This is a genomic window from Kitasatospora sp. NPDC057936 (assembly GCF_042887525.1).
In the GTDB taxonomy this organism is placed as follows: Bacteria; Actinomycetota; Actinomycetes; order Streptomycetales; family Streptomycetaceae; genus Kitasatospora.
Genome location: NZ_JBHVPD010000057.1, coordinates 21793 through 68001, shown reverse-complemented (window position 1 = coordinate 68001; position 46209 = coordinate 21793). Strand labels below are relative to the sequence as shown.

12 protein-coding genes and 2 pseudogenes are annotated in these 46209 nt (G+C 73.9%); 2 read left to right on the top strand and 12 right to left on the bottom strand.

All coding sequences use genetic code 11. From position 1 onward, the window contains the following. Positions 1 to 91 precede the first annotated feature (91 nt). The 3 genes from ACFVU9_RS26980 to ACFVU9_RS26970 all read right to left on the bottom strand — a co-directional run bounded on the left by ACFVU9_RS26980 (position 92) and on the right by ACFVU9_RS26970 (position 2536). Positions 92 to 1168, bottom strand: a complete 1077-nt coding sequence (locus ACFVU9_RS26980; RefSeq protein WP_387597613.1) for a response regulator transcription factor — start codon at positions 1166 to 1168, stop codon at positions 92 to 94. 153 nt (positions 1169 to 1321) lie between these two features. Continuing rightward, positions 1322 to 1672 carry a cupin domain-containing protein gene (locus ACFVU9_RS26975; protein WP_387597611.1) on the bottom strand — a complete coding sequence of 117 codons (351 nt, stop codon included), beginning with the start codon at positions 1670 to 1672 and terminating at the stop codon, positions 1322 to 1324. Positions 1673 to 2053: 381 nt separating this feature from the next. Beyond that, complete coding sequence (locus ACFVU9_RS26970) at positions 2054 to 2536, bottom strand: hypothetical protein (RefSeq protein WP_387597609.1); 483 nt, start codon at positions 2534 to 2536, stop codon at positions 2054 to 2056. A gap of 50 nt (positions 2537 to 2586) precedes the next feature. Here ACFVU9_RS26970 and ACFVU9_RS26965 point away from each other — a divergent pair, with 50 nt between their 5' ends. Next, complete coding sequence (locus ACFVU9_RS26965) at positions 2587 to 4290, top strand: serine/threonine-protein kinase (protein ID WP_387597606.1); 1704 nt, start codon at positions 2587 to 2589, stop codon at positions 4288 to 4290. 13 nt (positions 4291 to 4303) lie between these two features. Here ACFVU9_RS26965 and ACFVU9_RS26960 read toward each other — a convergent pair whose 3' ends face one another. The 9 genes and pseudogenes from ACFVU9_RS26960 to ACFVU9_RS26920 form a co-directional block, all read right to left on the bottom strand. Next, positions 4304 to 5677 carry an FAD-dependent oxidoreductase gene (locus tag ACFVU9_RS26960; protein WP_387597604.1) on the bottom strand — a complete coding sequence of 458 codons (1374 nt, stop codon included), beginning with the start codon at positions 5675 to 5677 and terminating at the stop codon, positions 4304 to 4306. 246 nt (positions 5678 to 5923) lie between these two features. Continuing rightward, positions 5924 to 6724, bottom strand: a complete 801-nt coding sequence (locus ACFVU9_RS26955; RefSeq protein ID WP_387597602.1) for an oxidoreductase — start codon at positions 6722 to 6724, stop codon at positions 5924 to 5926. 75 nt (positions 6725 to 6799) lie between these two features. Further along, positions 6800 to 7264 carry a nuclear transport factor 2 family protein gene (locus ACFVU9_RS26950; RefSeq protein WP_387597599.1) on the bottom strand — a complete coding sequence of 155 codons (465 nt, stop codon included), beginning with the start codon at positions 7262 to 7264 and terminating at the stop codon, positions 6800 to 6802. Positions 7265 to 7311: 47 nt separating this feature from the next. Further along, positions 7312 to 8529, bottom strand: coding sequence for a cytochrome P450 (locus tag ACFVU9_RS26945; protein WP_387597596.1), 1218 nt, complete (start codon positions 8527 to 8529; stop codon positions 7312 to 7314). Positions 8530 to 8582: 53 nt separating this feature from the next. Then, a pseudogene (locus ACFVU9_RS26940) lies at positions 8583 to 11543 on the bottom strand (type I polyketide synthase); the annotation flags it as partial. A gap of 210 nt (positions 11544 to 11753) precedes the next feature. After that, positions 11754 to 20438 (bottom strand): annotated as a pseudogene (locus tag ACFVU9_RS26935) (SDR family NAD(P)-dependent oxidoreductase); the annotation flags it as partial. Between the two features lie 14 nt (positions 20439 to 20452). Next, a complete protein-coding gene (locus tag ACFVU9_RS26930; RefSeq protein WP_387597616.1) occupies positions 20453 to 25159 on the bottom strand; it encodes an SDR family NAD(P)-dependent oxidoreductase in 4707 nt (1568 codons plus the stop codon). A gap of 78 nt (positions 25160 to 25237) precedes the next feature. Beyond that, positions 25238 to 37060, bottom strand: a complete 11823-nt coding sequence (locus ACFVU9_RS26925; RefSeq protein WP_387597593.1) for an SDR family NAD(P)-dependent oxidoreductase — start codon at positions 37058 to 37060, stop codon at positions 25238 to 25240. Positions 37061 to 37121: 61 nt separating this feature from the next. Beyond that, on the bottom strand, positions 37122 to 44882 hold the full coding sequence (locus ACFVU9_RS26920) for a type I polyketide synthase (RefSeq protein ID WP_387597590.1): 7761 nt from the start codon (positions 44880 to 44882) through the stop codon (positions 37122 to 37124). A gap of 434 nt (positions 44883 to 45316) precedes the next feature. Here ACFVU9_RS26920 and ACFVU9_RS26915 point away from each other — a divergent pair, with 434 nt between their 5' ends. Continuing rightward, positions 45317 to 46144 (top strand): SAM-dependent methyltransferase, encoded by an 828-nt coding sequence (locus ACFVU9_RS26915; RefSeq protein ID WP_387597587.1) that lies wholly within the window; start codon positions 45317 to 45319, stop codon positions 46142 to 46144. Positions 46145 to 46209 lie beyond the last annotated feature (65 nt).

Below are 46209 nucleotides of genomic sequence, written 5' to 3'. Positions count from 1 at the left end.
CGGTCCCACTCGTCCTTGCTCAGATCTCCCCGCCCCATGACCAGTACAACGAGCCGATCATGCGACGGTCACAAGATCCGCCGTACAGAACCTAGGCGCCCAGCATGATCCGGGCGACCAGCTCCCGCCGGCTGGCCACCCCGGCCTTGGCGAACACCGACTTGAGGTGGTCCTGCACGGTGTACGGCGCCATCGCGAGCGTCCGCGCCACCTCACGGGTGTCGCAGCCGCGCACGAGCAGCAGGGCCACCTCCTGCTCGCGCGCGGTCAGCCCGTACGCGGCCAGGTAGAGCGGCACGGTCTCGGCGGGCGTGGCGGGGGAGGCGACCACCGTCGCCTGGCCCGCCACACCCGCGCCGCGAAGTGCGGAGCCGTGCAGCACGTACCAGCGGCCGTCGCGGGTCTGCACCCGAACCGGCAGCTGGGACGCGGGCAGTCCGTGGGCCGCGCGGCGGGCGTGCTCGGCGGCCATCGCGACGGCGGTGGGCACGTCGAGCGCGGTGGGCGTCGGGTCGGCGAGCCGGGCGAGCAGGTCCTCGGCGGGGCCGGAGAGGGCGAGGAGCCGGTTGGCCCGGTCGAGGACGATCACGGCCGGCGCGCGGTCACCATCCTCACCCACCCGACCGGACGGCGGGACGTGCGAGGCGCGCAGGGCGTTGCCGAGGTGCCGCGCCGCGAGGTCCGCGAACCTGCGCTGCCGTGCCGGGTACGGGCCGCGGTCGGGCGCGCGCATGAACGCCGCGCAGCCCCACATGCCGCCCGCTGCGTCGAAGCAGGCGCGCAGTTCGTCCCCGAACCCGGCCGGGCGGATCTGCTCGCGGTAGCGGACGCTGCGCCCGGGCCGGCCCTGGCTGGCGTGGCTGATCGTCTCGGCCCGGCGGCCCGCCCGGCGGATCTTCGGAAACGTCGCCAAGTCGTCCGTCCACACCTCAAGTTGGACGGCGTGGTCGTACGCGGAGAGGCTCAGGTCCTCGCTCTGCACCGAGGTGACGAGCCCGGTGGCCGGGTCCGCGGTGTGCCAGCAGACGGCGTCGAACTCCAGCACCGGGCGCAGGATTTCGTCCGCCGCCCGGAAGATCCGGTCGGTCGGCAGGGCGGCCGCGGCGAGCTCCCGCAGCCCCTCGATGGCACCCGCCTCGGCGGCGGCCCGCGCGTTCCGTAACCCCATGACGCGGAACCTAACACCCGGTTCATGCCCTGACCACGCGCCGATCGGCGGGCCCCCACTCCTCCTCCCGACGGGCGTGGTTCCGGCCAGTCGGGGGCGCGCCGAGTCGGCGCTCCAGGTGGTGCTCGGTGCGTCGCCGGTCCGGTGACGAGGTCACGACGGGTCGGGCAGGTGCACGTCCAGGGACGGGCCTTCCAGCGTGAGGGCGGTGAGACCGGTGGCCGTGCCGGACGCATGGTCCTCGCCGGGCTCCCAGCGGACACCGTCGCCGGCCGACACGGGAATCCGGTGCCCGTCCGGACCGGAGATCCAGCCCTCGCCCGTGATCACCAGGAAGACCTGGCGAACCGGGGCGGGATGGGAGCCGATCGTTCCTCCCGGTCCGATGGTCAGATAGGTGAGATGGGCGGATCCCGGTCCTGCGGCGACCTGAGCTGCGGTCGCGCCCACGCTGTCGAAGCGGTCAATGGCCTTGTCCGCACGGTCGAACCGGAACAACTCCACGTGGGCTCTCCTTGCGAGATCCGAAAGGCACCGATCCTAGTGGGGACACCCCGAGGCGCCGAAACGGTCGTGGATCCGGGCGGGTGTCCCGTCCCGGCGAGGGGCGGCGGGGCATGGAGCGGGCACGAACGACGAATATCGATGACATCCTGTCAGGATGATCGATCATTCCGGGCGTCCACTACGCCGCCAGCTCGCCCAGCCGTTCTCCCACGCCGACGCCGCGGTCGACGTTCCGCTCGTCGAGCCGCAGGGACCCGTGGGCTCCCCGTTCTCCACGCCGGCCCCGGATCCGGCGGCATCCGAGACCGGGCCGGGCCGGACGGAGGTGCCGGCTGCACGGCGACCCCTCGGGCCCGGCGGTACCGCCGTGCGGTCGGCTCAAGTCTTTACCGGGATCGAGGACTGACGACGATGCGGACGTGAGGGAGCCGCAAGAGCAGGGCCGGGGCCGTCGATCCGGACGAACGCCTCCCGGACGGCGACCCGGCCGGCGGCGCGGAAGGAGCGTGCGCTCGAATCCACGTCGTGTATGACCGTACGGTGGATGACGACGGCCAGCGCCACCTCACCCGCGCCGCGTGCGGCCAGCTCTTCGCGGATGCCTTCGACGAACGCCTCGTGCCACGAGCGGAGTTCACCCTCCGGGATCGTTCCGACGAGCTCCGCCCCGTGCGCGACCTCCAGGACGATTCCGTTCTCCCAGGGCTCGAAGTCCACCGTCACGTCAGCGAAGTCGGACGGACACCCCGCCTGCCACACGTACCGGGCCCGCACGTCCCGCACCGGGTACGGCGGGAACACCTCATTCTCCACACGGCGACCGTAGCTCACTGCCGCGTCGGTAGCATCGTCCTTGATCATCGACGGTGCTCCGACGGTGATCCGACGATGCCGGGGGAGCGGGAGCAGCGGTGACCAGTCAGGACCACACGGGCATGCCGCCGTTGCGGCCGGGCGACCCGCGCGACGTCGCGGGCTACCCGCTGCTGCGCCGGATCGGCGAGGGCGGCATGGGGGCCGTGTACCTGTCCCGGACGCGTGGCGGCCAGCCGGTCGCGATCAAGGTGATCCGTGAGGAGTTCGCCCGCGACGGGGAGTTCCGCCGCCGGTTCGAGCAGGAGGTCCGCGCGGCCCGGACGGTGCAGGGCTACCACGTGGTGCCCGTCATCGACCACGACACCGGTGGCACCACGCCTTGGCTGGCCTGCCGCTACGTTCCCGGCCTCGCACTGGACCAGGCCCTCGGCGGGTTCGGGCCGCTGCCCCTGACGACCGTGTTCCAGGTGGTCGGCTGCGTCGCGGAGGCGCTGCGCGCGGTGCACGCGGCCGGGATCGTCCACCGGGACCTCAAGCCCAGCAACGTCCTGCTCGCCTCCGACGGCCCGTGGGTCATCGACTTCGGCATCGCCCGGGCCGAGGACGGCACCCGGCTGACCGCCAGCGGCTCGATGATCGGCACTCCCCACTTCATGTCCCCGGAGCAGGCGCTCGGAGAACCGGTGACCCAGGCCGGCGACGTCTTCGCCCTCGGCCTGATCGCCGCCGTCGCCGCCACCGAGCGGCACCCGTACGGGGAGGGCAGCGCGATCACCCTCGCCACGCGCATCGCCAACACCGAGTACCGGCCCCCGGACCTCTCGGGCTACCAGCCCGAGCTGCGCGCGCTGCTCGCCCGTTGCCTGCACGCCGACCCGGCGGCCAGGGCTACGCCCGAGGAGCTGGCGGACCTCTGCAACCGTGTCCTTCCCCGGCCTCTCCGGGCCTTCGAACACTGGCTGCCGGCACCCCTGGCGGGGGAGATCCGTCGCCGCGAGACGGCCGTCCGCCGGCTCCTGGACGGGGACGCGCCGGTCGAGGGGCCGCCGGCGGAGGAGAGCCCGGTCGAGCCTGCGGTGCCTGAGCCCGCCGCGCCCGCGCCAGCCCCGGCCGAGTACCTGCCCACGGCCCCCGCCACCGCCCCCGCCGTACTGCCCCGGCCGCAGCCGCCCGCGCCCACCCGCGTCCTGGATCCGGACTTCCTGGCGGCCGTCGCTCCCCGGACCCCCGCTCCGCCCGCGCCGCCCGCCTACGCCCCCCAGGTCCCCGTTCCCCCCGCTTCGCACACGCCCGCGAGGCCCAGGCGACGACGACGTCTGGTGGCCGTGTCGTTCCTGGTCGTCGGCCTCTATATCGCCTACCTCTCGTTCGCGGCGCTGGACGTCCCCGACGAGAAGTCCACCGCTCCCGTCAAGTACGGACCGGTCGATGTCACCATCGACTCCGCTCAGGCCGCCTCCATCGACCTCGACGCGGACCGGCCGGTGGTCGGTGCGGATCCCGCCGATCTGGCGGTGCGGTGGAACGCGGCCGGCGCGCCGAGCCTGGGGGTCGAGCGGGCGCGACCGGCCCTGGCGGCGGCCGCCCGCCCCTTCGACGACTATGGTCCGAGCTCCGGCGAATGCAAGGTCCAGATCAAACAGAACGGCGCCGCCGACAGCGGCCCCCTGGTCGTGGGCCGACGGTTCTGCTACCAGACCCGCAAGGGACGGACCGTCTTCCTCAGGGTCAAGGCCGTTCCCTCCGGTGTCGGGCCCCTCCAGCTCACCGTCACCGCCTGGGACGACAAACCGAAGTGACCCCGGCGGGCTCTCAAGCGGGGATCAGCGCGTCCCACTCGGCGCGGGTCGGCCCGTCGTGGGCCGGGGCGAAGTCGGGGCGGTCGGCCAGCCAGGCCGTGACGTGGCGGTCCACCTCGTCGCTGCCGTAGGCGGTGTCGGGGGTGTGGACGAGGTGGCGCACGTGAGCCCGGGCGCGCATGACGACGGGGTCCTCGAAGGCGCACGCGGCCACGGCGGCGGCCCGTACGTCCGTGGCCGGTGCGGCGTCGGCGAGGCGCTGGGCGTTGGTCTGGTCGGCCTTCACCTGGGCGTCGAACCACGGCCGGAGGGTCCGGGTGCTCCAGGCGTGGTAGCCGGCGGGGTCGGCGGCGACCTCGTCGGCGTGCGCGGCGAGGTACTGGCCGGCCAGGAGCCCGAGGGCGACGCCGTGGCCCAGGGTGGGGTTGGTGTGGACGAGGCTGTCCCCGGCGTTGACCAGGCCGGTGACGACGGGCCCGTCCGCGTCGACGAGTGAGGACCAGCGGTTGTCCAGGCCGGCCATCGCCAGGACGGCGGACTGCGGTTCGGGGGCCAGGTCGAGCCAGGCGGCGCAGGCCGGGAAGCGGCGGAGGACGGCCTCGAACACGGCGGGGTCGGTGAGCGCGCCCCGGGTCGGGTCGGCCGTGGAGAGCACCATGCTCAGCGCGAAGGTGTCGTTGTCGGACGGGAAGACGCCGGCCATCGCGAACGGCGCGACCGAGCCCGTCTTGACACGCCCGGGGTCGCGCGGGCCGTCGGGGCGCAGGCGGTACCAGCGGCACAGGTAGGCGATCCCGGCGCGGTGGCTCTCGACCACGGGCGGGCGGCAGCCGGCCGCGGTCAGCCAGCCGGGCACCGGCGAGCGGCGGCCGGCGGCGTCGACGACAAGGTCCGCCGGGTGGGTCCCGGCGTCCGTCTCCACGCCGGTGACCCGGGTGGGACGGTCCGCCGCGAAGGCGAGGCCGCGCACCCGGCAGCCGCGCCGCACATCGACGGCGGCTTCCCGCTGCACGGCGGCGGTCAGGGCGGCCTCCAGCACGATGCGACGGGTGCGCAGGGTGATCAGGTCCTCGTCGCCGTCCCGCTGCGGCGGGTGCGCGTCGAACCAGTCGAAGTCGTGGTACTCGTGGGCGCCGCGCGCCAGGAGGTCCGCGTAGACGTCCGGGGCCTCGGCCCGCAGCACGGTGCGCACCGGCGCGAGGAAGGAGTGGGGCTGGTCGGCTTGGGGCACCCGGGGCCTGGCCCAGTCGTAGAAGTCCCGGTCGAGGTCCTCACCGGCGGCCCGTTCGTCCTGTTCGAACAGCGTCACCACATGGCCCCGCCGGCCCAGCATGAGCGCTGTCCCCAGCCCGCTGATACCGCCACCGATCACTGCAACCCGCGCCACTGAGGCTCCCCTTCGCGTCGTGTTGCGGAGCGATCTTACTGTCCGATGATCGCCGCCCGTCAAACCGGCGCCGCCCCTGGCTGCGGCTCCGGGGTGCGACTGGAAGCAGCGACGCCGACCGCGTTCCGACGCCGCGGCCTGTGCGCCTGACACCGCAGGGCGAGGGCGGGAAGCGGCCGTCTCTCCTGCCCCCGCCCTGCGGTACCACAGCACCTCGTCCAGAGCATCCGCCCCGCGTATACGGCATTACGCCCGCGCGAGCGCCCCGCCGTCGATCACGTAGCCGGAGCCGGTGATGCGGGCGGCGTGGTCCGAGGTCAGGAAGGACACGAGGTCGGCGACATCCTCCGGCTCGCTGACGCCCTTCATCGGTGCGCCCTCCATCTCGACCATCATCTGGACGACATCGTCGCCGTCCTGCCCGGTGGCACCCCTGATACTGTCCGCGACCATGTCCATGGCCGGGGTCCTGACCAGTCCCGGAAGGACGCTGTTGACGCGGATCCCGTACCCGGCGACCTCGGCCGCCAGTCCCTTCGCGTAGTGGAGGAGCGCCGCCTTCGCCGCCCCGTAATGGAGCAGGGCGCCGACCGGCCGCTGGGCGGTCGTCGATGCCATCTCGATGATCACCCCGCTGCGCTGTTCGATCATCGACGGCAGGACGGCCCGGTCGAGCCGGACCGCAGCGAGGTAGTTCGTCTTGAGTGCCTCGATCCAGTCCTCGTCAGGGATCGTGGAGTACCCGCCCAGGTGCGGCATGCCGCCGCTGCTCGCCCCACCCGCGTTGTTGACCAGAATGTCCACACCGCCGAGTAGTTCGAGAGCCGTGTCGGCCAGCTGCTGAACGCCCTCCAGGCTGCTCGAATCGGCGATCACCAAGTGTGCCGAGTCCGGGAGCCCGGGTGCCTCCTTCCGTGCCGAAGTCACCACGGTCGCCCCCTCGGCGACGAGCCTCCGCACGATCGCCAAACCGATACCGCGGGTACCGCCTGTCACCAGCGCGCGCTTACCCCGTTTACTCGTTGACGCGTTTGTTTCGTAGGACATGACGCTTTCCTGTCTTCGACGGTGCTTCAGTGATGGCCCCGCGGGGTGGCACGGGGCCCGGTGGCCGGGTGATGATCAGCTCGTCGACTTCTGCGACTGCCGTTCCGCCGCAAGGTCCAGGATGTTCCGGTTCCCCTCCGTCCAGAGGATGGTCATCGCCAGCTCGTCGATCCTCCAGTTGCCGCCGGAGCGCACGAGATGGAAGCGGTAGGTTCCGCCGATGCGCCACAGCGGGGAGCCCATAGGGTTGTCCAGCCGGTGAGTCGCCTGGAAGGAGGCCGTGCACTCGGCCGTGGCGCCCTCGAACGACACCAGGTGACTGGTCATCAAGTGCTGGGAGGAGTCGTAGCCACCGAGCACCGCGACCCAGGAGTCGACGAGTTCCTTCGACGTCACCGTGGTCGGTGACCCGCCGAGCAGGCTGGTGTAGTCGAGGAGCACTTCGGGAGCGAACAGGGCGCGGGCCTCGTTCCATTCGCGCCGGTCGCTGTGCCACCCCGTGCGATCGCAGATCTCGATGACGGCGGTGCGGTCGTCCATGCGTTGTTCCTTACCGGGATCGGTCGGGGATGGGCGTGGAGGAGCGGTCACCAGGTGACGGGGAGGTCGTGCAGGCCCTCCAGCGTCATGCCGACCTTCATGGAGACCTCGTCCATCGGCACCGCGAGGCGCAACGTGGGGATCCGCTCGAAGAGGGTGGTGAACAGGATCTCCAGTTCGGCCCGCGCGAGGTTCTCTCCCAGGCAGCGGTGCGGTCCGTGACCGAAGGCCAGATGGCCCTGGGTGTCCCGGCGTATGTCGAACACGTCGGGATTCTCGAAGGCCCGGGTGTCGCGGTTGGCTGCGGCGGTGGACAGGATGACACCGTCCCCTTCCTTGATCGTCCGCCCGGCCACCTCCACATCGGCGGTCGCGACCCGCAGCGTCGTCAGGTCGGCGATGGACAGGAAGCGCATCAGCTCCTCCACCGCGCCGGGGACCAGCTCCGGGTCCTCGCGCAGCATCGCCAGCTGGTCAGGGTGCTGCAGCAGCGTCAGGGTGCCCAGGCCGATCATGCTCGTGGTCGTCTCCTGACCGCCGATCAGCAGGGCGACCATCAGCTTCGACACCTCGATCGACGTCAGCTCACCCGTGTTCAGCCGGTCCCTGATGAGCGTGCTCAACAGGTCGTCGCTCAGGTTCGCCCGCTTCGCGTCCACCACCTTCACCAGGTAGTCGAGCAGTTCCCGGCCGGCCGTGACGGCCTGCTCCAGGTCCGGCGCCTGCATGATCCCCTGGGCGTGCACCTCGAACAGCTCGTGCTCCTCGTAGGAGATGCCGAGCATCTTGCAGATCACCCGCGACGGCAGCGGCCTGCCCAGCACCGCGACCAGGTCGACCGGAGTCTCGTGCCGCAGCAGGTCGCCGATGAGCTCGTCGGCCACCTCCTGGATCATCGGACGCAGCCTCTCCACCTGCTTGGCGGTGAAACGCGGCAGCAGCATGCGCCGGCGGGCCTTGTGCCGCTCCCCGTCCAGACCGAACAGCTCCTGGGTGAACTCGGGGAAGTTCTTCTCCCGTTCGGCGAGGATCGGGAAGGCGGGGTTGTCGTGGTCGGAGGAGAACAGTTTCGCGTCGGCGAACATCTCCCGCGTCTCCTTGTGCTGGGTCACCAGCCACGCGACCCGGCCGTCGTAGAGTTCCACCTGGGAGAGCGGGCCCTGCTCGCTCAGCTCCGTGTACTCGGTCGGCGGGTGGTAGGGGCAGCCCCGCCTCATCGGGTACTCGTGCAGCTCCGTGCCGGTCGTCGTCGACTGCTCAGTCATGGTCAGAACCTCTCTCGTCGTGGTGGGGACGTGCTGCGGATGCGGAACGCCTGTCACAGGCCGGGAAGGGGGGTGGAGAGCCATCGGTGCACCGCCAGGGCGGCGGCTCCGGCGTCGTCCTCCACGATCGTGAAGTGGTCGCCGTGCACCTCCCGGACGGCCATCGGGAACGCCGGGTCCTGCTCCCAGACGTCCGCCGGGACCTCGGGGGAGCCGTCCACCGGAGGCAGCGGGACCGTGGCGCGGACCAGGAGATGGGGCGCACGGGTCGGTGCCGGGGAGAAGCCGGCGAACATGCCCAGATACGCGCCCATCGCGGTCCACCGCACGTGGTCGATCCTGCCGATCGACTCCTCCCGGTCGAACATTCCCCGGGTCAGCGCGGGCTGGATCAGCGGGAGCCGGCTGTCGGCGAAGTACGTGTCCAGCAGCACCACGCCCAACGGGCCGCGGTCCGTCTCCTCCAGACGGCCCGCCACCGCGTTGGCCAGCCAGCCGCCGGAGGAGTAGCCGACGAGGACGTACGGGTCACCGGCCGTGTGGCGCAGGACCGCCTGTGCCTGCGTCTCCACCATGGTGGCGAAGTCGGCGGGCAGCGCCTCACCCTCGACGAAGCCCGGCACCTGCATCGCGGACACCTCGCGGACGCCCGCGAGCGCCGCGGCGAAATGGGCGTACTGGAGCGGGCTCGACGAGGCCCCCACGGTGGGGAAACAGACCAGGGCGGGGCGCTCGGGGCCGCTCGACAACCGGACCGGTTCCCGCACGGCCCCGTCCTGCGACGCCGTGAACGTCGGCCGCAGCCGGGCGGCGGCCACCAGGAACGCGTTCCCGTCACCGATCCTGCCCTGTGCGCATGCCTGCCGGTACAGCACGTCGACGGTGTCCTGCGTCCGGTGTGCGACGGCGTCCTGCCCGGACCGGCTCGCGCCGAACAGTGCGTCGAGCCGCTCGGCGAGCCCGGCCGGTGTGGCGCTGTCGATCACGATCGTGGCGGGAAGACGGAGGCCGGTCGCCTCGCTCAGGGCGTTGCGCAGCTCCACGGCGGTCAGCGAGTCGAACCCCGCCTCCAGGAACGGCCGGGAGACGTCCAGGGCCCCGGGGTCGGTGTGGCCGAGCACGCTCGCGGCGCGCGTCCGCACCAGATCCAGGAACTCCTCCCGCCGCTCCTCCGCGCCGAGATCCGCGAGGTTCCTGCGGGCCGTAGCCGTAGCCGTAGCCGTAGTCGGCGCAGGCGGCGGCGCGGGCAGGAGCCCCCTGAGCAGCGTCGGCACCTCCTCGCGGCCCGCCGCACGCAGCGCGACGGTGTCCACGTGCATCAGGACGACCGATGCCTCGGCACCCGACCGGGCCACGTCGAACAGGTCCAGGCCCTCCTCGGAGGAGAGGGCGGCCACCCCCGAGCGTGCGAGCCGGGCGAGCGGGTTCCGGGCCGCCGTACCGGTCATGCCGCCGCTGCTCTCCTCCCACGGCCCCCAGGCCAGCGAGACGGCGGGCAGCCCCTGGGCGGACCGGTGCTGCGCCAGCGTGTCGAGGAAGACGTTCGCCGCCGCGTAGTTGCCCTGCCCCCCGGCGCCCAGGACACCGGACGCCGAGGAGAACAGGACGAACCCGGCGAGGTCGCTGTCCCGGGTCAGCTCGTGCAGGTGCCACGCGGAATCCAGCTTGGCCCGCAGCACTCTGTCCAGCTGCTCCGGGGCCAGCGAGGTGAGCACCCCGTCGTCGAGCACACCGGCCGCGTGCACCACCAGGCTCAGCGGATGCGTGGCGGGCACGCCCGCGAGGAGCTGCGCCAGTGCCTGCCGGTCGGACACGTCGCAGGTGGCCACGGTGGTCTCGGCGCCCAGCTCCGCCAGCTCCGAGACCAGCTCGGCGGCCCCGTCGGCGGCCCGGCCGCGACGGCTCGCGAGGAGCAGGTGCCGTACGCCGTGGCGCTCCACCAGATGACGGGCCACCTGTCGGCCCAGGCCCCCCGTGCCCCCGGTCACCAGCACGGTGCCCTCGGGGGCGAGCGCGAGATCCCCGGGCACGCCGCCCCCCGCCGCCCTGGCGAGCCGAGGGGTGAGGAGCGCGCCCGAGCGGATCGCCACCTGGGACGCGCCGCAGGCGAGCGCGGCGCTCAGCGCGCCCGACGACCCGTCCTCACCGTCCACGTCGATCAGCACGAAGCGGCCCGGATGCTCCGTCTGCGCGGACCGGACCAGGCCCCACACCGGCGCGTGGGCCAGCGCCGACGGGTCCTCCTCACGGCGCGCGGCCACCGCGCCGCTCGTCACGAAGGCGAGACGTGCCTGCGCGAACCGCCCGTCGGCGAGCCAGGACCGGACCACCACCAACGCCTCGTGGACGGCGGCGTGGCTCGCCGCGACGACCGACCCCGTGCCCGGCCCCAGGACCACGACCACGGCATCCGGCACCGCCTCACCGGCGGCGACCGCGTCCCCCAGGTCCGCCACACCGGCGAAGCGGCCCACCCGGACACCACCGGCCTCCAGAGCCCCGGCGTACCCGTCACCGCCCGGACCCACGACCGCACAGCGCCGTACCGGCACCGCGTCGCGTGCCGCCGTCCTGGCCCAGTCGACCCGGAAGACAGCGCCGTCCCGGACACTCTGCGTGGCGCGGATCTGCTCGCGGGAAATCGGCCGCAGCGCGAGGCCCCGTACCGACATCACCGGCCGGCCGTCCAGGTCCGAGGCGGCCACCTCGATGCTGCCGGGCCCGTCCGGCGCCAGCCTGACACGCAGCGCGCACGCCCCGGCCGCGTGCAGCGACACACCGCTCCACGAGAACGGCACCATGGCCCCGCCCTCGCTCTCGACCAGGCCGCCCAGGCCGGCACCGTGCAGTGCGGCGTCCAGCAGCGCCGGATGCAGAGAGAACCCGCCGGTCTCGTGCGTGCGTTCCTCCGGCAGCGACACCTCCGTGAAGATCTCCGCACCGCGCCGCCACGCCCGCCGCACCCCCCGGAACAACGGCCCGTAACTCAGGCCCGCGGCGGCCAGCTCCGCGTAGAGGCCGGACGTGTCCAGTGCGAGCGCGCCGTCCGGCGGCCACACCACGGGGTGCTCCGGCTCCCCGCCTGTGGCGGAGAGGAGACCGGCGGCGGAGAGGAGACCGGTGGCGTGCCGGGTCCACGTCTGCGCCGAGGGCGCGTCCTCCGGCCGGGAGTGGACGCTCACCGGCCGGCGTCCGGAGGCGTCCGGAGCGTCGACCACGACTCTGACGTGGACGGCGCGATCCTCGGGGAGGACCAGCGGCTCCTGGAGGGTGAGTTCCTCGACGTCCGCGAGGCCGGTCTCCCGGCCGGCCGTCAGCGCCATGTCCACCAGCGCGGCCCCTGGCAGCACCGGGGCGCCGAGCACCGTGTGGTCGGCGAGCCAGGGCTGCTCCGCCGCCGACAGCCTGCCGGTGAACAGGACCGTCTCCGCCGTCGGCACGTCCACCTCCGCACGCAGCAGGGGGTGCGGCAGGTCGCGCTGCCCGGCCCGGTGGGGCTGCCCCGCCTCCCCGTCCGTGGATGGGGTGAGCCAGAAGCGCCGGCGCTGGAAGGGATAGGCCGGCAGGTCGACGAGCCGGGGCCCGGCCGCGGACAGGTACGTCCGCCAGTCCACCGGTACGCCGTGCACGTGCAGCCGGGACAGCGCCGTGACGAGCGTCTCCTCCTCCGGCCGGCCAGCCCGGACCGCCGCCAGTGCCACCGCGTTCCTGCCGGTGAGACAGCTGTCCGCCATCGGCGTCAGCGCGGCGTCCGGCCCCAGCTCCAGGAACGAGTCCACCCCCTGGGCTTCGAGGGTGCGGACGGCGTCGAGGAAACGCACCGCGTGGCGCGCGTGCCGGGCCCAGTAGTCGGGGGAAGCCAGCTCCTGCGCCGTGACCACGTCCCCGGTCAGCGTGGAGACCAGCGGGATACGCGGCGGCCGGTGGTCGACGCGGCGCGCGACCTCACGGAAGGCGTCCAGCATGCCTTCCATGTGCGGGGAGTGGAACGCGTGGCTCACCCGCAGCCGCCGGGTCTTGCGCCCGCGCGCGGCGAACCCGCCCGCGATCCGCTCGACCTCCGCCGCGTCCCCGCTGACGACGACCGAGGACGGGCCGTTGACCGCCGCGACGGCGACCTTGTCGCGCACGCCGTCCACAGCCGCCAGCACCTCGGCCTCGCTCGCCTCGACGGCCGCCATCGCGCCGCCCGAGGGCATCCCCTGCATCAGCCGGCCGCGCTCGACCACCAGCAGCGCGGCGTCCGGCAGGGACAGGCAACCGGCGACGTGCGACGCGGCCAGCTCTCCCACCGAATGGCCGGCGACGCAGTCCGGCCGCACACCCGAGTGCTCCAGCAGCCGGAACAGCGCCACCTCGAAGGCGAACAGCGCCGGCTGCGCGTACGCGGTCCGGTCCAGCAGATCCTCGTGCCCGGAGTCGCCCAGGATCACTTCCTTCAGCGGACGGCCCAGACGGCCGTCCAGCTGTTCGAGCACCGCGTCCAGCGCCTCGGCGAACGCCGGGAACGCCTCGTAGAGCGCCTTCCCCATCCCCGGGCGCTGACTTCCCTGACCGGTGAACAGGAACGCGACCTTGGGCCGGCCGGCCGTACCGCGCACCAGACCGGGCGCGGTACCGCCGTCCGACAGCGCGCCCAGCGCCCGGCGCACCTGCTCTCGGTTCCTGGCCACGACCACCGCGCGGTGGCCGAGCGCGGCACGGCGGCTCAGTGACCACGACAGGTCGGCGAGCGGTACGTCGGTCCGTTCGTCCAGGTGCGTGAGCAGGCCGCGCGCCTGCGCCCGCAGCGCGTCGTCGCTCTTGGCGGACAGCACCCACGGCAGGGCGACGCCGGAGTCCAGGGCCTGCGTGCCGTCCACGGGGCGGCGGGTCTCCGTGGGGGGCGCCTGTTCGAGGATGACGTGGGCGTTGGTGCCGCTGACGCCGAAGGAGGAGACGGCGGCGCGGCGTGGGCGGTCGCTGTCGGGCCAGGCCCGGTTCTCGGTCAGCAGACGGACGGCGCCGGCCGTCCAGTCGACGTGCGGGGTGGGTTCGTCGACGTGCAGGGTGCGCGGCAGGACGCCGTGCCGCATGGCCATCACCATCTTGATGACACCGGCGACGCCGGAGGCGGCCTGGGTGTGGCCGATGTTCGACTTCACCGAGCCCAGCCACAGCGGTCGGTCACCGGAACGGTCCTGACCGTACGTCGTCAGAAGCGCCTGCGCCTCGATCGGATCGCCCAGCGTGGTCCCGGTCCCGTGCGCCTCCACGGCGTCCACGTCCGACGGCGACAGCCGGCACTGCGCCAGCGCCTCACGGATCAGCCGCTCCTGCGAAGGACCGTTCGGCGCAGTCAGCCCGCTGCTCGCCCCGTCCTGGTTGACCGCGGAGCCCCTGATGACCGCGAGCACGGGGTGGCCGTGGCGTTGCGCGTCCGACAGGCGCTCCAGCACCAGGACGCCGGCACCCTCGCCCCAGCCGGTGCCGTCCGCGGCTGCGGCGAACGGCTTGCACCGGCCGTCCGCGGCCAGCCCGCCCTGCCGGCTGAACTCCACGAACACGCCGGGGGTGGACATGACGGTCACCCCGCCCGCCAGCGCCAGGGAACACTCCCCGGAGCGCAGCGCGTTGACCGACAGGTGCAGCGCCACCAGGGAGGACGAGCAGGCGGTGTCCACGGTCACCGCAGGACCGGTCAGCCCGAACGTGTAGGACAGCCGGCCGGACGCGACACTGCCGGCGCTGCCGTTGCCGAGATAGCCCTCCAGCTCCTCGGGCGCCTCCCGCAGCCGTCCGCCGTAGTCGCTGTACATCACCCCGAGGAACACGCCGGTGCGGCTGCCCCGTAAGGCGTCGACGTCGAGATGCCCTCGCTCGAACCCCTCCCAGGCGAGCTCCAGCAGCAGGCGCTGCTGGGGGTCCATCGCGAGCGCCTCGCGCGGACTGATCCCGAAGAACTCGGGATCGAACTCGGCGCAGTCGTGGAGGAATCCGCCCATCCCGGCGTGCGACTTGCCCGGCCGGCCGTCACCGGTGCCCAGCAGCCGGTCGAGGTCCCAGCCCCGGTCGGCCGGCAGCGGGGACAGCGTGTCGCGGCCGTCGGCGACCATCTGCCACAGCTCCTCGGGACTCCGCGCGCCGCCCGGGAACCGGCAGGCCATGCCGACCACGGCAATCGGCTCCCGGGCCCGTGCCTCGACCTCGTCCAGACGCGCCTGCGTCTGCCGGCCGTCCGCGATCGCCCGCTTCAGGTACTCACGCAGTTTGGTCTCGTTCGTCACGTGTTCCGCTCCTTCCCGTCCGGTCGGCCAGACGGCCCGTCACTTCGCCTGCAGGAAACCGTTGTCGACCAGATCGAAGAGTTCCTCGTCGGTAGCGGCGTCGAGTTCCGTGCCCGAGGCCGGGCCGGGCTGCCCGGTCAGCTCGGCCAGCAGCTCCGCCAGGCGTGCCGCCGCCCGTTCCCGCACCTCGTCCCGCAGGGCCGTGCCCCGTAGGCCGTCCGCCAGCCGGTCGAGGCCGGCGATGACCGCCTCCGCCGCACGTTCCTCGTTCCCGGCCAGCAGCGTGCCCAGGTGACAGGCGACGGCACGCGGCGTGGGATGGTCGAACACGAGCGTGGTCGGCAGCCGCAGCCCGCAGGCGGCGGCGAGCCGGTTGCGCAGCTCGACCGCGGTCAGCGAGTCGAACCCCATCTCCAGGAATCCCCGGGTGTCGGAGATGTCATCCGCGGACCGGTGTCCCAGCACCGCCGCGACCGTGGAGCACACCAGCTTCAGCAGGACCCGCTCGCGTTCGCTCTCGGACAGGGCATCCACGCCTTCCAGCACGGCCGGCTCCACGGCGCCCGCACCGGAGCGCCCGGACGGCACCGCCTTGGGTCCGGCCAGCGCGCGCAGCACCGGTGGGACCGCGCCGGACGCGGCCCGCGCCCGCAGCGCCACCGGGTCGAGCCGCATGGGCACCAGGACCGCGTCATCGGCCGTCAGCGCCCTGTCGAAGAGTTCCAGGCCCTGCTGCGACGACAGGGGGCGCATCCCGGAACGCGCGATCCGGGCCAGGTCCGCCTCCGCCAGGTGCCCGGTCATCGCGCTCTGCCGCTCCCAGAACCCCCAGGCCAGCGACAGCGCGGGCAGGCCACTCGCCCGGCGGCGCTGTGCCAGCGCGTCCAAGGCCGCGTTCGCCGCGGCGTACGCCCCCTGTCCGGCCGTCCCGAGGACCCCCGACGCCGACGAGAACAGCACGAACGCGGAGAGGTCCGTCCCCCGGGTCAGCGCGTCGAGGTGCTCGGCCGCGTCGGTCTTCGGGCGCAGGACGCGGCTCAGCAGGTCGGGTGTCACGGAGGTCACCACCGCGTCCTCCAGGACCCCGGCGGTGTGGATCACCGCGGTCAGCGGCGCATCGGCGGGTATCCGGGTCAGCGTCGCCGCCAGGGCGTCCCGGTCGGCCACGTCACACGCCGCCACCTCCGCCTCGGCCCCCAGCGCGGACAGCTCCGACACCAGCTCCGCCGCACCCGGGGCCGCCGGGCCCTGACGGCTCACCAGCAGCAGCCGCGCTGCCCCGTGGGCGGTGACCAGGTGGCGGGCGACGAGGCCGCCGAGCATGCCGGTGCCGCCGGTGATCAGGACGGTTCCGCCGGTGAACGGCCGCCGCGCACCGCGCTGTTCCGCGGGCCCGTCCGACGCGGCCAGCCGGGGCAGCATGACCTCGCCGGCGCGCACGGCGACCTGTTCCTCTCCGGTGGCCAGCGCCGCCGCCAGTTGCTCGGGGGAGATGCGGCCGGTGTCCACGTCCACCAGGACGAAGCGGTCCGGGTGTTCCGTCCGAGCCGTCCGCACCAGGCCCCAGACCGCCGCCTGCGCGCTGTCCGGGACGTCCCGCTCCCGTGCCGCGACCGCGCCGCGGGTCACCAGGACCAGCCGCGACGAGGCGAGGTGTTCGTCGGCGAGGTAGGACTGGACCAGGCTCAGCGCCCGCCCCGCCGTCTCCCGCACGGACCCCTCCCCGCCGGCGGACCCGGCGGCGGAGTCCGGGACGCAGGACGCCACCACGACCTCGGGCTCCGCCGCACCGGAACGGACGTGTTCGCCCAGGGCGGCCAGATCGCGGTGCCGGCGCACCTCGGTGCGGTGGTCCGCCGACGGCGTGTCCGAGGGCTCCTCGTATCCGGGAACGGCACCCACCAGCGCCCACCGCGCGGGCGGTTCGGCCCGCCGGGCGGGCGCTGCGGTCCAGTCGAGGCGGAACAGCCCGTCGTGCCGGGACAGGCCGTCGTGCCGGGACAGCCGGGCCGGGCCCAGCTGAGCGGGATCGACCGGCCGCAAGGCCAGCGAACCCACCGAGGCCACCGGGCTGCCGGACGAGTCGGTGAGCGTGAGCGTCACCGCGTCCGGCCCCACGGGCGCCAGCCGTACGCGCAGGGCGCCGGCCCCGGCCGTGTGCACGGACACGTCGCTCCACGAGAAGGGCAGCCGGGCCGCCGCCCCCTCGCCGTCGTCCGAGCCGGTCAGCGCGACGGTCTGCAGGGCCGCGTCCAGCAGCGCGGGGTGCAGGCCGAACGACTCGGCGTCGGAGAGGTGCTCCTCGTCCAGCCGCACCTCGGCGAAGACGGCGTCCCCGAGCCGCCAGGCGGCCCGCAGCCCCTGGAAGGCGGGACCGTACGCGTACCCCTGGTCGGCCAGCCGGGCGTAGTGGCCGCCCACGTCGACCGCGACCGCGCCCGCAGGCGGCCACGCCCCGCTCTCCACCGGAGCGGCGGGCTCTTCGGCGACGAGGAGACCGGTCGCGTGCCGCGTCCAGGGCTCGTCGTCCCCGACCCGGGAGTGCACGGTGACGGACCAGCCCTCGTCCCCGGTCTCCGCCACCACCTGAAGGGTCACCGCCTCGTCGCCGGACAGGAGGAGCGGAGCCTGGACGGTCAGTTCCCGCACCCGCCCGGCGTTCAGCAACCGGCCGGCGTGGTGCGCCAGTTCGAGGAACGCGGTGCCCGGCAGGAGGACGGCGCCGTGCACGGCGTGGTCGGCGAGCCACGGCTGCGTACGGACCGATATCCGTCCGCTGAGCACCAGACCGTTCCCGGTCGCGGCGGCGACGACCGCCTTGACCAGCGGATGCCCGGCCGGGGACAGGCCCGTCGCCGAGAGGTCCGCGCTCGCGCCGCGGTCGTCCAGCCAGTAGCCGCGCCGCTGGAAGGCGTACGTCGGCAGATCCACCCGGCGCCCGCCGCCCGCGAACACCCGGGCCCAGTCGAGCGCGGCCCCGTGGGCGTACAGCCTGCCCGCCGACCGGAGGAAACCGTCCGCCCCCGCGTCGTCCCGGTGCAGCGACCCGGTGACGAGCACACCGTCCGTCCCGGAGTCCTCCACGGTCTCCTGGAGCGGGACGGTGAGCACCGGGTGAGGGCTCATCTCCAGGAAGACGTCGTAACCGCTCTTCGCCAGCTCCCCGGTCACCTCCGCCAGCCGCACGACCTGGCGGAGGTTGCGGTACCAGTAGTCCGGCCCGAGCTCACCGGCGCCCAGGGCGGTGCCCGTGACCGTCGAGAAGAACGGCGTGCGCGGGGAGGCGGGCGAGACACCGGCGAGCGCTTCCAGCAGCTCGTCGCGCACCTCCTCGACCTGCGGGGAGTGCGAGGCGTAGTCCACCGGGACGCGGCGCGCCCGCACGCCGTCCTCGCCGCACCGGGCCATCAGGCCCTCCAGCGCGTCCGCGTCGCCGGACACCACCACCGAGGAGGGACTGTTGACCGCGGCCACGGACAGCCGCTCCCCCCACAGCCCGACGAGAGCCCCGGCCTCGGCCTCGCCCAGCGCGACGGTGGCCATCGCGCCCCGCCCGGCCAGCGCCCGCAGCGCCTTGCTGCGCACCGCCACCACGCGGGCCGCGTCCTGGAGCGAGAGGGCTCCCGCCACGCAGGCGGCGGCGATCTCGCCCTGCGAGTGGCCCACCACGGCGTCCGGCTCCACGCCCACCGAGCGCCACAGGGCCGCCAGCGACACCATCACCGCGAACAGGGCGGGCTGGACGACGTCCACCCGCTCCAGCCAGCCGGCGTCCGCCCCGCGCAGCACGTCGAGCAGCGACCAGTCCACATGCGACGCGAGTGCGTCGGCGCACTCCCGCAGGGCGTCCCGGAAGACGGGGGAGGAGTCCAGCAGGCCGACGGCCATGCCGGCGAACTGCGCGCCCTGGCCGGGGAAGACGAACACGGTCCGGCACCGCCCGGCCCCGGCGTCCTCCCCGTCGCGCGGCGGAGTGCCGGAGACGACCGCCGGGGACTCCTCGCCCCGGGACAGCGCCGTCAGCGCCCGCACGAACTCGTCCCTGCCGGAGCCGACGACCACCGCCCGGTGCGGGAAGGCCGCCCGGGTCGTCACGAGGGAGCGGCCGATGTCCGCGTCGGTCACCTCGCGGTGGGCGTCGGCATAAAGGGCCAGGCGCTGCGCCTGCGCCCGCAGCGCCTCGCGGCTCGCGCCGGACACCATCCATGGCAGGGTCCGCGTGACGGACGGGGCCGCATGCTCGTCCCCGTCGGTGACGGTGGTCTCCGTGGGGGGCGCCTGTTCGAGGATGACGTGGGCGTTGGTGCCGCTGACGCCGAAGGAGGAGACGGCGGCGCGGCGTGGGCGGTCGCTGTCGGGCCAGGCCCGGTTCTCGGTCAGCAGACGGACGGCGCCGGCCGTCCAGTCGACGTGCGGGGTGGGTTCGTCGACGTGCAGGGTGCGCGGCAGGACGCCGTGCCGCATGGCCATCACCATCTTGATGACACCGGCGACGCCGGAGGCGGCCTGGGTGTGGCCGATGTTCGACTTCACCGAGCCCAGCCACAGCGGCCGGTCACCGGAACGGTCCTGACCGTACGTCGCCAGAAGCGCCTGCGCCTCGATCGGATCGCCCAGCGTGGTCCCGGTCCCGTGCGCCTCCACGGCGTCCACGTCCGACGGCGACAGCCGGCACTGCGCCAGCGCCTCACGGATCAGCCGCTGCTGGGACGGGCTGTTGGGCGCCGTCAGCCCGTTCCCGGCACCCGCGTGGTTGACCGCGGAGCCCCTGATGACCGCGAGCACGGGGTGGCCGTGGCGTTGCGCGTCCGACAGGCGCTCCAGCACCAGGACGCCGGCACCCTCGCCCCAGCCGGTGCCGTCCGCGGCTGCGGCGAACGGCTTGCACCGGCCGTCCGCGGCCATACCGCGCTGCCGGCTGAACTCCACGAAGGCGTTCGGGGTGGACATGACGGTCACCCCGCCCGCCAGCGCCAGGGAACACTCCCCGGAGCGCAGCGCGTTGACCGACAGGTGCAGCGCCACCAGGGAGGACGAGCAGGCGGTGTCGACGGTCGCCGCGGGACCGGTCAGCCCGAGCACGTAGGAGGCCCGTCCGGCGGCCACGGCCGCAGTGCTCCCGGTCAGCCGGTAGCCGGCGACCTCGTCGTCCGGGTCCAGGCGCGAGGGGAAGGCGTACCCCTGGTGCGTCATCCCGATGAAGCCCGCGGTCCTGCTGCCCCGCAGGGACACCGGATCGATGCCCGCCCGCTCCAACGCCTCCCAGGTGACCTCCAGCCACAACCGTTGCTGGGGATCCGTCGCGAGCGCCTCGCGCGGGCTGATCCCGAAGAACTCCGCGTCGAAACCGGACGCGTCGTCGAGGAACGCGCCGGTGCGCACATAGCTCTTGCCGGGGCGGCCCGGCTCCGGGTCGTACAGGTCCTCCACGTCCCAGTTGCGCCCCTGCGGGAACCCGGACACCACGTCGGCCCCGTCGCGGACCAGGCGCCACAGGTCCTCCGGGGACTCGACGTGCCCGGGGAACCGGCATCCCATGCCCACGATCGCGACCGGTTCGTGCTCCTTCTGCTCGGCGTGCTCCAGAAGTGCGCGCGTCTGGCGGAGCTCGGTGGTGACGAGTTTCAGGTACTGGCGAAGTTTGTCCTCAGTGCTGGTCACGAGATCCCAAGCTCCTTGTTGACGATGTCGAACATCTCGTCGTCGGTCGCCAGCATCAGGGCGTCGTCCTCCGGCGCCCCGGCGGTGACGAGGCCGGGCTCGGCCCATTTCCACAGCAGCGTCCGCAGCCGCGTGACGACACGGGCGCGCGTCTCGTCGTCGGCGTCCATCGCCTCGACCGCCGTCTCCAGCCGGTCCACGTCGGCGAGGACCGCGTCGGCCCGCACGCCCTCGGGGAGGACCTGCGTGCGCAGGTGCCGGGCCAGCGCGGCCGGGGTGGCGTGGTCGAAGACCACGGTCGTCGGCAGGGTCAGACCCGTGGCCTCGTTGAGGCGGCTGCGCAGCGTCAGCGAAGCCATCGAGTCGAACCCGAGATCCTGGAACGTCGCCGCAGCGCGGACGTCCTGCGCCGCGCGGTGGCCGAGGGCGGCAGCCGCGTGGGTGCGCACCAGGTCGAGCAGCAGCCGCTCCTGCTCCTCCCCGGACATGGACGCCAGCCGCTCCCGCAGCGCCCCGGCGCGCCCCGGCCCGGCGTCGCCGCGCAGCACGCGCTGTGCGTCGGGCAGGTCGTTCAGCAGCGCACGCGAGCGGGACGCGCCGTACGCGGGCGCGAACCGCTCCCAGTCGACGGCGGCGAAGGCGGTGGCGGTCTCGTCGCGGTCGAGCGCGGCCCGCAGACCCGCGAGGGCCGTCTCCGGAGCCATCAGCGGGACACCGCGCCGCAGCAGCAGCTCGCCCGACCCGGCGGCCATCCCGCCGCCGCCCCAGGCGCCCCAGGCGACCGAGGTCGCGGCGCGCCCTTGTGCCCGGCGGAAGCTTGCCAGGGCGTCGAGGAACGCGTTGGCCGCCGCGTACGCCGCCTGCCCGGTGTTGCCCCACAGCCCGGCGCCGGAGGAGAAGAGGACGAACGTGTCGAGGGGCCGGCCGCAGCCGTCGAAGACGGCGTCGAGGTTCCTCGCCCCCGCGAGCTTGCCGGACATCACCTCGGCCATCTCGGCGAGGTCGCACCGCGCCAGCGGTTTCTCCTCCTGGACCGCGCCCGCCGCGTGGACGACGGCGGTGACCGGACGGTCCTCGGGGAGCGACTCGACGACCCGGCGCAGGTCGTCCCGGTCGGTGATGTCGCAGGCCACGACGGTCACCTTGCTGCCCAGCCGGAGCAGGTCGGCCTCCAGCCCAGCCGCGCCGGGCGCGGCGGGCCCCCGGCGGCTGAGCAGCACCAGGTGCGGGACGCCCTGGCCGGCCAGCCACCTCGCCACCTGCGCGCCGAGTCCGCCCGTCCCCCCCGTCACCAGGACGCTGCCCGTGGCCTGCCAGACGCGCCGCACCGGCGTCTCGGCCGAGGGGGAGCGCACCAGCCGGCAGCCGAGGACGCCATCGGCCCGCACGGCCAGCTGGCTCTCGCCGCCCGGCTCGGCGAGGACCGCCACGAGGCGCGACAGCGCGGTCTCGTCCACCGACTCCGGCAGATCGGCCAAGCCGCCCCACCGGTCCGGCCATTCGAGCGCCGCCACCCGCCCCAGCCCCCACACGGTCGCCTGCGCCGGGCGCCGCACCGGGTCGGGGCCGACCGCCACCGCACCCTGGGTGAGACACCACAGCGGGGCGCCGGTCCCGGTGTCGCCCAGCGCCTGCCCCAGCACCACCGTCGCCGCGAGGCCGCAGGTCAGTGCAGAGCTGTCCGGCAGGGGCCGCTCGTCCACGGCCAGGAGAGACATCACACCCGTGAACGGCTGCTCCCCGGCGGCCTCGCGCAGCCGGCGGCCGAGAGCCGTCCGGTCGGTCCCCGTCACGGCATCGAGGCTCAGCCGGACGACGTCGTCCGCCCCGGCGCGCCCGAGCGCCGCCGACAGCTCGTCCGCCGGGCAGGCGACGCCCTCCGGCAACACGATCAGCCAACGGCCGGACACCCGGGGCGCGGTGGGCGCGGGCAGCGGCGCCCAGTCGACGCGGTAGCGGTGATCGTCGACCCGGGCCGAGGCCCCGTCACCGCCCGCGGCCTCCAGCCAGTGGCGCCGGCGCTGGAAGGCGTAGGTGGGCAGCGGCACCGTCCGGGCGTCGGTGCCGGCGAGCACGCCCGCCCAGTCCACCCCGACGCCCCGTACGTGCAGCCGTCCCAGCGCGGCCTGCAGGGTCCGCAGCTCGGGCTCGTCCCGGTGCGAGACCGCCGTGAAGACGAGGTCGCCGCCGTCGGCGCACTCCTGGCCCAGTGCGGCGAGCACGGCGTCCGGACCGAGTTCCAGGAACGTGGTGACGCCCTCGGCCTGAAGGGCGCGGACCGCGTCGAGGAACCGGACGGTGTCCCGCGCGTGCCGCGCCCAGTACTCGGGGGTGCACAGGTCCCCGGCCGCCACCACGGTGCCGGTCAGCGCGGACACCACCGGGATCCGCGGAGCGTGCAGGGACACGGTCCGCACCACGGCGGCGAAGTCCTCGGTCATCGCGTCCATCCGGTGCGAGTGGAACGCGTGGCTCACCCGCAGCGGCCGCGTCTTCCGTCCCCGGCCGGCGAAGTGCGCCGCCACCTCCGCGACGGCGTCCTCGTCACCGGCAACCACCACCGAGGCGGGGCCGTTCACCGCCGCGAGCCCGGCACGCCCGGGCCGCTGTGCCAGCAGCGGCGCCACCTCCTCCTCGGACGCCTGCACCGCCGTCATCGCGCCTCCTCGCGGCAGCGCCTGCATCAGCCGGCCCCTGGCCGCGGCCAGGGTGGCCGCGTCCGCGAGCGACAGCACCCCCGCGACGTGCGCCGCGGCCAGCTCGCCGACGGAGTGGCCGGACACGAGATCAGGGCGCACGCCCCACGACTCCACCAGCCGGTACCAGGCGATCTCGACCGCGAACAGCGCAGGCTGGGTCCAGACCGTCTCGTCGAGCAGTCCCTCGGTGCCGGGGCCGCCGAAGACCACGTCGCGCAGCGGCCGGCCGAGATGCCGGTCCAGTTCGGCGCAGACCGCGTCGAAGGCGTCGGCGAACACCGGATACCGCGCGTACAGGTCCCGTCCCATGCCCACCCGCTGCGCGCCCTGACCGGTGAACAGGAACGCCAGCTTGCCGTCGGACACCGTGCCGCGTGCGCCCGAGGCGGGCACCTCGCCCTCGGCGAGGCGGCCGAGGCCGTGCACCAGCTCGGCACGGTCCGCCGCGACGACGACCGCGCGGTGGTCGAAGGCCGACCGCGTCGTGGCCAGCGAGTACGCCACGTCGGCGAGGCGCAGGGCAGGGCCGTCCTCCACGTACCGGCCCAGCCGCCCGGCCTGGGCCCGCAGCGCTTCCTCGCCGCGGGCCGACACGAGCCACGGCAGCGGGACGCCCTCGGCCTCGGGCGGGCGCTCGTCGCCGCCCCCGCCGCTGTCCGGGGCCTCCTCCACGATCACATGCGCGTTGGTGCCGCTGATGCCGAAGGACGACACCCCCGCGCGGCGCGGGCGCCCGGGGTCGGGCCAGTCCCGGGTCTCGGTCAGCAGCTCCACCGCCCCGGCCGACCAGTCCACCCGGGTCGAGGGCTCGTCGACGTGCAGGGTCCCGGGCAGCACACCGTGCTGTAACGCCTGCACCGTCTTGATGACCCCGGCGATGCCCGCCGCGGCCTGGGTGTGGCCGATGTTCGACTTCACGGAGCCGAGCCACAGCGGGCGTTCACGGTCATGGCCGGCGACCGCGAGGATCGCCTGCGCCTCGATCGGGTCGCCGAGCGGCGTGCCCGTGCCGTGCCCCTCGATCATGTCGATGTCCGCGGCCGACAGCGCCGCGTCGTCGAGGGCCTGCAGGATCACCCGCTGCTGCGACGGCCCGTTCGGCGCCGTCAACCCGCTGCTCGCGCCGTCCTGGTTCACCGCGCTGCCGCGCACCACGGCAAGGACACGGCGTCCGTTGCGGTGGGCGTCCGACAGCCGCTCCAGGAGCAGCACCCCGGCGCCCTCGCTCCACCCGGCCCCGTCCGCGGAGTCGGCGAAGGACTTGCAGCGCCCGTCCGGGGCGAGCCCGCGCTGACGGCTGAACTCCACGAACGTCGACGGGGTCGACATCACTGTCACACCGCCGGCCAGGGCCAGCGAGCACTCGCCCCGGCGCAGCGCCTGGACCGCCAGGTGCAGGGCCACCAGCGACGACGAGCACGCCGTGTCCACCGTCACGGCGGGCCCCTCAAGGCCCAGCGTGAAGGAGATCCGGCCGGAGGCGACGCTGCCCGCGCTGCCCGTGCCGAGGTAGCCCTCCGCCTCCTCGGACGCCAGGCCCGGCCGGGAGCCGTAGTCGTGGTACATCACACCGGCGAAGACCCCGGTCCTGCTGCCGCGCAACGACAGCGGGTCGATGCCGGCCCGCTCGGCGGCCTCCCAGGACGTCTCCAGCAGCAGCCGCTGCTGCGGGTCCATGGCGAGGGCCTCACGCGGCGAGATACCGAAGAACCCCGCGTCGAACTCCGCGGCGTCGTACAGGAACCCGCCTTCCCGCGTGTACGAGGTTCCCGGCTGGTCGGGGTCGGCGGCGAACAGTGACGCCAGATCCCAGCCGCGGTCGCCGGGAAACCCCGACACCGCGTCCCGGCCCTCCAGGACCAGGTCCCACAGTTTCTCGGGAGAATCGACACCGGACGGGTACCGGCAGCTCATCCCGACGATCGCCACCGGCTCGACCGCCGCCCGCACGGCGTTCCTGAGCCGCTCGTTCTCCTTCAGCGAAGCCCGTAGGGCCTCGACCACCGCTTCAGGCGATGCGGTCATGATCCCTCCATCCGTCCTGTCCGTCCCGTCCGTCCCATTCGCTCAACGCGGCCACGATCAGGACTTGTCCCCGTCGAAGGCCGCCCGCACGAGGTCGTCGACGTCCATGTCGTCGAACTCTCGCGCCGCGCCGCCCGCCGGCGGCTTTGTCCCGTTGTCCTGCGCGGCGAGCCCGAGCAGGGCCCTGAGCAGACCGGCCCGGCGCAACCGGGCCACCGGGATCGCGGCCAAGGCCTCGCGCACCTTCTGCTCCTCGGCCTCGGGGCCGGTGAGTTCCCGCTCGTCCGGGAAGAGCCGCTCCCGCAGGTGGCGGGCGGTCTGTTCGGGCGTGGGGTGGTCGAAGATCAGCGTCGTCGGCAGCCGCAGCCCGGTGGCCGCACCGAGCCGGCCGCGCAGTTCGACCGCCGTCAGGGAGTCGAACCCCATCTGGAGGAAGCCCCGGCCGCCCTGCACGGCGTCCGGGGAGGCGAGCCCCAGGACCGTGGCCGCCTGCTGCCGCACCAGGTGCAAGAACGCCCGGTCCAGCTCCTCGGCGGGGAGCGCGGCCACCCGGTCGGCGAACGGCAGGCCGTCGTCCGCGCCCGCACCGCCGGGGCGCCGCCGGACCGGGACCAGCGCGCGCAGCACCGCGGGCACCAGCTCCGGTTCGCCCTCGGCGAGCATCGCCGCCGGGTCGAGCCTCATCGGCACCAGCAGCGGGTCCGGGGCGTCGAGCGCCGCGTCGAACAGCGCCAGACCTTCATCAGTGGGGAGCTGCCCGACCCCGGAACGCGCCATCCGCCGCAGATCCTGGTCCGACAGGCCGCCGGTGAGCCCGCTGCGCTGCTCCCACATGCCCCACGCCAGGGACGTCCCCGCCAGCCCTTCGGCCCGCCGACTGTGCGCGAGCGCGTCCAGGAACGTGTTCGCCGCCGCGTATCCGCTCTGTCCCGCGGTGCCCAGCACGCCGGCGGCCGAGGAGAAGAGCACGAAGGCCGACAGGTCCGCGTCCCGGGTCAGTTCGTGCAGGTTCAGCGCGCCGTCCACCTTCGGCCGCAGCACCGCCTCGACCCGCTCGGGCGTCAGCGAGGTGAGGACGCCGTCGTCCAGGACACCGGCGGCATGGACCACCGCCGTCAGCGGACGGTCTGCGGGGATCCGTGCCAGCGTCGCCGCCAGCGCGTCCCGGTCGGCCACGTCACAGGCCGCCACCGTCACCCGGGCACCCTGAGCGGTGAGTTCCTCCTCCAGCTCGGCCGCACCCGCCGCCCCGCGACCGCTGCGGCTGGTGAACAGCAGGTCGCTCACACCGTGCCGGGCCACCAGATGGCGGGCGACCAGCGCGCCGAGCCCGCTCGTCCCGCCGGTGATCAGCACCGTGCCGCCGGGTGTGAAGCGCGGCCCGTCGCCCGTCCCCGCGGCGTCCGCCGGGACGCGGGTGAGACGCGGCGCGTGCACCACGCCCCGCCGCACCACAACCTGCGCCTCGCCCGACGACAGCGCCGCCGGCAGCACCCGCAGCGACGCGTCGTCGCCGTCGACGTCCAGCAAGCCGAACCGGCCGGGGTGCTCCGACTGCGCCGACCGCAGCAGGCCCCACAGCGGGGCGTGCGCAAGATCGTGCGGCGCGTCCTCGCCCACCGACACGGCGTGCCGGGTGACGAAGACCAGCCGCGACGCGGCGAACCGCTCGTCGGCAAGCCAGCCCTGCGCCAGCGCGAGCGCGCGGTGCACGGCCTCCCGCACGTCCTCGGCCCGGCCGGTGTCTCGCCGGGTGCCGTCCCAGCACGGCACCAGGACCACCTCGGGCAGCACGGCCCCGGAGGCGACGGCGCCGGCCAGCGCGTCCAGGTCGTCGTAGCCGTCCCACCGCGTGCCGGACGGCTCCACGACGGCCGCCAGCTCCACACCACCCGGTTCCAGCACGGCCCAGGCGCCCGACGCAAAGGCCGGGGCCGCCGGGAGGGCGAGCTGTTCGCCGGTGATCCGGAACAGCGAACGGCGGCGCCCGCCGCGCGCGTTCTCCAGGCGTCTCGGCGACACGGGCCGCACCATCAGCGAATCGACCGAGAGCACCGGCGCGCCGGACAGGTCGGTCGCCGTCAGCGACACGGTGTCCGGGCCCGTCGCCGACAGCCGCACCCGCAGCGCCGCCGCCCCCGCGGAGTGCAGGGTGACGCCCTTCCAGGCGTACGGCAGCAGCGGGTCACCGGAGTGGGCCACCAGGCCGCCCAGGACGACCGCGTGCAGCGCGGCGTCGAACAGCGCCGGGTGCACCCCGTAGTTCCGGGCCTGGTCCTGGTCGGGAAGGCTCACCTCGGCGAAGAGGTCCCGCCCGTGCCGCCGGACCGCGCGCAGCCCCTGGAACGCCGGTCCGTAGCCGAGTCCGGCCGCCGCGAGCACCGCGTACCCGCCGTCCAGCTCCACCGGCTCGGCGCCCGCCGGCGGCCACTCGGCCACCGGCGCCGCAGGCGTGCCGCCGTGGACGCCGAGCACACCGACGGCGTGCCGCAGCCACGGAGTGTTCTCACCGGACTCACCTGTTTCACCGGACTCATCGGCCTTCTCCGGCCGCGAGTGCACCTCCACCGACCGGCGCCCGGTCTCGTCCGGTTCCTCGACCATCACCCGCAGCTGGACGCCGCCGTCCCGCTCGACGATCAGCGGCTCCAGGAGCGTGAGCTCCTCGACCGTGCCGCAGCCGGTGACCTGCGCTGCGCGCAGGACCAGCTCGGCGAGCCCGGTGCCCGGGAAGAGGACCGTGTCCAGCACCGTGTGGTCCGCGAGCCAGGGCTGTGCCTGCGCCGAGAGCCGACCGGTCAGGACCGTGCCGGCCGGGCTGGGCAGGGTGACCACGGCGCTGAGCACCGGGTGCGAGCTGCGCCCCAGACCCGCCGAGGTGACGTCGGCCGGCCCGCCGGAGCGCCGCAGCCAGTACCGCTCGCCCCCGAACGGGTAGGTCGGCAGCTCGATCAGCCCGACGCGCCCCGGGAAGGTACCCGGCCAGTCCACCGGTGTGCCGCCGACGTGCAGCTGCGCGGCCGAGGTGAGGAAGCGCCGCAGTCCGCCGTCGTCGCGGCGCAGCGAACCCACCGCCACCGCGTGCGGGGCGTTCGCGGCGTCCATGGTCTCCTGGATCGCCACCGACAGGACGGGGTGCGGACTGGCCTCGACGAAGACGTCGAACCCGTCGTCGAGGAGGAGGCGCGTCACCTGTTCCAGCCGGACCGTCTCCCGGAGGTTGCGGTACCAGTACGCGGCGTCGAGCTGCGTGGTGTCCAGCTCCGTGCCGGTGACCGTGGAGTAGAAGGGGACGTCCGAAGGCATCGGGGAGAGGGGCGCCAGGTCCCGCAGCAACTGCTCCCGGACCTGCTCGACCTGCGGCGAGTGCGAGGCGTAGTCCACCGGCAGCGTCCTCGCCCGGATCCCGTCGGCCTTGCAGCGCGCCACCAGCTCCTCCAGGGCCCGCGGATCACCGGCGACGACCGTGGACGACGCGCCGTTGACCGAGGCGACGGACAGCCGGTCCTCCCACCGGGCCAGCAGGGCGGACACGTCGTCCTCGCCCAGAGCGACGGACACCATGCCGCCCCGGCCGGACATCGCGGCCAGGGCCTTGCTGCGCAGGGCCACCGCGCGGGCCGCGTCCTGGAGCGTCAGCGCCCCGGCCACGCAGGCGGCGGCGATCTCCCCCTGGCTGTGCCCCATCACCGCGTGCGGCCGGACCCCCAGGGACTGCCACAGGGCGGCCAGGGACACCATGACCGAGAACAGCGCGGGCTGCACGACGTCCACCCGGTCCAGGGACGGCGCGTCGCCCGCGCCGCGCAGCAGACCCGTCAGCGACCAGTCCACGAAGGGGGCGAGGGCGGCCTCGCACTCCTGGATCCGGGCGGCGAACACCTCGCTGCCGTCGAGGAGTTCCGAAGCCATGCCCGGCCACTGCGACCCCTGGCCGGAGAAGACGAACACCGTCTTCCCGCGTGTCTGTGCCTCGCCCACGACGACCGAGTCCCGGTCACGGCCCTCGGCCAGCGCGGCCAGCCCCTCCCGCAGGGACTGCCGCCCGTCCCCGACCACGACGGCGCGGTGACCGAGCAGGGCACGGGTCGTGGCCAGGGAACGGCCGACGCCCGCCACGTCGAACCCGGGATCGCCGGCGAGGTGGGAGAGCAGCCGACGGGCCTGCGCGCGCAGCGCCTCGGCGGTCCTCCCGGACAGGGGCCAGGGCACAGCCGCCGGCGCATCCGGCGCGGGGCCGTCGGCGCGGGGCTCGCCGGCCGCGGACGGGGGCTGTTCGATGATCACGTGGGCGTTGGTCCCGCTGATGCCGAAGGAGGAGACCGCGGCCCGGCGCGGCCGGCCGGTCTCGGGCCACGGCTCGGCCTCGGCCATCAGCGACAGCCCGCTCTGCGACCAGTCGATCTCGGGGGTGGGCCGGTCGACGTGCAGCGTCCGGGGCAGCACCCCGTGCTTCATCGCCGCCACCATCTTGATGACACCGGCGATCCCCGCGGCGGCCTGCGTGTGCCCGATGTTGGACTTCACCGAGCCCAGGCGCAGCGGGCGGTCCGGCTCCCGCTCGCGCCCGTACGTCGCCGCCAGCGCCTGTGCCTCGATCGGGTCGCCCAGCTTCGTGCCGGTGCCGTGCGCCTCCACCACGTCGACGTCACCGGCCGACAGGCGGGCGTCGGCGAGGGCGCGCCGGATCACCCGCTGCTGGGAGGGGCCGTTCGGCGCGGTCAGGCCGTTGCTGGCGCCGTCGGAGTTGACCGCGGAGCCGCGGACGACCGCCAGGACGGGGTGGCCGCTTCGCCGCGCGTCCGACAGCCGCTCCAGCAGGAGCATGCCGACGCCCTCGCCCCAGCCGGTGCCGTCGGCGGACGCCGCGAACGCCTTGCAGCGGCCGTCCGGGGAGAGCCCCCGCTGGCGGCTGAACTCCAGGAAGATGTCGGGGGTCGCCATGACGGCGGCCCCGCCGGCCATGGCGAGCGAGCACTCGCCGCGCCGCAGGGACTGCACCGCCATGTGCAGCGCCACGAGGGACGAGGAGCAGGCGGTGTCGATGGTCAGCGCGGGACCCTCGACGCCGAGGGCGTAGGCGATCCGGCCGGACATGACACTCGCCGTGCTCCCGGTCAGGAGATAGCCGCCCAGTTCCTCGGGGGCCTGGCGCGGATCGGAGGGGTACCCCTGGGACGCGGCTCCGACGAACACCCCCACCGGGCTTCCCTTGAGGGACGTCGGGGCGACGCCGGCCCGCTCCAGCACCTCCCAGGAGGTCTCCAGCAGCAGTCGCTGCTGAGGGTCCATGGCGAGGGCCTCACGCGGGCTGATCCCGAACAGCTCGGCGTCGAACCGTGCGGCGTCGTCGAGGAACCCGCCCACGCGCACGTACGTCGTCCCCGGCCGCACGCCGTCCGGGTCGTACAGCGCGTCCACGTCCCAGCCACGGTCGGCGGGGAACGGGGTGACCACGTCGGCCTCGTCGGCGACGAGCCGCCACAGGTCCTCCGGGCTCGCGATGCCACCGGGGTAGCGGCAGCTCATCGACACGATCGCGATCGGCTCGTCGTCCCCGGGCGCGGCGCCCGGCACGGCGGCGACGGCCGCCTCGGTGCCCCGTAGTCCGGCCAGCAGATGCCGAGCCAGCAGGACCGGCGTCGGATGGTCGAAGATCAGGGTCGACGACAGCTGCTTCCCGGTGGCACCGCTGAGGCGGTTGCGCAGTTCGACGGCGGTCAGCGAGTCGAAGCCCGCCTCCTTGAACGTCGCGTCGGGGGTGACCCGGGTGGGGTCGGTGTGCCCGAGCACCGTCGCCGCGTGGGTGCGCACGAGGTCGAGGAGCAGCTGGTCGCCCTCGGCCTCGGACACGGTGGCCAGCCGGTTCTGCAGCCCGCCGGCCGCGGGGGGCCGTGCCGCGGCACGGCCCACCCGCCGCTTCGGTGTCCTGGCGAGGTCCCGCAGCATGTACGGGACCTCGTCGCCCGCCGCCCGGCGCAGCACCGAGACGTCCACCCGGGCCGGGACGACGGCGGCCTCGCCCGCCGCGACGGCCGCGTCGAAGAGCTCCAGGCCCTCGTCGTCCGACAGGGGCACCAGACCGGTGCGGCCGAGCCGGGCCCGGTCCACCTCGCCGAGCCCGCCGAGCATGCTGCCGGAGTCCTCCCAGGGCCCCCAGGCCAGGGAGACGGCGGGCAGACCCGCGGCCCGGCGCCGGCTCGCCAGCGAGTCCAGGACGACGTTCGCCGCCGCGTAGTTCGCCTGCCCCGCCCCGCCGAGCACCCCGGCCGTCGAGGAGAACAGGACGAACGTGGCCAGATCCGCGTCCCGGGTGAGCTCGTCGAGATGCAGCGCCGCGTCCGCCTTGGGGCGCAGGACGGTGTCCAGCCGCTCGGGCGTCAAGGACCCGAGGACGCCGTCGTCCAGCACCCCGGCCGTGTGCACGACACCGGTCAGTGGGTGGGCCGCCGGGACCGAGCCGAACAGGTGCTCCAGCGCGGCGCGGTCGGTGAGGTCGCACGCCGCCACCGTCACCTCGGCTCCCCGTGCGGTGAGGTCCGCCACCAGGCTGTCCGCGCCCGGTGCCCCGGCACCCCGGCGGCCGACCAGCAGCAGGTGCCGCACGCCGTGCCGCTCCACCAGTCGGCGGGCCACCGCCGAGCCGAGCGCGCCGGTCCCCCCGGTGATCAGCACCGTCCCCTGCGGATCGAATCCCGACGGCACCGTCACGACCACCTTGCCGACGTGCCGTGCCTGGCTGAGGTACCGGAACGCCTCGGCCGCACGGCGGACGTCCCACACGGTCACGGGCGGCAGGTGCAGCACACCGCGCCCGAACAGCCCCATCAGGTCCGTCAGCATCGCCCGGATGCCGTCCGGCCCCGCGTCGACCAGGTCGAACGCCTGATAGCGCACCCCGTCGTACGCGGCCGCGACCACCTCGGGGTCCCGTATGTCGGTCTTGCCCATCTCCAGGAACCGGCCCCCCGCGGCCAGCAGCCGCAAGGACGCGTCGACGAACTCCCCCGCCAGGGAGTCCAGGACGACGTCCACGCCACGGCCCCCGCTGGTGCGCCGGAACTTCTCCTCGAACTCCAGCGTCCTGGACGAAGCGATGTGCCCCTCGTCCAGGCCCATCGCCCGCAGCGCGTCCCACTTCGCCGGACTGGCGGTCGCGTACACCTCGGCGCCCAGGTGCCGGGCGAGCTGGACGGCGGCCGTGCCGACGCCGCCGGCCGCGGCGTGCACCAGCACCGACTGCCCGGGGCGCAGTTTCGCGAGGGCGGACAGCGCGTAGTACGCGGTCAGGAAGACGGCCGGCACGGACGCCGCCTGCGGGAACGACCAGCCGTCCGGGATCCTGGCGACCATGCGCTCGTCGGTCACGGCGACCGGGCCGATCCCGCCGAAGACCATGCCGAGGACCCGGTCGCCGGGTGCCACCGACGTGACGGCGGACCCCACCTCCGTGACCACCCCGGCGCCCTCCACCCCGAGCGGCCCGGCCTCTCCCGGGTACATGCCCAGGGCATTCAGCACGTCACGGAAGTTCAGCCCGGCCGCGCGCACCGCCACCCGCACCTGGCCGGGGCCCAGCGGCTGTTCGGCCTCCGGGTGAGGGACCAGAGCGAGACCGTCCAGGGTCCCGCCGCCGGAGTCCAGCCGCCAGGCGGGCGCCGCCGGTACGGACAGCGTGTCCTGCGGGCGCAGCCGGACCAGGCGGGGGACCTTGAACTCGCCGTCACGCAGGGCGAGCTGCGGCTCTCCGGAGGCGACGGCCTCGGCCAGCGCGCCGTACGAGGCGTCCCGCCCGTCCACGTCGGCCAGGACGAACCGGCCGGGGTACTCCGACTGGGCCGTGCGCACCAGACCCCAGACGGCGCTCTGCGCCGGATCCGGCACGTCCTGCGCCTCCACGGCGACAGCACGCTCCGTCATGAGGACCAGCCGGCTGCCGGCGTGCCGCTCGTCGGCCCGCCACGCCTGCACGAGCCCGAGTGCCCGGTGAGCGGCCGACCGCACCGCGTCCGCGTCGTCGGACGCGGGCGGGCCGTCGGCGCGGCAGGGCACCAGCACCACGTCGGGGACCCGCCCGCCTGCCTCGCCCGCCCGCAACAGCGCGGCCAGATCCCGGTGCACCCCGGCGGGCGCACCGCCCAGCCGCGCGGCCAGATCCCCCGCGCCCGCGCCCGCGACCGCCCAGTCCGACGCCGCGCCACGGGCCGTCGGCGCCGCGCGTGTCTCCCAGTCCGTCCGGAACAGCCGGTCGTGCACGGCGCTCCCGGCCCCGTCGATCCGGTCGCGGGACGCCGGGCGCAGCACCAGCGCGTCGGCCGACAGCACGAGCGCACCCGTCTCGTCCCAGGCCACCACGGAGACCGCGTCCTCACCCGCCGGCGCCAGCCGCACGCGTAGGCTCGCGGCGCCGACGGCGTGCCGGGTGACACCGCGCCAGACGAACGGCAGCAGGGCCCGGTCCCAGCCGGGGAGCACGACACCCAGCGCGACCCCGTGCAGGGCCGAGTCGAGCAGCGCGGGATGCGCGCCGAACTCTTCGGCCCCGGCACCGTCCGGCAGACCGGCCTCCACGAACAGCTCGTCTCCGCGCCGCCAGGCCGCCCGCAGCCCCTGGAACACCGGCCCGTACTCCAGGCCGGTCTCCGCCATCGAGGGGTAGAGCCCGGTGACGTCCACCGCCTCCCCGCCGTGCGGGGGCCACACGGCCAGGTCCTCGGGTGTGGGGGCGCCCGTCCGTGCGAGGACGCCGGTGGCGTGCGGGGTCCACGGCTCGTCGTCCGCCGCGCCGTCCGGCCGGGAACGCACGTCCAGCGACCGCCGTCCGGACTCGTCCACGGCGCCCACCCGCACCCGCAGGTCGACCGCGCCCTGTCCGGGCAGCACGAGAGGCGTGTGGAACGTCAGTTCCTCCACCTGCTCGCAGCCGGCCCGTTCCCCGGCGTGCAGGGCCAGTTCGAGGAAGGCGGTGCCGGGAAGCAGCGCCCGGCCGAACACCTGGTGATCGGCGATCCAGCCGTGGCCGGCCGTCGAGAGCCGTCCGGTGAGGACCAGTTCGTCGTCGGCGAGGGACACCACCGCGCCGAGCAGCGGATGACCGGCTGCGGCGAGCCCCGCGGAACCGATGGCGGCCGACGGCGCCGGCGCGTCCATCCAGTAGCGGCGCAGCTGGAAGGCGTAGGTGGGCAGGTCGCACGGCCGTGCGCCGCTCGTGACGTAGAACGCCGTCCAGTCGACCGGGACACCACGGGTGTGCAGCCGGGCCAGCGCGGTGGTGAGGGCGAGTTCCTCGCCTCGGTCCGAGCGCAGCGCCGGCGCCAGGTCGGCGTCCGGCGCGGTGAGCGTGTCCCGGCCCATGGCCGACAGCACGCCCTCGGGGCCCAGTTCCAGGAAGGTGCGGACACCCCCGGCCTCCATGACCCGCAGCGCGTCCGCGAACCGCACGGTCCCCCGGGCGTGCCGGACCCAGTACTCCGGATCGCGGATCTCCTCGCCCGTGATCTCCTCGCCGGTCAGCGCCGACACGACCGGCAGAACGGGGGAGTGGAAGGACAGCCCGCCGACGACCCTGCGGAACTCCGGCAGCATGGCGTCCATGAGCGGCGAGTGGAAGGCGTGGCTGACCGTCAGCTCCTTCGTCTTGCGCCCCTCGGCGGCGAAGTGCGCGGCGACCCGACGCACGGCCCCGGCCTCCCCGGAGACCACCACGGAGGACGGGCCGTTCACCGCGGCCAGGCCGATCAGGTCCGCGTGCCGGGCCACCAGCGGCAGCACCTCCTCCTCGGTCGCCTGGACGGCGACCATGGCGCCGCCCTCCGGCAGGGCCTGCATCAGCCGGCCCCGCGCCGCCACCAGCGCCGCCGCGTCCTCCAGCGAGAACACCCCGGCCACGTGGGCGGCGGCCACCTCACCGATGGAGTGGCCCGCCACCTGGTCCGGGTGGACACCCCAGTGGGCGAGCAGCCGGAAGAGCGCGACCTCCAGCGCGAACAGCGCCGGCTGGGTGTACTCGGTCCGGTCGAGCAGCGCGCCCGCGTCCGGCGCCCCGAACACCACCTCGCGCAGCGGCCGCTCCAGATGCGGGTCCAGCGCCGCGCACACCGCGTCGAACGCCTCTGCGAACACCGGTGAGACCGCGTGGAGTTCACGCCCCATCCCGGCCCGCTGACTGCCCTGGCCGGTGAAGAGGAACCCGAGCTTCCCGGGTGTCACCGTGCCCGGGGCGACCCTCGGATCGGGATGGTCCTCGGCGAGCGCCGCCAGCCCCTGGACCAGCTCGTCGCCGCTGCCCGCGACGACGGCGGCCCGGTGGGGCAGGGCCGCCCGCGTGGTGGCGAGCGCGTGCCCGACGTCCGCAGGGTCGAGCGGGCCGCGCTCCTCCAGCCAGGCCAGCAGCGCGCGCGCCTGGCCCCGCAAGGCGTCCTGGCTCCGCGCGGACAGCACCCACGGCACCACGCGGAGCGGAGCGGAGGCGGCCGGGGGAAGGGCGGAGTCGGCGGCGGGCGCCTGCTCCAGGATCACGTGGGCGTTGGTGCCGCTGATCCCGAAGGACGACACCCCGGCGCGCCGGGGCCGCCCGGTGTCCGGCCAGTCGACGGCCCGCGTCAGCAGTTCCAGGTGCCCTGCCGACCAGTCCACGTGCGGCGTCGGCTCGTCGACGTGCAGGGTCTGCGGCAGCACGCCGTGCTGCATCGCCAGCACCATCTTGATGACGCCGACGACCCCGGCAGCCGCCTGGGTGTGCCCGACGTTGGACTTCACCGAGCCCAGCCACAGAGGTTCGGCGCGGTCCTGCCCGTACGTGGCCAGGAGCGCCTGCGCCTCGATCGGGTCGCCCAGGGTGGTGGCCGTGCCGTGCGCCTCGACCGCGTCGACGTCCTGCGGGGCCAGCCGCGCGTCCGCCAGCGCCTGCCGGATCACCCGCTGCTGGGAGGGGCCGTTCGGCGCGGCGAGGCCGTTGCTCGCACCGTCCTGGTTCGTCGCGCTGCCGCGCACCACGGCCAGGACCCGGTGGCCGGCCCGCCGGGCGTCGGACAGCCGCTCCAGCAGCAGGACACCGACGCCCTCGGACAGCCCCGTGCCGTCCGCCGCCGCCGCGAAGGACCGGCACCGCCCGTCCGCGGACAGCCCGCGCTGCCGGCTGAAGCCCTGCAGCTGTGCGGGCGTGGTCATCACGGTGACACCGCCCGCCAGCGCGAGGGAGCACTCGTCCCGGCGCAGCGCCTGGCACGCCGCGTGGATCGCCACCAGCGACGCCGAACAGGCGGTGTCGACGGTCACCGCGGGGCCTTCCAGGCCGAGCGTGTACGAAATGCGGCCGGAGAGCACACTCGCCGCCCCCGCGGTCAGGAAATACCCCTCGTACTCCCCGAGGTCGGCCGGCCGGACACGCGTCGCGTAATCCTGGAACGCCGTTCCCAGGAACACGCCCGTGCGGCTGCCGTGCAGCGCCGTCGGGTCGATTCCGGCCCGCTCCAGCGTTTCCCACGACGTCTGCAGCAGCAGCCGCTGCTGCGGGTCCATGGCCACCGCCTCGCGGGGGCTGATCCCGAAGAACTCCGCGTCGAATCCGGCCAGGTCGGTGAGGAAACCGCCGTGGCGCGTGTAGATGGTGCCGGGCCGGTCCGGGGCCGGGTCGAACAGCGCGTCGAGGTCCCAGCCCCGGTCCGCCGGGAACTCGGACACGGCGTCGCCGCCCGCCGCGATGAGCTGCCAGAACTGCTCCGGGCTGCGCACATCGCCCGGGAGGTGACAGCCCATGGCGACGATGGCGATCGGCTCGTGCCGCGCGGCGGCCAGGTCCTCGTTCTCCCGCCGGAGCCGTTCCGTCTCCTTCATGGACGCGCGCAGGGCATCGACGATCTTGTCCGGCGAAGTAGCCATGACCCCTCACAGATCGGTTTCCTCGGAAAATCGGTCGTTTCGCGTGCGGTCTCCCGCTCGCCTACTGCTCGCCGAGCATCAGCCGCACCAGATCGTCGACGTCCAGTTCGTCTATGTGCTCTTCCGCCTCCTGGATCTCCCTCGCACGTTCCCGGTCCCTTTCGCCGGCCGCCGCGGCGGTGTCCGCGGATTCGCCCGCGTCCTGCGGAAAAGCGGTGGCCACCAGGAAATCGGCCAGTTTCTCCAGCGACGGGTGGTCGAACACCACGGTGACCGGCAGGCTCAGGCCGGTGTGGTCCTGGAGCCGGTTGCGCAGTTCCACCGCGATCACGGAGTCGACGCCCAGGTCCTTGAACGGCGAGCGGTCGCCGACCTGGCTCTCGTCGGCGTGTCCGAGGACGGTCGCCACCTGGGTGCGGGCGAGCGCGGCGGCGGCCTCCCTGCGCCGGCCCGGACTCAGCCCGGCGAGCCGCTCCGTCAGCGTCCCCGCCGCCGGGGCGCCGTCCTGCGGCCGCGTCTCCCGCAGCGCGTCGCGCACCTCGGGCAGTTCGGTGAGCAGCCGGCTCGGTGTCGTCGCGGAGAACGCCGCGAAGAACGTCTCCCAGACCACGTCCGTGATCACCGGTGACGACGTGTCGAGCGCGCAGTGCCGCAGGTTCTCGACCGCCTGCCGCGGTGCCATGAGCCTGATCCCCTGCCGGGCCAGCGCCTTGTCCAGGCCGTCGCGCGACGTCATGCCGCCGCCGTCCCACGGGCCCCAGACCACCGAGGCGGCCACCAGCCCCTGTGCCCGGCGGTGGGCCGCCAGGCCGTCCAGGAAGGCGTTCGCCGCCGCGTACGCGCCGTGGCCCGCGCTGCCCCACAGCGCCGAGACGGACGAGAACAGTACGAACGCGTCCAGGTCCCGGTCGCGCGTGAGGTCGTGCAGGTGCTGCGCGGCGTCGGCCTTGGCCCGCACCACGTCCGCGAAGCGCCGCGGGGTCAGCGAGCCGAGCGGGACGCTCTCGATCGCCCCGGCCGCGTGGACGACCGCCCGGACGCCGGCGCCGTCCGCGTCCAGCGCCGCCAGCAGCCCGGCGAGCGTCCCGCGGTCGGCGACGTCGCCGGCCACGATGTCGACCTGGACCCCGAGGCCGGTCAGCTCCGCCTCCAGCTCGACGGCGCCCGCCGCCTCCCGGCCGCTGCGGCTCACCAGCACGAGGCGCTCCGCCCCGTTGTCCGCCAGCCAGCGCGCGGCATGTGCGCCGAGCGCACCGGTGCCGCCGGTGACGAGGACGGTGCCGCGGGGCGTCCATCGCCCCGCGCCGGAGGTGTCCCGCCGGGGCGCGCGCAGCAGCCTGCAGACGTACACCCCCGAGGGCCGCAGTGCGAGTTGGTTCTCGCCGTCCGGACCGGCCAGCACGGCGGGCAGCCGCCCGACGACCCTGCTGTCCTCCTGCTCGGGCAGATCCACCAGGCCGCCCCACCGCTGGGGGAACTCCACCGCCGCGACCCGGCCGAGCCCCCAGATCTGGGTCTGCTCGGGCCTGGTCACCGAATCACCGGCGCCGGCCGTCACCGCACCCCGGGTCACGCACCACAACCGGGCGGACATCCCGGCGTCCCCGAGGGCCTGGAGCAGCGTCAGGACGGCGTCCAGGTGCGCGGACGCCGAAGGGAGCACCGGCCCCGCGTCCGGCCCCGGCAGCGCCAGCACCCCGGCAGGTTCCGGCCCTTCCGAGGCCACGGACCGCAGCCGTTGCGCCAGCTCCTGGCGGCCGATCCCCGCCGGCACCACCAGCGAGACCGCCTGCGCGCCGCTCCTGTCCAGGGTCTCCACGACGGCCGCCGTCAGCCGCTCGTGCTCGACGCCTTCAGGGACGACCACCAACCACCGGCCGGACAGGACGCCCGCCGGAACCTTCGGCAACGGCTGCCAGGCGATCCGGTAGGACCAGGAGTCGGCGGCGGCATGTTCGCGCTGCCGGCGGCGCCACGCGGTCAGCGCCGGCAGCAGCGCCCGCAGAGCGTCCGGTTCCCCGGCCCCGATCTCGGCGGCCAACTCCTGCTCGTCGCCGCGTTCCACCATGTTCCAGAACCGTCGTTCCGGGTCGTCGCCCGGCACGGTCACTGCCTGCGGGGCGGACGCCGTCAGCCAGTACCGCTGGTGCTGGAAGGCGTAGGTCGGCAGATCGACCCGCGCCGCACCGGACCCGGCGAAGACGGTCCGCCAGTCCACCGAGGCCCCGAGGACGTACGCCTGCGCGAGCGAGGTCAAGAAGCGCCGGGGACCGCCGTCCTCGCGCCGCAACGACCCCACCACCGCACCGGACCCGCCGAACGTCTCGACGGCTTCCTGGGCACCGACACTCAGCACGGGGTGCGGGCTGACCTCGACCAGGAGCGTGTGCCCCTTCTTCAGGGCCGTCCCCATCGCCCGCTCGAACTGGACGGGTTCCCGCAGGTTGCGGTACCAGTACTCGGCGTCCAGCTCACGGGTGTCCAGGAGCTCCCCGCTCACCGTCGAGTAGAAGGGGACGTCGCCGCGCCGGGGCTCGATCCCGCGCAACTCCTCCAGCAGCCGCTCACGGATCGTCTCGACCTGCGCGGAGTGCGCCGCGTAACTCACCGGGATCTGTTTGGCCCGCACACCCTCGGTGGCGCAGGCGGCCAGCACCTCCTCCAGCGCCCGCTGTTCCCCGGAGACGACCACCGACGACGGCCCGTTGACCACCGCGATGTCCAGGCGCTCGTCCCAGCACGGCAACTGCCGTACCCGCTCGGCCGACAGCGCCACCGACACCATGCCGCCCAGACCGGAGATCTCGGTCAGCGCCCGGCTGCGCAGGGCGACGATCCTCGCGGCGTCCTCCAGCGAGAGCCCACCCGCCACACAGGCCGCGGCGATCTCGCCCTGGCTGTGCCCGATCACCGCGCTGGGGCGCACGCCGTGGGACTCCCAGAGCCGGGCGAGCGAAACCATCACCGCGAACAGCGCCGGCTGCACCACATCGACCCGCTCCAGCGTCGGCGCGCCGGGGGTGCACCGCAGGACGTCCAGGAGCGACCAGTCCACGACGGATCCGAGCGCCGCGTCGCACGCGTGGATCCGCTCGCGGAACACCGGTGAGGAGTCCATGAGTTCCACCGCCATCCCAGCCCACTGCGCCCCCTGGCCGGGAAAAACGAACACGGTCTCGGCGCCGCTCACCGCGGTGCCGCGCACCACGTTCTCCGAGGGGGTGCCCCGCACCAGCGCGTCCACCGCGGACAGCAGCTCGCACCCCTCACCGCCGATCAGCACGGCACGGTGCTCGAACGCGGACCGAGTGGTGGCCAGCGACAGCCCGATGTCGGCAGGAGCGAGGTCCTCACGGCCGTCGAGACAGGTCCGAAGGGCGGCAGCCTGGTCGCGCAGGGCCTCGGGCGTCTTCGCCGACAGCGTCCACGGCAGCACGTCCGCCGGTGCCGGGGCCGTTTCCAGGACCCGGTCGTGGCCGCCGGACGCGCTCGGCGCTTCGGCGGGGGCCTGTTCGAGGATGGCGTGGACGTTCGTTCCGCTGATGCCGAACGAGGAGACAGCCGCCCTGCGCACCCGCTCGCCCTCCGGCCACGGTGCCGCCTCGGTCAACAGGGCCACCGAGCCCGAGGACCAGTCCACGTGCGGCGTCGGCTCGTCGACGTGCAGGCTGGCGGGCAGCCGCCCGTTGCGCAGAGCCATTACGATCTTGATCACCGAGGCGACTCCGGCGGCCGCCTGAGTGTGGCCGATGTTCGACTTCACCGAGCCGAGCCACAGCGGCCGGTCGCCCGAACGGCCTCGGCCGTAGGCGGCCACCAGGGCCTGCGCCTCGATCGGATCACCCAGCTTCGTGCCGGTGCCGTGCGCCTCCACCGCATCGACGTCCTGCGGCGTGAGCCGGGCGTCGGCCAGCGCCTGCCGGATCACCCGCTCCTGCGACGGCCCGTTCGGAGCCGTCAGCCCGTTGCTCGCGCCATCCTGGTTGACCGCCGAACCACGGACGAGCGCGAGGACCGGATGACCGAGGCGCTGGGCGTCCGACAGACGCTCCAGCACCAGCATGCCCACGCCTTCGCTCCAGCCCGTACCGTCGGCCGACCGGGCGAACGGCTTGCAGCGGCCGTCGGGCGCCAGGCCGCGTTGCTGGGCGAACTCCACGAACATGCCCGGCGTCGCCATCACAGTCACCCCGCCGGCCAGTGCCAGCGTGCACTCACCGTGCTGCAGGGACCGGCGCGCCATGTGCAGGGCGGCGAGCGAGGAGGAGCAGGCGGTGTCCACGGTGACCGCGGGGCCCTCCAGACCGAGGGTGTACGCCACCCGCCCCGAGACGACGCTCGCCGTGTTGCCGGTCAGCGCGAAGCCCTGGGTGCCCTCGGCCGGTTCACCCAGCCGGGGCCCGTAGTCCTGCGTCATCGCCCCCGCGAACACGCCGACCTGGCTGCCTCGTAGCGACAGCGGGTCGATCCCCGCCCGCTCCAGCGCCTCCCAGGAGGTCTCCAGCACCAGCCGCTGCTGCGGATCCATCGCCAGCGCCTCACGCGGGCTGATCCCGAAGAACCCCGCGTCGAATGCGGCCGCGTCGTAGAGGAAGCCCCCCTCCCGCGCGTACCGGACCTCCGGGTTCTCCGGGTCGCGCAGCTCACCGGTGTCCCAGCCGCGGTCGTCGGGAAAGGCGGACACGGCGTCCCTGCCCTCGGACACCAGGCGCCACAGGTCCTCCGGCGAGCGGACCTCCCCGGGGAACCGGCATCCCATGCCCACGATGGCGATCGGCTCGAATTGCGGGGCCGCCACCGGCAGACTGCCGGTGGCCGGCTCCTCGCCCGCCAGTAGGGACTGCAGGAAGCGAGCCAGCTCGTCCGGCGTGGGGTGGTTGTAGATCAAGGTGGGCGCCAGCTGTGCCAGTCCGGTCGCCTCGGCGATGCGGTCGCGGAACTCGACTGCGGTGAGCGAGTCGAACCCCAGCTCCTTGAACGTCCTGCCGCCGTCGACGAGATCGGACGACATGTGCCCGAGTACCGCCGCCACGCTCATCCGCACGAGCTGCGGCATGTCCGCCTCGGCAGCGGCGACGACCGGCTCCGCGGCCGGCGCGACACCGCTCGTCGGATCGAGCACCGCGTCGCCGTGCTGTCCTGCGGCAGGCTCGCCCGGCGCGCCGAGCCAGAAGGAACGGCGCTGGAAGGCGTACGTCGGCAGGTCCGGCCGCGCGTCGGCCCAGCCGGTGAACGGCTCCCAGTCCACCCGCGCGCCGCATGCGAACGCCTCGGCCAGTGCGGTGGCCACCGTACGGTCCTCCGGCTGGCCCCGGCGCAGCAGCGGGACGATCGCGGCGCCGGACGGTGTCCCCTCGACGGCGAGGCTCTCGCGGATCATCGAGGTCAGGCCCCCGGGGCCCACCTCCAGGTAGTTCGTGACGCCTTCCGACCGCAGGAGACGGACACCGTCGAAGAAGCGCACGGACGCCCGGATGTGACGGGTCCAGTAGTCCGGCGACCGGAGTTCGTCCACTGTGGCGAGACGTCCTGTGACGTTGGAGACGACCGGAAGCTCCGGGGTGCCGTAGTCCAACTGCGCGGCGACGGCACGGAACTCGTCCAGCACACCGTCCATGTGCGGTGAGTGGAACGCGTGGCTGACCTTGAGCCGCTTGGTCCTGCGACCCCTCGCCTCGAACTGCGCGGCGACATCGGCGACGGCTCTCGGGTCACCGGAGATCACCGTGGCCCGTGGCCCGTTGACCGCGGCGACCGAGACCTCCTGGTCCAGCCCGGACAGGGCCGCGCGGACCTCCGTCTCGTCGGCCTCCAGCGCCACCATGGCGCCGCCCTCGACGGCCTGCTGCATCAGCCGTCCGCGGGCCGTGACGAGGGTGCAGGCGTCCTCCAGGGAGAACACTCCGGCGACATGGGCCGCGGCGATCTCTCCCACGGAGTGCCCGAGCAGGAAGTCCGGACGCAGCCCGCACCGCTGGAGCAGGCGAGCGAGCGCTACCTCCAGTGCGAACAGCGAGACCTGGGCGAAGTCCGTCCGGTCGAGCAGCGCGGCCTCGGGTGTACCGGGTTCCGCGAAAAGGACATTCTGGAGCCGGTGGGGCAACCGGGTGTCCAGCCGGTCGCACACCTCGTCCATCGCCTCGGAGAACGCCGGAACCGTCGCGTGGAGCCGACGCCCCATCCCGGTACGCTGGCTGCCCTGGCCCGTGAAGAGGAACGCCGTCCCGCCCGCACCCCGCGCGGAGCCCCGCACCACGTTCGCGGCGGGCACACCGCGCACCAGCGCGTCCAGACCGCTCAGGAAGTCGTCCCGGTCGCTGCCCAGAACCACCGCGCGCTCCTCGAACGCCATGCGGTGCGCGGCGAGCGAGCCCCCGACGCTCTCCGGATCCAGCCCGGGATGCGTGATGACGTGCTCGCGGAGCCGCTCCGCCTGCGAACGGAGCGCGGCACGGGACCTCCCCGAGACCACCCAGGGCAGCAGCGAGGGACCCTCGGCACGCCGGCCGCCGACGGCTGCGGGGGACACGGCTGCCAGATGACGGTCCGAGAGCACCACATGACAGTTCGTGCCGCCCATGCCGAACGAGCTGACACCCGCCAGGAACGGCCCGTCGCCACGAGGCCGTCGGCTCAGCGCGGTCTGCACGCGCAGGTTCCACGCCTCGAAGGGGATCCGTGGGTTGGGCGTACGGAAGTTCAGACTCGCCGGAATCTCCTGATGCCTGATGCACAGGACCGTCTTGATGAGCCCGGCGATACCGGCCGCAGCTTCCAGATGCCCGATGTTCGTCTTCACGGACCCTACCAACAGCGGTGTGTCGGCCGTCCGGCCCGAGCCGAACACCGAACCGAGTGCGGCGGCCTCGATCGGATCACCCTTCTTCGTACCGGTGCCGTGAAGTTCCACGTAGTGCACGCCGGCCGGGTCGACACCCGCCTTCCGGTACGCCGAGCGCAGCACCTCTTCCTGCGCACGGGCCGTGGGCACGGTGAGCCCTTCGCCCGCGCCGTCGTTGTTCATCGCGGTGCCCTCGATGACGCAGTACACGCGGTCGCCGTCGGCGAGCGCGCGGGAGAGAGGCTTGAGGACGACCATCCCGGCGCCCTCGCCGCGGACGTAGCCGTTGGCGCGGGCATCGAAGGTGAAGCACCGGCCGTCGGGAGACAGCCCGCCGAACTTCTCGGAGTACACGGTGCTCTCCGGAGCGAGACCGAGGTTCACCCCGCCTGCCAGCGCGAGGGACGCCTCACCTCGCCGCAGGCTCTCGGCGGCCATGTGCACGGCCACCAGGGAGGAGGACTGCCCCGTATCGATCACCATGCTGGGCCCGCGCAGATCGAGGGCGTACGACACCCGGTTGGCGATGATGCCGCGATGGACGCCGGTCATGCTGTGCTGGGTGGCTGATCCCGCACCAAGCCGGTGCAGTACGGTGGCGTAGTCGTCCCACATGGCGCCCACGAAGACGCCCGCATCACGGCCTTTCAGGCCGGCCGGCACGATCCCTGCGTCCTCGAACGCCTCCCAGCTCAGCTCGAGGGCGAGCCGCTGCTGCGGATCCATGGCAGCCGCTTCGCGAGGAGAGATGTCGAAGAAGTCCGAATCGAACTGATCGACGTGGTCGAGGAAGCCGCCCGCGCCGAAACCGCTTCGACCCTCCCTCGGTTTTTCTGAAACCGCGCTCACGCCGTCATGGAGCAGCGCCCAATAAGCTGCGGGATTCGCGGCACCGGGAAATCTGCAGGCCATTCCCACGATTGCAATCGGATCGTCGTTGAGGCGGTCGCCCTCATAGGGGAACGCCTGGCCGGTACGCATAGAACTCCCAACGGCCGACATCGGAGGAATGTCAAGCGCCATGCCTCGGGTCTGGATTCTGACCTCCGGCTCGGAGCCGGGACTTTCGGCGTGAAGTGGCTCAGGGCGAGCGAGGTGCCATCTGCCTGCCTGCCTGCCGACCGCCTGACTGCACTGTCCGGCGTACCTGTCCGCGCTGTTCAGCGAACTGCTGTCGCATGCGGCAGATTCGACGGGAGCACGTGGAAGTTATTAGACCTGACATGATCCCGCACTGTCCAATAGCTAGACTCATGAGGCCGATAAGTTGAGTTATGAGGAATCCGCTGGCTTTCTCTTCGGCCGGCCCGGCACAAGTAAATTGCCCCATTGACAAAGGCGCTCGCAACTTTGTAGCGTCCCGTTCGGTCAGGGGAGGAAACGCCGGGAGTTCAACGGGAAGAGGTGTCCCAGAAATGACCGAGCAGTATACGCCCACTGCGGCGGACGTGGGAAGAATGTACGACCAGTCGACTGGCCTGCTCTCTGAGGTGATGGGGGGAAACATTCACCTGGGGTACTGGCGTGACGGCGACGACGAAGCCTCGGTCGAAGAGGCCACCGACACTTTGACCGACATGGTGGCCGAACGGCTCACACTCTCACCCGGTGCCCGGGTCCTGGATATCGGCTGTGGAAGCGGCAAGCCCGCCGTCCGTATCGCAGGCACATGGGGCGTGCACGTCACGGGTGTCACCATCAGCGCTCAACAGGCGGCCATGGCCGGAGCGCGGCTGGAAGTCGGGGAAGGCGCTGGGCAGGTGTCCTTCCAGCAGGCCGACGGTATGGATCTCCCGTTCGCCGACGCTCACTTCGATCACGTATACGCGATCGAATCGTTCCTGCACATGTCCGATCGTGCCACCGCCATAGCCGAAGCAGCGCGAGTATTGCGTCCTGGCGGCACTCTGGTGGCCGCAAATCCCTATCAGCAAGGTGAGCTGACCCCCCGTGAGGCGGGCATAGTAGCGGACAACCGGAGACTGTTCGAGATTCCTCCGATCGGTGACGCCGACGAATACACCGGACACATGGCCAAGGCCGGCCTGGAGATCGTCGAGATGCTGGACATCGGCGAGAACGTCCGACGCAGTCACACGTTGGCCGCGGACCTCATCCGGCAGGCACAGGGAGCGGACGGCAGTGCCTTCAACGAGGAACTGTCCAGAGCGGCCGACATCATCGAGCGCTTCGGTGAACTCCCGCAGATCGGCTACGGCCTGATCGTCGCCCGTCGGCCCTGAGCCGTCCGACCGGAAGCGGCTTCGGCTGACGCGCCGGCAGAAAGGCGTGGCAGCCGGAGGTCGGG

What these genes read in the sequence shown, in the direction of transcription:
- ACFVU9_RS26980 (WP_387597613.1), bottom strand. Translation starts at nt 1,168, where the DNA reads ATGGGGTTACGGAACGCGCGGGCCGCCGCCGAGGCGGGTGCCATCGAG.
- ACFVU9_RS26970 (WP_387597609.1), bottom strand. Translation starts at nt 2,536, where the DNA reads ATGATCAAGGACGATGCTACCGACGCGGCAGTGAGCTACGGTCGCCGT.
- ACFVU9_RS26955 (WP_387597602.1), bottom strand. Translation starts at nt 6,724, where the DNA reads ATGTCCTACGAAACAAACGCGTCAACGAGTAAACGGGGTAAGCGCGCG.
- ACFVU9_RS26950 (WP_387597599.1), bottom strand. Translation starts at nt 7,264, where the DNA reads ATGGACGACCGCACCGCCGTCATCGAGATCTGCGATCGCACGGGGTGG.
- ACFVU9_RS26945 (WP_387597596.1), bottom strand. Translation starts at nt 8,529, where the DNA reads ATGACTGAGCAGTCGACGACGACCGGCACGGAGCTGCACGAGTACCCG.
- ACFVU9_RS26925 (WP_387597593.1), bottom strand. Translation starts at nt 37,060, where the DNA reads ATGGCTACTTCGCCGGACAAGATCGTCGATGCCCTGCGCGCGTCCATG.
- ACFVU9_RS26920 (WP_387597590.1), bottom strand. Translation starts at nt 44,882, where the DNA reads ATGCGTACCGGCCAGGCGTTCCCCTATGAGGGCGACCGCCTCAACGAC.
- ACFVU9_RS26915 (WP_387597587.1), top strand. Translation starts at nt 45,317, where the DNA reads ATGACCGAGCAGTATACGCCCACTGCGGCGGACGTGGGAAGAATGTAC.